The organism is Streptomyces bikiniensis (genome assembly GCF_000716625.1).
GTDB lineage: Bacteria > Actinomycetota > Actinomycetes > Streptomycetales > Streptomycetaceae > Streptomyces > Streptomyces bikiniensis.
In genome coordinates this window covers 115,344-172,142 of record NZ_JNXJ01000007.1, presented here as the reverse complement: position 1 = coordinate 172,142, position 56,799 = coordinate 115,344, and the positions used below count along the sequence as shown (strand labels likewise).

The 56,799-nt window shown below is 72.3% G+C and carries 55 protein-coding genes and 5 tRNA genes (2 of these 60 running past the window's edge); 49 read left to right on the top strand and 11 right to left on the bottom strand.

The features are described 5' to 3' along the window. Positions 1 to 1,712 carry the beginning of a sensor histidine kinase gene (locus OO47_RS07410; protein WP_030220645.1) on the bottom strand. 2,104 nt of this gene lie to the left of the window's left edge, so only the first 1,712 of its 3,816 coding nucleotides appear in the window; its start codon is at positions 1,710 to 1,712; its stop codon lies beyond the left edge, outside the window. A 569-nt stretch (positions 1,713 to 2,281) separates the two neighbouring features. Here OO47_RS07410 and OO47_RS07405 point away from each other — a divergent pair. From OO47_RS07405 to OO47_RS07365, 9 genes are all read left to right on the top strand, one after another. Next, positions 2,282 to 2,485, top strand: a complete 204-nt coding sequence (locus tag OO47_RS07405) for a hypothetical protein (RefSeq protein ID WP_030220642.1) — start codon at positions 2,282 to 2,284, stop codon at positions 2,483 to 2,485. 130 nt (positions 2,486 to 2,615) lie between these two features. After that, positions 2,616 to 3,410 (top strand): fumarylacetoacetate hydrolase family protein, encoded by a 795-nt coding sequence (locus OO47_RS07400; protein ID WP_030220640.1) that lies wholly within the window; start codon positions 2,616 to 2,618, stop codon positions 3,408 to 3,410. After that, positions 3,403 to 4,917, top strand: a complete 1,515-nt coding sequence (gene gltX, locus OO47_RS07395; protein WP_051716295.1) for a glutamate--tRNA ligase — start codon at positions 3,403 to 3,405, stop codon at positions 4,915 to 4,917. Before OO47_RS07400 ends, gltX begins: the two co-directional genes overlap by 8 nt. Positions 4,918 to 5,000: 83 nt before the next feature. Then, on the top strand, positions 5,001 to 5,723 hold the full coding sequence (locus OO47_RS07390) for an HAD family hydrolase (protein WP_030220634.1): 723 nt from the start codon (positions 5,001 to 5,003) through the stop codon (positions 5,721 to 5,723). Positions 5,724 to 5,815: 92 nt separating this feature from the next. Beyond that, positions 5,816 to 5,887 (top strand) — tRNA-Gln (locus OO47_RS07385). Positions 5,888 to 5,928: 41 nt separating this feature from the next. Then, positions 5,929 to 6,001, top strand: a tRNA-Glu gene (locus OO47_RS07380). A 61-nt stretch (positions 6,002 to 6,062) separates the two neighbouring features. After that, a tRNA-Glu gene (locus OO47_RS07375) sits at positions 6,063 to 6,135 on the top strand. A 21-nt stretch (positions 6,136 to 6,156) separates the two neighbouring features. Then, positions 6,157 to 6,228 (top strand) — tRNA-Gln (locus tag OO47_RS07370). A gap of 18 nt (positions 6,229 to 6,246) precedes the next feature. Next, positions 6,247 to 6,319 (top strand) — tRNA-Glu (locus tag OO47_RS07365). Positions 6,320 to 6,449: 130 nt separating this feature from the next. On the opposite strand, the gene ndgR is transcribed toward OO47_RS07365, so the two are convergent. Continuing rightward, entirely contained in the window at positions 6,450 to 7,166 is a 717-nt protein-coding gene (gene ndgR / locus OO47_RS07360) for an IclR family transcriptional regulator NdgR (RefSeq protein ID WP_005311436.1), read from the bottom strand. Positions 7,167 to 7,306: 140 nt separating this feature from the next. Between ndgR and leuC the strand changes: the two genes are divergently transcribed. The 4 genes from leuC to OO47_RS07340 all read left to right on the top strand — a co-directional run bounded on the left by leuC (position 7,307) and on the right by OO47_RS07340 (position 10,508). Beyond that, complete coding sequence (leuC, locus tag OO47_RS07355; protein ID WP_030220631.1) at positions 7,307 to 8,731, top strand: 3-isopropylmalate dehydratase large subunit; 1,425 nt, start codon at positions 7,307 to 7,309, stop codon at positions 8,729 to 8,731. Positions 8,732 to 8,737: 6 nt separating this feature from the next. Further along, positions 8,738 to 9,331, top strand: coding sequence for a 3-isopropylmalate dehydratase small subunit (gene leuD / locus OO47_RS07350; protein WP_030220628.1), 594 nt, complete (start codon positions 8,738 to 8,740; stop codon positions 9,329 to 9,331). A gap of 104 nt (positions 9,332 to 9,435) precedes the next feature. Next, on the top strand, positions 9,436 to 9,663 hold the full coding sequence (locus OO47_RS07345; RefSeq protein WP_030220627.1) for an SCO5555 family protein: 228 nt from the start codon (positions 9,436 to 9,438) through the stop codon (positions 9,661 to 9,663). Positions 9,664 to 9,806: 143 nt separating this feature from the next. After that, positions 9,807 to 10,508 carry an HU family DNA-binding protein gene (locus tag OO47_RS07340; protein WP_030220624.1) on the top strand — a complete coding sequence of 234 codons (702 nt, stop codon included), beginning with the start codon at positions 9,807 to 9,809 and terminating at the stop codon, positions 10,506 to 10,508. A 151-nt stretch (positions 10,509 to 10,659) separates the two neighbouring features. On the opposite strand, the gene OO47_RS07335 is transcribed toward OO47_RS07340, so the two are convergent. Next, positions 10,660 to 10,869 (bottom strand): hypothetical protein, encoded by a 210-nt coding sequence (locus OO47_RS07335; protein ID WP_030220621.1) that lies wholly within the window; start codon positions 10,867 to 10,869, stop codon positions 10,660 to 10,662. A gap of 10 nt (positions 10,870 to 10,879) precedes the next feature. Further along, positions 10,880 to 11,527, bottom strand: a complete 648-nt coding sequence (gene cofC, locus OO47_RS07330; protein WP_030220618.1) for a 2-phospho-L-lactate guanylyltransferase — start codon at positions 11,525 to 11,527, stop codon at positions 10,880 to 10,882. A 126-nt stretch (positions 11,528 to 11,653) separates the two neighbouring features. Here cofC and OO47_RS07325 point away from each other — a divergent pair, with 126 nt between their 5' ends. The 3 genes from OO47_RS07325 to OO47_RS07315 all read left to right on the top strand — a co-directional run bounded on the left by OO47_RS07325 (position 11,654) and on the right by OO47_RS07315 (position 14,617). Beyond that, entirely contained in the window at positions 11,654 to 12,406 is a 753-nt protein-coding gene (locus OO47_RS07325) for a lysophospholipid acyltransferase family protein (protein ID WP_030220616.1), read from the top strand. After that, positions 12,403 to 13,404 carry an NAD(P)H-dependent glycerol-3-phosphate dehydrogenase gene (locus OO47_RS07320; protein WP_030220614.1) on the top strand — a complete coding sequence of 334 codons (1,002 nt, stop codon included), beginning with the start codon at positions 12,403 to 12,405 and terminating at the stop codon, positions 13,402 to 13,404. The genes OO47_RS07325 and OO47_RS07320 overlap by 4 nt, the downstream gene beginning before the upstream one ends. Positions 13,405 to 13,477: 73 nt before the next feature. Beyond that, a complete protein-coding gene (locus tag OO47_RS07315) occupies positions 13,478 to 14,617 on the top strand; it encodes a D-alanine--D-alanine ligase family protein (RefSeq protein WP_030220611.1) in 1,140 nt (379 codons plus the stop codon). A gap of 42 nt (positions 14,618 to 14,659) precedes the next feature. On the opposite strand, the gene OO47_RS07310 is transcribed toward OO47_RS07315, so the two are convergent. Together OO47_RS07310 and OO47_RS07305 are read right to left on the bottom strand one after the other, a co-directional pair. Beyond that, positions 14,660 to 15,157, bottom strand: coding sequence for a DUF3515 domain-containing protein (locus OO47_RS07310; RefSeq protein WP_030220608.1), 498 nt, complete (start codon positions 15,155 to 15,157; stop codon positions 14,660 to 14,662). Positions 15,158 to 15,177: 20 nt separating this feature from the next. Beyond that, positions 15,178 to 15,411 (bottom strand): Lrp/AsnC family transcriptional regulator, encoded by a 234-nt coding sequence (locus OO47_RS07305; protein ID WP_017947604.1) that lies wholly within the window; start codon positions 15,409 to 15,411, stop codon positions 15,178 to 15,180. A 233-nt stretch (positions 15,412 to 15,644) separates the two neighbouring features. On the opposite strand from OO47_RS07305, the gene OO47_RS07300 reads away from it, so the two are divergent. Together OO47_RS07300 and thiD are read left to right on the top strand one after the other, a co-directional pair. Then, complete coding sequence (locus OO47_RS07300) at positions 15,645 to 16,607, top strand: thiamine-phosphate kinase (RefSeq protein WP_030220601.1); 963 nt, start codon at positions 15,645 to 15,647, stop codon at positions 16,605 to 16,607. After that, complete coding sequence (gene thiD, locus OO47_RS07295; RefSeq protein WP_030220598.1) at positions 16,604 to 17,416, top strand: bifunctional hydroxymethylpyrimidine kinase/phosphomethylpyrimidine kinase; 813 nt, start codon at positions 16,604 to 16,606, stop codon at positions 17,414 to 17,416. Before OO47_RS07300 ends, thiD begins: the two co-directional genes overlap by 4 nt. Before the next feature lie 118 nt (positions 17,417 to 17,534). Here the strand turns inward: thiD and rpmB are convergent, their stop codons facing one another. Continuing rightward, positions 17,535 to 17,720, bottom strand: a complete 186-nt coding sequence (gene rpmB, locus OO47_RS07290; protein ID WP_003957616.1) for a 50S ribosomal protein L28 — start codon at positions 17,718 to 17,720, stop codon at positions 17,535 to 17,537. A gap of 237 nt (positions 17,721 to 17,957) precedes the next feature. On the opposite strand from rpmB, the gene OO47_RS07285 reads away from it, so the two are divergent. The 9 genes from OO47_RS07285 to mutM all read left to right on the top strand — a co-directional run bounded on the left by OO47_RS07285 (position 17,958) and on the right by mutM (position 27,196). After that, positions 17,958 to 19,766: a DAK2 domain-containing protein gene (locus OO47_RS07285; RefSeq protein WP_030220590.1), complete on the top strand. Its 1,809-nt coding sequence runs from the start codon at positions 17,958 to 17,960 to the stop codon at positions 19,764 to 19,766. Between the two features lie 59 nt (positions 19,767 to 19,825). Continuing rightward, positions 19,826 to 22,024 carry an ATP-dependent DNA helicase RecG gene (gene recG, locus OO47_RS07280; RefSeq protein WP_030220587.1) on the top strand — a complete coding sequence of 733 codons (2,199 nt, stop codon included), beginning with the start codon at positions 19,826 to 19,828 and terminating at the stop codon, positions 22,022 to 22,024. A 69-nt stretch (positions 22,025 to 22,093) separates the two neighbouring features. Next, positions 22,094 to 22,678 carry a 16S rRNA (guanine(966)-N(2))-methyltransferase RsmD gene (rsmD, locus tag OO47_RS07275; RefSeq protein ID WP_030220584.1) on the top strand — a complete coding sequence of 195 codons (585 nt, stop codon included), beginning with the start codon at positions 22,094 to 22,096 and terminating at the stop codon, positions 22,676 to 22,678. A gap of 26 nt (positions 22,679 to 22,704) precedes the next feature. Further along, positions 22,705 to 23,184, top strand: coding sequence for a pantetheine-phosphate adenylyltransferase (gene coaD / locus OO47_RS07270; RefSeq protein WP_199812279.1), 480 nt, complete (start codon positions 22,705 to 22,707; stop codon positions 23,182 to 23,184). Positions 23,185 to 23,294: 110 nt separating this feature from the next. Further along, a complete protein-coding gene (locus tag OO47_RS07265) occupies positions 23,295 to 24,374 on the top strand; it encodes a hypothetical protein (RefSeq protein ID WP_030220578.1) in 1,080 nt (359 codons plus the stop codon). Positions 24,375 to 24,536: 162 nt separating this feature from the next. Further along, positions 24,537 to 25,190, top strand: a complete 654-nt coding sequence (locus OO47_RS07260; RefSeq protein ID WP_030220575.1) for a YceD family protein — start codon at positions 24,537 to 24,539, stop codon at positions 25,188 to 25,190. A gap of 2 nt (positions 25,191 to 25,192) precedes the next feature. Then, positions 25,193 to 25,366, top strand: coding sequence for a 50S ribosomal protein L32 (rpmF, locus tag OO47_RS07255; protein ID WP_015036448.1), 174 nt, complete (start codon positions 25,193 to 25,195; stop codon positions 25,364 to 25,366). Between the two features lie 20 nt (positions 25,367 to 25,386). Beyond that, positions 25,387 to 26,193, top strand: a complete 807-nt coding sequence (gene rnc / locus OO47_RS07250) for a ribonuclease III (RefSeq protein ID WP_030220572.1) — start codon at positions 25,387 to 25,389, stop codon at positions 26,191 to 26,193. Between the two features lie 139 nt (positions 26,194 to 26,332). After that, entirely contained in the window at positions 26,333 to 27,196 is an 864-nt protein-coding gene (gene mutM, locus OO47_RS07245; protein ID WP_030220570.1) for a bifunctional DNA-formamidopyrimidine glycosylase/DNA-(apurinic or apyrimidinic site) lyase, read from the top strand. A 97-nt stretch (positions 27,197 to 27,293) separates the two neighbouring features. On the opposite strand, the gene OO47_RS07240 is transcribed toward mutM, so the two are convergent. Together OO47_RS07240 and OO47_RS07235 are read right to left on the bottom strand one after the other, a co-directional pair. Further along, positions 27,294 to 27,986 carry an HAD family hydrolase gene (locus tag OO47_RS07240; RefSeq protein WP_030220567.1) on the bottom strand — a complete coding sequence of 231 codons (693 nt, stop codon included), beginning with the start codon at positions 27,984 to 27,986 and terminating at the stop codon, positions 27,294 to 27,296. 176 nt (positions 27,987 to 28,162) lie between these two features. Beyond that, positions 28,163 to 29,137, bottom strand: coding sequence for a CAP domain-containing protein (locus OO47_RS07235; protein WP_030220564.1), 975 nt, complete (start codon positions 29,135 to 29,137; stop codon positions 28,163 to 28,165). Positions 29,138 to 29,305: 168 nt separating this feature from the next. Here OO47_RS07235 and OO47_RS07230 point away from each other — a divergent pair, with 168 nt between their 5' ends. The 5 genes from OO47_RS07230 (at position 29,306) to ftsY (ending at position 37,078) form a co-directional block, all read left to right on the top strand. Beyond that, positions 29,306 to 29,587 carry an acylphosphatase gene (locus OO47_RS07230; protein ID WP_030220561.1) on the top strand — a complete coding sequence of 94 codons (282 nt, stop codon included), beginning with the start codon at positions 29,306 to 29,308 and terminating at the stop codon, positions 29,585 to 29,587. Positions 29,588 to 29,974: 387 nt separating this feature from the next. Then, positions 29,975 to 30,193, top strand: coding sequence for a hypothetical protein (locus OO47_RS07225; RefSeq protein WP_030220558.1), 219 nt, complete (start codon positions 29,975 to 29,977; stop codon positions 30,191 to 30,193). Positions 30,194 to 30,426: 233 nt separating this feature from the next. Continuing rightward, complete coding sequence (gene smc / locus OO47_RS07220) at positions 30,427 to 34,005, top strand: chromosome segregation protein SMC (RefSeq protein WP_030220554.1); 3,579 nt, start codon at positions 30,427 to 30,429, stop codon at positions 34,003 to 34,005. A 215-nt stretch (positions 34,006 to 34,220) separates the two neighbouring features. Further along, positions 34,221 to 35,654: a sugar porter family MFS transporter gene (locus tag OO47_RS07215; protein WP_030220552.1), complete on the top strand. Its 1,434-nt coding sequence runs from the start codon at positions 34,221 to 34,223 to the stop codon at positions 35,652 to 35,654. Between the two features lie 197 nt (positions 35,655 to 35,851). Next, positions 35,852 to 37,078 (top strand): signal recognition particle-docking protein FtsY, encoded by a 1,227-nt coding sequence (gene ftsY, locus OO47_RS07210; RefSeq protein WP_030220549.1) that lies wholly within the window; start codon positions 35,852 to 35,854, stop codon positions 37,076 to 37,078. Positions 37,079 to 37,146: 68 nt separating this feature from the next. On the opposite strand, the gene OO47_RS07205 is transcribed toward ftsY, so the two are convergent. Next, positions 37,147 to 37,800 (bottom strand): bifunctional DNA primase/polymerase, encoded by a 654-nt coding sequence (locus OO47_RS07205; RefSeq protein ID WP_030220546.1) that lies wholly within the window; start codon positions 37,798 to 37,800, stop codon positions 37,147 to 37,149. A gap of 425 nt (positions 37,801 to 38,225) precedes the next feature. On the opposite strand from OO47_RS07205, the gene nsdA reads away from it, so the two are divergent. The 6 genes from nsdA (at position 38,226) to ftsH (ending at position 47,994) form a co-directional block, all read left to right on the top strand. Next, on the top strand, positions 38,226 to 39,695 hold the full coding sequence (gene nsdA, locus OO47_RS07200) for a transcriptional repressor NsdA (RefSeq protein WP_030220543.1): 1,470 nt from the start codon (positions 38,226 to 38,228) through the stop codon (positions 39,693 to 39,695). Between the two features lie 364 nt (positions 39,696 to 40,059). Next, positions 40,060 to 41,409, top strand: coding sequence for an ammonium transporter (locus tag OO47_RS07195; protein WP_030220540.1), 1,350 nt, complete (start codon positions 40,060 to 40,062; stop codon positions 41,407 to 41,409). After that, positions 41,406 to 41,744 carry a P-II family nitrogen regulator gene (locus OO47_RS07190; protein WP_015036464.1) on the top strand — a complete coding sequence of 113 codons (339 nt, stop codon included), beginning with the start codon at positions 41,406 to 41,408 and terminating at the stop codon, positions 41,742 to 41,744. The genes OO47_RS07195 and OO47_RS07190 overlap by 4 nt, the downstream gene beginning before the upstream one ends. Positions 41,745 to 41,765: 21 nt before the next feature. Further along, entirely contained in the window at positions 41,766 to 44,234 is a 2,469-nt protein-coding gene (locus OO47_RS07185) for a [protein-PII] uridylyltransferase (RefSeq protein ID WP_030220539.1), read from the top strand. Between the two features lie 114 nt (positions 44,235 to 44,348). Continuing rightward, positions 44,349 to 45,902 (top strand): signal recognition particle protein, encoded by a 1,554-nt coding sequence (gene ffh, locus OO47_RS07180; protein WP_030220533.1) that lies wholly within the window; start codon positions 44,349 to 44,351, stop codon positions 45,900 to 45,902. 133 nt (positions 45,903 to 46,035) lie between these two features. Then, on the top strand, positions 46,036 to 47,994 hold the full coding sequence (ftsH, locus tag OO47_RS07175; protein ID WP_051716294.1) for an ATP-dependent zinc metalloprotease FtsH: 1,959 nt from the start codon (positions 46,036 to 46,038) through the stop codon (positions 47,992 to 47,994). A gap of 171 nt (positions 47,995 to 48,165) precedes the next feature. Here ftsH and OO47_RS07170 read toward each other — a convergent pair whose 3' ends face one another. Continuing rightward, positions 48,166 to 48,897: a class I SAM-dependent methyltransferase gene (locus OO47_RS07170; RefSeq protein WP_033208333.1), complete on the bottom strand. Its 732-nt coding sequence runs from the start codon at positions 48,895 to 48,897 to the stop codon at positions 48,166 to 48,168. Positions 48,898 to 49,341: 444 nt separating this feature from the next. Between OO47_RS07170 and OO47_RS07165 the strand changes: the two genes are divergently transcribed. From OO47_RS07165 to OO47_RS07115, 11 genes are all read left to right on the top strand, one after another. After that, a complete protein-coding gene (locus OO47_RS07165; RefSeq protein WP_030223094.1) occupies positions 49,342 to 49,935 on the top strand; it encodes a hypothetical protein in 594 nt (197 codons plus the stop codon). Between the two features lie 155 nt (positions 49,936 to 50,090). After that, positions 50,091 to 50,534 (top strand): 30S ribosomal protein S16, encoded by a 444-nt coding sequence (gene rpsP / locus OO47_RS07160; protein ID WP_015036470.1) that lies wholly within the window; start codon positions 50,091 to 50,093, stop codon positions 50,532 to 50,534. Positions 50,535 to 50,536: 2 nt separating this feature from the next. Further along, on the top strand, positions 50,537 to 50,776 hold the full coding sequence (locus OO47_RS07155; protein WP_020868149.1) for an RNA-binding protein: 240 nt from the start codon (positions 50,537 to 50,539) through the stop codon (positions 50,774 to 50,776). Positions 50,777 to 50,884: 108 nt separating this feature from the next. Continuing rightward, entirely contained in the window at positions 50,885 to 51,463 is a 579-nt protein-coding gene (gene rimM / locus OO47_RS07150) for a ribosome maturation factor RimM (RefSeq protein ID WP_030223088.1), read from the top strand. Further along, positions 51,460 to 52,281 (top strand): tRNA (guanosine(37)-N1)-methyltransferase TrmD, encoded by an 822-nt coding sequence (trmD, locus tag OO47_RS07145; protein ID WP_030223085.1) that lies wholly within the window; start codon positions 51,460 to 51,462, stop codon positions 52,279 to 52,281. Before rimM ends, trmD begins: the two co-directional genes overlap by 4 nt. A gap of 128 nt (positions 52,282 to 52,409) precedes the next feature. Next, entirely contained in the window at positions 52,410 to 52,760 is a 351-nt protein-coding gene (rplS, locus tag OO47_RS07140) for a 50S ribosomal protein L19 (protein WP_030223083.1), read from the top strand. Between the two features lie 69 nt (positions 52,761 to 52,829). Then, positions 52,830 to 53,750, top strand: coding sequence for a signal peptidase I (lepB, locus tag OO47_RS07135; protein WP_030223080.1), 921 nt, complete (start codon positions 52,830 to 52,832; stop codon positions 53,748 to 53,750). Then, positions 53,743 to 54,759: a signal peptidase I gene (gene lepB / locus OO47_RS07130; RefSeq protein WP_030223077.1), complete on the top strand. Its 1,017-nt coding sequence runs from the start codon at positions 53,743 to 53,745 to the stop codon at positions 54,757 to 54,759. The genes lepB (OO47_RS07135) and lepB (OO47_RS07130) overlap by 8 nt, the downstream gene beginning before the upstream one ends. Beyond that, positions 54,695 to 55,633, top strand: coding sequence for a signal peptidase I (gene lepB / locus OO47_RS07125; RefSeq protein WP_030223074.1), 939 nt, complete (start codon positions 54,695 to 54,697; stop codon positions 55,631 to 55,633). Before lepB (OO47_RS07130) ends, lepB (OO47_RS07125) begins: the two co-directional genes overlap by 65 nt. A gap of 53 nt (positions 55,634 to 55,686) precedes the next feature. Beyond that, complete coding sequence (lepB, locus tag OO47_RS07120) at positions 55,687 to 56,553, top strand: signal peptidase I (protein ID WP_078489518.1); 867 nt, start codon at positions 55,687 to 55,689, stop codon at positions 56,551 to 56,553. A gap of 125 nt (positions 56,554 to 56,678) precedes the next feature. Beyond that, positions 56,679 to 56,799, top strand: the 5' portion of a protein-coding gene (locus OO47_RS07115) for an NUDIX hydrolase (RefSeq protein ID WP_030223068.1). It continues 398 nt past the right edge of the window; 121 of the gene's 519 nt are visible here — the first part of the coding sequence; the start codon lies at positions 56,679 to 56,681; its stop codon lies off the right edge, out of view.

The window sequence follows — 56,799 nt, the reverse complement described above, 5'->3', positions numbered from 1 at the left end:
CCGGCGAGGACGAGGAGGTTCTCGCCGTTCCGGCGCATACGGGTCGCGAGGTGGTCGAGCTTGAACAGCGAGGAGAGCTGGTCCGGGTCGGCCTCGCGGGACTCCAGCTCGGAGATGAGCGAGAGCTGGCGCTGGATGAGGCCCTGGGAGCGGCGCGAGAGGTTGGTGAACATCGCGTTGACGTTGCCCCGGAGGAGGGCCTGCTCGGCGGCGAGGCGGACGGCCTCGCGGTGCACGTCGTCGAAGGCCGCGGCCACCTGGCCGATCTCGTCCCGGGAGTGCACGCCGACGGACTCGACGGAGGTGTCGACGTCCTGCGGGTCGGACTCGGAGAGCTGCTTGACCAGCTCGGGCAGGCGTTCCTGGGCGACCTTGGTCGCGGTGTCCTGGAGGCGGCGCAGGGAGCGGATCATGGACCGCGCCACGACGAAGGCGCCGACGAGGGAGACGCCGAGGACGAGCAGGATCAGCGCACCGTTGATGATGGCCTCGCGCTGCGAATCCTGCCGCAGCTCACGGGCCATGGACTCCATGTCGCCGAGCAGGATGCTCTCGATGCGGTCCATGGCGTTGATCTTGGTGTCGTACTCGTCGGTGAAGTTCAGGTGACCGCGGGGGGCGGACCCCATCGCGTTCTCCGTCGTCAGCACGCGCTCGGCGTACTTGTCGGCGGCGGTGATCGACGGGTTGCCCCGGTTCAGGGCCGAGGTCAGGTCGTCGGCGTCGCCGCCGGACGACTTGTAGATCGCCTGGAAGGACTTGAGCTCGTCGTCCTCACTGTTGAGCGCGGCCTCGCCGTACAGCCGGTCGCCCTGGACGATCGTGCCGCGGGTCCGGTCGCTCGGGGGCAGCGCCGCCGCGATGATCGCCTGCTGGACGGAGGCGTACTCCTTGGCGGACGAGAACGCGGCGAGCGCGCGGGTCCGCTTGATCATCTCGGGGTTGCTGGTCGCCTGCGCCATGTCCTGGGACAGGCTCAGGAGCGAGCGGATGAGACGGCTGTACGCCTCGACCGTCACCGAGTTGGAGACGTCCTTCTTGTACGCGCTGCCCCGGATCGAGTGGAGCTCGGTGACCTGCGAGGCGATCTGGCTGACGTTCTGGCGGATGCTGCGCAGCGCCTCGTCGCCCTCGACCGCGGAGATCTCCTCGGTGGCGGAGAGGAAGGCCTTGAGCTCCAGGTCCGTCTTCCGGCGCGGGTTGGCGACCTGGTAGTCGCTGACCGGGCGGCCGTTGGCCAGCGGGCCGGCGGAGTGGCCGCGCTCGGCCTGGAGGGCCTTGGCGAGGTCCGTCGCCTCACGGGTCAGCTTGGTGAGCAGCTGCATGTGGTCGAGCTGCTCCATGTCCTGGAGCGACTCGTTGATGCGGATGCCACCCAGGGCGGTCGCCGCGACCACGGGGAGGGTGAGGAGCGCGACCAGGCGCGTGGAGATGCGCCAGTTGCGAAGGGCTATTCGGGGGCCGACCTCGTTCTCGGCCTTGCCCTTGGGGGTGGGGGCGGCGGCGGACGGCTCGGACGAGGAGGTCCCGGCGCCCGCGCGACGGCCGCCGTCACCGCCCTCGCCGGACGGTCCCTGACCCTGGTTCGGGGTGCGCGGGGCCGAGGGACCGCGGTCGGTCCCGGCGCGCGGTTCCTGCTCCGCCGGAGCATCCGCTCGGCCCTGGCGGGCCTGGGGAGACCCCGAGCCATCCCTCTTGAAACGTCCCTGCACTAGCGTCGCAACCTCTGGACCAGGCGTCCTTCCGGGTGAACGGAGAGGACGGTGTCGGTGTCGATCGGGATGCGTGGAGCACCCCAGGTGGTCGTCGGTGACCGGCGCAGTTCCCCCTTCGTCCCGCCACTCGGCCGGCGCTGCGTTGCGCCCCTGCGCGCCGGCTTGAAACCCGCGGCGGTGCGGGAATTCCAGCACAGTGCCGGATCTCCAACAAGGGCCGCGTGTCGTGCCGGGAAGGCTATGACAACGCGTGCACGGCGCGTCACCCCATGTAGAAGATGATCATGGAGGATTCGGACTTTTCCGCGCCAATGCCATGGCATCCCCGTGTGTCCCAGTCGACATGATCAGGAGCGGAATAGAGCATTCAGTGGCGGAATGTCCCTTTCCGTGGCGGCTGGCCACTGTCCGTAATGCCGGGAATCTACCGCCGTTGGTGAGCAAACTCACACGCTGTTCGGTGTCTTAGCCATGCATTCGAAGGGAATCCCATGTTTAGCCTGACGCTTTACGCCCCTTACGCGCCCGCACGGGCGCCCGTCCCGGAACAAGGTCTGATCACCGCGATGAAGAAGACGACGCTCCGCACCACGGCCAACCCCCGCCGCTCCACCCTCGTCCACCTCGTGGACGCCGCACAGCTCGGCCGGGGCGCCCAGCCGGAGTACGCGGTCGAGCTGCCCGGCCGGACGGCCAACCCGCGCCGCACCGTCCTCATGCAGCCCCCGGCCCCGTACGAGCCCGCCCCGTACGCCACGGTCGCCCGCTGACGGACGCCCCGCCGCCCCGGGCCCGCTCCCACCGGCCCGTACGCCCGCACACCGCCGTTCGGCGGCCCCTCGCCGCGTTAGCCTGGAGCGTCAGACTCCAGCCAGTACCAAGTGAGGGGCGACAGCACTCGTGCGCATCGCCAGATTCTCCATCGACGGCAATGTGGCCTTCGGCGCCGTCGAGGGCGAGGGACCTGCCGAGTCCGGCGGCCTCGTCCTCGACATCATCAAGGGCATCCCGTACACCGACTTCGAACTCAGCGGCACCAAGGTCCCGCTGAGCAAGGTACGGCTCCTGCCGCCCGTGCTCCCCAACAAGGTCGTGGCCATCGGCCGCAACTACGCCGAGCACGCCGCCGAACTCGGCAACGAGGTCCCCGAGACCCCCGTCGCCTTCTTCAAGCCCACCACCTCGGTGATCGGCCCCGGCGACGCCATCGAGTACCCCTCCTTCTCCGACGAGCTGCACCACGAGGCCGAGCTCGCCGTGGTGATCGGCCGCATGTGCCGCGAGGTGCCCCGCGAGCGCGTCCAGGACGTGATCTTCGGCTACACCTGCGCCAACGACATCACCGCCCGCGACGTCCAGAAGCGCGAGAACCAGTGGGCCCGCGCCAAGGGCTTCGACACCTCCTGCCCGCTGGGCCCCTGGGTCGAGACCGGCCTGAGCCTCGCGCAGGCCGGCGACCTGACCGTCCAGGCCACGGTCAACGGCGAGCAGCGCCAGCTCGGGCGCACGAGCGACATGGTCCGCTCCGTCGAGGACCTGATCGTCCACATCACCGAGGCCATGACCCTGCTCCCCGGCGACGTCATCCTCACCGGCACCCCGGCCGGGGTCGGCCCCCTCAACGTCGGCGACGAGGTCGCCGTCACCATCGAAGGCATCGGCACTCTCACCAATAAGGTGATCAAGCGTGGCTAACGCGAACTCCCCCAAGCTCTCGACTTCGCTCGAGCAGGGGGTACCCCCCCGCGTCCGTTTCTGTCCCTCGCCGACCGGCAACCCCCACGTGGGCCTGGTCCGCACCGCCCTCTTCAACTGGGCCTTCGCCCGGCACAACCAGGGCACCATGGTCTTCCGCATCGAGGACACCGACGCGGCGCGCGACTCCGAGGAGTCGTACCGGCAGCTGCTCGACTCGCTGCGCTGGCTCGGCCTCGACTGGGACGAGGGCCCGGAGATCGGCGGCCCGCACGCGCCGTACCGCCAGTCGCAGCGGATGGACATCTATAAGGACGTCGCCGACAAGCTGGTCGCCGGCGGTTACGCGTACCCCTGCTACTGCACCACCGAGGAGCTCGACGAGCGCCGCGAGGCCGCCCGCGCCGCCGGCCGCCCCTCCGGCTACGACGGCCACTGCCGCGACCTCACCGAGGAGCGGAAGGCCGCGTACGAGGCGGAGGGCCGCACGCCGATCGTCCGCTTCCGGATGCCCGACGAGCCGATCACCTTCACCGACCTGGTCCGCGGCGAGCTCACCTTCACCCCGGAGAACGTGCCGGACTACGGCATCCTCCGGGCCAACGGCGCCCCGCTCTACACCCTGGTCAACCCGGTCGACGACGCCCTGATGGAGATCACCCACGTCCTGCGCGGCGAGGACCTGCTCTCCTCCACCCCGCGCCAGATCGCGCTCTACAAGGCGCTGATCGAGCTGGGCGTCGCCAAGGAGATCCCCGCCTTCGGCCACCTGCCGTACGTGATGGGCGAGGGCAACAAGAAGCTCTCCAAGCGCGACCCGCAGGCCTCCCTCAACCTCTACCGGGAGCGCGGCTTCCTCCCCGAGGGCCTGCTGAACTACCTCTCCCTGCTCGGCTGGTCCTTCTCCGCCGACCAGGACCTCTTCACGATCCCCGAGATGGTGGAGAGGTTCGACATCGCCGACGTCAACGCCAACCCGGCCCGCTTCGACCTCAAGAAGGCCGAGTCGATCAACGCCGACCACATCCGCAGGCTGGACGTGAAGGCGTTCGCCGAGGCCTGCGAGCCCTGGCTGCGCGCCCCGCACGCCCCCTGGGCGCCCGAGGACTTCGACCGGGCCGCCTGGGAGGCCGTCGCGCCGCACGCCCAGACCCGCCTGACCGTCCTCTCGGACATCACGGCCAACGTCGACTTCCTCTTCCTGCCCGAGCCGGTCTCCGACCAGGCCTCGTGGGACAAGGCGATGAAGGGCGAGCCCGCGGCCCTGCTCACCACCGCCCGCGAGAAGCTCGACGCCGCCGACTGGAGCGACCCCGAGTCCCTCAAGAACGCCGTCCTGGCCGCCGGCGAGGCCCACGGCCTCAAGCTCGGCAAGGCCCAGGCCCCGGTCCGCGTCGCGGTCACCGGCCGCACGGTCGGCCTGCCGCTCTTCGAGTCCCTGGAGATCCTGGGCAAGGAGAAGACCCTGGCCCGCATCGACGCGGCCCTGGCGAAGCTCGCCGCGTAACCGGCACCCGTGCGCACCGGAGGGCGGCGACCGGAGACGGTCGCCGCCCTCCGGCGTGCCCCCGTCGCCGGTACCGTGGCCCCATGGGCATCCGGGCGGTCCTCTGGGACATCGACGACACGATCTTCGACTACGCCACCGCCGACACGGCCGGGATGCGCGGCCACCTCGCGGCCGAGGGGCTCCTCGAAGAGTTCGGCTCGGCGGAGGCGGCCCTCGACCGGTGGCGGGAGCTCACCGTCCTCCACTGGCGCCGCTTCGAGCGGGAGGGCGGCGACTTCCTGGACCGGCGGCGCGACCGGGTCCGCGACTTCCTCGGGCGGCCGGAGCTCACCCCGGACGAGGCCGACGCCTGGTTCGACCGGTACGTCGTCCACTACGAGGCGGCCTGGGCGCTCTTCCCCGACACCGTGCCCGTGCTCGACCTGCTCGCCCGTGACTACCGTCACGCGGTCCTGTCGAACTCCAGCATCCGCAACCAGGAGCGCAAGCTCCGCGTCCTGGGCATCCGGGACCGCTTCGAGACCGTTCTGTGCGCCGCCGAGCTCGGCGTGGCCAAGCCCGCCCCGGAGGCCTTCCACGCCGCCTGCGCCGCCCTCGGCCTGCCCCCGCACCAGGTGGCGTACGTCGGGGACCAGCCGGACATCGACGCCCGGGGCGCGGCCGAGGCGGGGCTCATGGGCGTCTGGCTGGACCGCGCGGACACCGGCGGCCGGCCCGAGCTCGAGCGGATCACGGAGCTGAGCCAGCTCCCCGACCTGCTGCGCGGGGATACCCGTTTTGGAGCGCAGTCCACCTTCGGGTAATGTTCTTCCTGCGCCGAGGGGAGCAAGCCGAAAGGCAAGAACCCGGAAAGCGCAAGCCGAGCAAGATCCCCCTGGTGGGGAGGTTGCCCCGGTGGCCTATGGTGTAATTGGCAGCACGACTGATTCTGGTTCAGTTAGTCTTGGTTCGAGTCCAGGTAGGCCAGCTCGCAGAGCTCATCTGCAACCGTGGACAGTGATCCACAAAGCCCCCGTTGTGTAGCGGCCTAGCACGCCGCCCTCTCAAGGCGGTAGCGCCGGTTCGAATCCGGTCGGGGGTACAGATCCTTCCCGCGGGATCACTTGGGTAGCTCCCGGTGAACCCGATGCAGGATCGCTAGGGCCCCCGTTGTGTAGCGGCCTAGCACGCCGCCCTCTCAAGGCGGTAGCGCCGGTTCGAATCCGGTCGGGGGTACTAACTGGTCTAAACCACCAGTGGCCTATGGTGTAATTGGCAGCACGACTGATTCTGGTTCAGTTAGTCTTGGTTCGAGTCCAGGTAGGCCAGCGGATCATCCCAGATCTTGCCCCCGTTGTGTAGCGGCCTAGCACGCCGCCCTCTCAAGGCGGTAGCGCCGGTTCGAATCCGGTCGGGGGTACGCACAGGAGAAGCCCTTCCCTTCGGGGGAGGGCTTCTTCGCTGTCCCCAGCCGTGGGCCGGACACAACTCCGGCCCACCGCTGCGGCGTTGAAGCGGTGGGCCGGGACGAACGGGGAGGGGCGGAGGCGTCAGCCGTTGCGGCGGAGCGCCTCGGAGAGGCGGGCGGCGGCATCGATGACCGCCTGGGCGTGCATGCGGCCCGGGTGGCGCGTCAGGCGCTCGATGGGGCCCGAGACCGACACGGCGGCCACCACGCGGTTCGAAGGGCCGCGCACGGGCGCGGAGACGGACGCCACGCCCGGCTCCCGCTCACCGATCGACTGGGCCCAGCCGCGGCGCCGCACGCCCGACAGGGCCGTCGCCGTGAAGCGGGCGCCCTGGAGGCCGCGGTGCAGCCGCTCGGGCTCCTCCCAGGCCATCAGGATCTGCGCCGACGAGCCGGCCTTCATGGTCAGCGTCGAGCCGACCGGGACCGTGTCCCGGAGGCCCGAGAGCCGCTCGGCCGCCGCCACGCAGATGCGCATGTCGCCCTGGCGCCGGTAGAGCTGGGCGCTCTCGCCGGTGACGTCGCGCAGGTGCGTCAGCACCGGGCCCGCGGTCGCGAGGAGGCGGTCCTCGCCGGCCGCGGCGGCGAGCTCCGCCAGGCGCGGTCCGAGGATGAACCGGCCCTGCATGTCACGCGCCACCATCCGGTGGTGTTCCAGTGCCACGGCGAGACGATGTGCCGTGGGTCGTGCGAGTCCCGTCGCCGCGACCAGTCCTGCGAGGGTGGCCGGACCGGACTCCAGGGCGCTCAGGACAAGGGCTGCCTTGTCGAGAACGCCTACGCCGCTAGAGTTGTCCATGCAACGATATTCGCGTCTCACTCTGTGAAACGCAAGTTCAATTTCCCGAGGAACTTGTCACTCTGGTGAGGCGGCCGCACAACGGCCCGCGAAACGGGTCTCTAGTTGTGCCGGCGCAGACGTCGGCCGGAGGGAAAGCGATGGGTAGGACACTCGCGGAGAAGGTCTGGGACGACCACGTCGTCCGGCGCGCCGAGGGCGAGCCCGACCTCCTCTTCATCGATCTGCACCTGCTGCACGAGGTGACCAGCCCGCAGGCCTTCGACGGCCTCCGCCAGAACGGCCGGCAGGTGCGGCGCCTCGACCTCACCATCGCCACCGAGGACCACAACACCCCGACCCTCGACATCGACAAGCCGATCGCGGACCCCGTCTCCCGCGCCCAGCTGGAGACCCTCCGCAAGAACTGCGCCGAGTTCGGCGTCCGGCTGCACCCGCTGGGCGACGTCGAGCAGGGCGTCGTCCACGTCGTGGGCCCCCAGCTGGGCCTGACCCAGCCCGGCACCACGGTCGTCTGCGGCGACTCCCACACCTCCACGCACGGCGCCTTCGGCGCGCTGGCGTTCGGCATCGGCACCAGCCAGGTCGAGCACGTCCTGGCCACCCAGACCCTGCCGCTGGCCCGCCCGAAGACCATGGCCATCACGGTCGACGGCGAGCTGCCCGAGGACGTCACCGCCAAGGACCTGATCCTGGCGATCATCGCGAAGATCGGCACCGGCGGCGGCCAGGGCTACATCCTGGAGTACCGCGGCTCCGCCATCGAGAAGCTCTCGATGGAGGCCCGGATGACCATCTGCAACATGTCGATCGAGGCCGGCGCCCGCGCGGGCATGATCGCCCCCGACGAGACCACCTTCGCCTATCTGGAGGGCCGCGCCCACGCCCCCGAGGGCGAGGACTGGGACGCCGCCGTCGCGTACTGGAAGACCCTGAGGTCCGACGAGGACGCGGTCTTCGACGCCGAGGTCGTCATCGACGCCGCCACCCTGGCGCCGTTCGTCACCTGGGGCACCAACCCCGGCCAGGGCGCCCCGCTTTCGGCGAACGTCCCCGACCCGGCTTCGTACGAAGACGCTTCGGAGCGCCTCGCCGCCGAAAAGGCCCTGGAGTACATGGGGTTGACCGCCGGGCAGCCGCTGCGCGACATCAAGGTCGACACCGTCTTCGTAGGCTCCTGCACCAACGGCCGCATCGAGGACCTGCGCAACGCCGCGGACCTCCTCCAGGGCCGCAAGGTCGCCGACGGCGTCCGGATGCTGGTCGTCCCCGGCTCCGTCCGGGTCGCCCTCCAGGCCGTCGAGGAGGGCCTGGACAAGGTCTTCAAGGAGGCCGGCGCCGAATGGCGGCACGCGGGCTGCTCGATGTGCCTGGGCATGAACCCCGACCAACTGGCCCCCGGCGAGCGCTCCGCGTCCACCTCCAACCGCAACTTCGAAGGCCGGCAGGGCAAGGGCGGCCGCACCCACCTGGTCTCGCCCCAGGTCGCCGCCGCCACCGCCGTACTGGGCCATCTGGCCTCCCCGGCCGACCTGTCCGACGCCGCCACGCCCGCGGGAGTCTGAGGAACCATGGAAGCTTTCACCACGCACACCGGCCGGGCCGTCCCGCTGCGCCGCAGCAACGTCGACACCGACCAGATCATCCCCGCGCACTGGCTGAAGAAGGTCACCCGCGACGGCTTCGAGGACGGCCTCTTCGAGGCCTGGCGCAAGGACTCCGAGTTCGTCCTCAACCGCCCCGAGCGGCAGGGCGCCACGGTCCTGGTCGCCGGCCCCGACTTCGGCACCGGCTCCTCCCGCGAGCACGCCGTCTGGGCGCTCCAGAACTACGGCTTCCAGGCCGTGATCTCCTCCCGCTTCGCCGACATCTTCCGCGGCAACTCGCTGAAGAACGGCCTGCTGACCGTCGTCCTGCCGCAGGAGACGGTGGACGCGCTCTGGGAGCTGACCGAGGCCGACCCGACCGCCGAGGTCACCGTCGACCTGGAGCGCCGCAAGGTCCTGGCCGCCGGGATCGACGCCGACTTCGAGCTCGACGAGAACGCCCGCTGGCGTCTCCTGAACGGACTCGACGACATCAGCCTCACCCTTCAGAACGAAGCCGACATCGCGGCCTACGAGGCTGCCAGGCCCTCCTTCAAACCCCGTACAATTACGGTCTGAGCAGCGCTTTTCCACGACTGCGCCCCCCACCCTCCGGTGGGGGGCGCAGTCGCTTGTTGAGCCCCTGTCGGGCGACAACTCGCCCTAGATGGCACAATCGGTGCATGGAACGCGACAGCCAACTCGAGCTCTACGAGGCAGTCGCCGCCCGATTGAAGGAAGCGCACACAAGGGTGCGCTCACTGCAAGTCCCGGAGGGCGTAAGGATGGCGCTGTCCCGGAAGCTGCTGGTCGTGACGGCCGCGGCGAAGCACGATCTCAAGGACGCGGCAGCGCGTCTCGGCCGGTTGATGAAGGACCTCGACGAGGGCCGATTCCCAGAGGACGACTGACACCAGGAACTCCGCAACGGCTCTTCCGCGTTGCGGCACTAGGGTGATTAGCCCGTTTCGTGTTTGATTTGCGGTATATACATGCCTAACGTGCGAAAAAGCTTGAACACTTTCGTTCTGGCAATGTCTCCGAAGGGGAAGACGTGAACAAGGCGCAGCTCGTAGAAGCGATTGCCGACAAGATGGGCGGTCGCCAGCAGGCCGCCGAAGCCGTCGACCACGTGCTCGACGCCATCGTGCGTGCCGTGGTCGCCGGCGACCGGGTCTCCGTCACGGGTTTCGGCTCGTTCGAGAAGGTCGACCGGCCGGCCCGCTACGCCCGCAACCCGCAGACGGGTGAGCGGGTCCGCGTGAAGAAGACCTCCGTCCCCCGCTTCCGCGCCGGTCAGGGCTTCAAGGACCTGGTCAGCGGCTCGAAGAAGCTCCCCAAGGGCGGCGAGGTCTCCGTCAAGAAGGCCCCCAAGGGCAGCCTCACCGGCGGTGCCTCCGCGACGGTCAAGAAGGCCGCCGCCAAGAAGGCCACCACCGCCAAGAAGGCCGCCGCGAAGAAGGCGACCCCGGCGAAGAAGACCACCGCGGCCGTCGCGAAGAAGACGACCCCCGCGAAGAAGACCACCACGGCGGCCGCCAAGAAGGCGACCCCGGCGAAGAAGACCGCGACCACCGCCGCGGCCAAGAAGACCTCCGCCGCCGCGAAGAAGACCACCACGGCCGCCGCCGCCAAGAAGACCTCGGCCGCCAAGAAGACCGCACCGGCCGCGAAGAAGGCCACGGCGACGAAGGCGCCCGCCAAGAAGACGACGGCGCGCAAGACCACCGCCAAGAAGACCGCCGCCAAGAAGTAGGACGTGCGGGAACGATCCGCCGGGCCGGGCTCCCCTCGGGGAGCCCGGCCCGCGGCGCGTCGAACGGGCCCGGAAGGCCCGGGGCCCGTCCGACGGATCAGGGTCGGACAGGCCCCGGCGGGCCCCTAGGGCCTGTCCGGCGGGTCAGGCCCTAGAACGTCTGGAGCGTCACCAGCGTGATCCGCGGGCCGCCCCCCGGGCCGCCCGGCTCCGTCTCGATCCGCACCCGCTGGCCCGGCCGCAGCAGCAGGAGCCCGCCCGCCTCGAAGGCCTCCGCCCCGAACTCCACCGGGGTGCCGTCGTCGAGCAGCACGCTGCCGCTGCGGGTCTCGGGGTCGTACGTGTACGCGGTCGCCTGCATGGACCGCAGCCTATCCGGCCGCCGGCAGCCACCGGGCGGCCGTCCGCGGGCCGAGCCCCAGCTCCCGGGCCGCCGCCAGGTCCTCCCCGGTGTCCACGTCCCGGCGTACGGAATCCACCCCCGCGAGCCGGATTTCCACCGCCCCCGACGACAAATGCCGCAGCCTCGACGCGCCCCCGAATGCCGGCGCCAATTCCACTCCCGGAGCGGCCGAGAGGAATGTCGTACCGATTTCGGCGGCGTCCGCGAGAAAAGCCCTAGGAAATGCCAGGGCCGCGTCCAGGACCCGGGCCAGCTCCGCCGGGCGCAGCGCCGGGAGGTCCGCGTTGAGCGCCGCCACGCGCGCGTGCGGCCGCCGGGACCGCACGGCCCGCGCCCCGTGCGCGAGCGCCGCGTTGAGCCCCGCCGCCGGCGCGTCCGGCACGACCCGCGCGCCCAGCGCCGCGAGGACCTCGCGGGCCGCCGGGTCGTCGGTGACGACCACCGCCTCCCGCACCCGTACGCACTCCAGCACCGCCCCCACCGTGTCCTCGGCGAACGCGAGCGCGAGCCGGGGGCGCAGCCGCGCGCCCGCCGCCGCGGCCAGCCGGCTCTTCGCCACGGCAAGGGGCTTCAGGGGTACGACGAGGGACCAGCCGTCGTCCGCATCGGTGTTCATCGCGGACCATTCTGTCCCGCCCGTGCGGTCCGCCGGAGGGGCCGGGGCGTACGGTGTCACTCGACAGAGCAGCAGCATGGGGCGACACTGACCCCCTGCCAGCCCGTCCCGGAGAAAGGTGTCCGCGTGCCCCGCCGCAGAATCGGCTTCTGGTACCGCCTCGCGGCGGTCATCGCCAAACCCCCCCTGGTGGTTCTGTTCAAGCGGGACTGGCGCGGCATGGAGCACATTCCGGCCGACGGCGGATTCATCACCGCCGTGAACCACAACTCCTACCTGGACCCGCTCTCCTACGCGCACTACCAGTACAACACCGGCCGCGTCCCGCGCTTCCTCGCCAAGGCCGCCCTCTTCAAGGGCTCCTTCGTCGGCACGATGCTGCGCGGCACCGGCCAGATCCCCGTCTACCGCGAGACGACCGACGCGCTCGACGCCTTCCGCGCCGCCGTCGACGCCATCGAGCGCGGCGAGTGCGTCGCCTTCTACCCCGAGGGCACCCTGACCCGCGACCCCGACGTGTGGCCCATGGCCGGCAAGACCGGCGCCGCCCGCGTCGCGCTGCTCACCAAGGCCCCCGTCATCCCGGTGGCCCAGTGGGGCGCGAACCTGGCGATGCCGCCGTACGCCAAGGAGGACAAGCTCCGGCTGTTCCCCCGCAAGACGTTGGTCGTGCAGGCCGGACCGCCGGTCGACCTCTCCCGCTTCCACGGCCTCGAACCCACGCCCGAGGTCCTCCGCGAGGCCACCGAGACCATCATGGCCGCCATCACCGCCCTCCTGGAGGAGGTCCGCGGCGAGAAGGCGCCCGCCGAACCGTACGACCACCGCAGGGCCCGCCTGGAACAGCGGCGCAAGGCCGCCGAAGGGGGCACCAAGTGACCAAGGCAGCCGTCTTCGGCAACGGATCCTGGGGCACCGCCTTCGCCATGGTGCTCGCCGACGCGGGCTGCGAGGTGAGTCTCTGGGGCCGCCGCGCCGAACTCGCCGAGGAGATCAACGCCACCCGCACCAACCCGGACTACCTGCCGGGGGTCGAACTCCCCGAGGCGGTCAGGGCCACCGCCGACCCGGCCGAGGCCGCCGCGGACGCCGACTTCACCGTCCTCGTCGTCCCCTCCCAGACGCTCCGCGGCAACCTCGCCGCCTGGACGCCGCTCCTCGCCCCCGACACCGTCCTCGTCTCCCTCATGAAGGGCGTCGAACTCGGCACCGCCAAGCGGATGAGCGAGGTGATCACCGAGGTCGCGGACGTCCCCGCCGAGCGCGTCGCCGTTCTCACCGGCCCCAACCTGGCCAAGGAGATCGCCGCCCGGCAGCCCGCCGCCGCCGTCGCCGCCTGCGTCGACGAGACGGTCGCCCAGCGGCTCCAGACCGCCTGCCTGACCCCGTACTTCCGCCCGTACACCAACACCGACGTGGTGGGCTGCGAGCTCGGCGGCGCCGTCAAGAACGTCATCGGCCTCGCCGTCGGCATCGCGGACGGCATGGGCCTCGGAGACAACTCCAAGGCCACGCTGATCACCCGCGGCCTCGCCGAGACCACCCGGCTCGGCCTCGCCATGGGCGCCGACCCGCTCACTTTCTCCGGCCTCGCGGGCCTCGGCGACCTCGTCGCCACCTGCTCCTCGCCGCTCTCCCGGAACCACACCTTCGGCACCAACCTCGGCCGCGGGATGACCCTCCAGGAGACCATCGCGGCCACCAAGCAGACCGCCGAGGGCGTCAAGTCCTGCGAGTCCGTGCTCGATCTGGGCCGCCGCCACGGCGTCGACATGCCCATCACCGAGACCGTCGTCTCCATCGTCCACGAGGGCAAGCCCCCGGTCGTCGCCCTCAAGGAGCTCATGTCGCGCTCCGCGAAGCCCGAACGCCGCTGAGCCCGGGCGACCCGGACGCGCGCGCGGCGGGGCGCTCAGGAGTTCGGGAACCGCAAGGTACCCTCATCGCGATATGAGCGAGAACACCCAGAGCCTCCGCAAGCCGCGCGTGGCCGTCGTCTTCGGCGGACGCAGCTCCGAGCACGCCATCTCCGTCGTCACGGCCGGCGCCGTCCTGAGCGCCATCGACCGGGACAAGTACGACGTGCTGCCCATCGGCATCACGACGGACGGGCGCTGGGCGCTCACCGCCGACGCCCCGGAGCGCATGGCCATCGCCGACCGCGCCCTGCCGAACGTCGCGGACCTCGCCGAGTCCGAGCAGGGCGGCGTCGTCCTCTCCGTCGACCCGGCCAACCGCGAGGTCGTCCTGGCCGAGCCCGGCGCCGTGCCGCGCGCCCTCGGTGAGGTCGACGTGGTCTTCCCGGTGCTCCACGGCCCGTACGGCGAGGACGGCACCCTCCAGGGCCTCCTGGAGCTCTCCGGCGTCCCGTACGTCGGCGCGGGCGTCCTCGCCTCCGCCGTCGGCCAGGACAAGGAGTACATGAAGCGGGTCTTCGTCTCCTTCGGCCTCCCCGTCGGCCCGTACGAGGTCGTCCGGCCGCGCGAGTGGGAGCAGAACCCGGCCGCCGCCCGCAAGAAGATCGTGGAGTTCGCCGCCGACCACGGCTGGCCGCTCTTCGTGAAGCCCGCCCGCGGCGGCTCGTCCGTCGGCATCACCAAGGTGGACGACCTCTCCGGCCTCGACGAGGCGATCGAGGAGGCCCGCCGCCACGACCCCAAGGTCATCGTGGAGGCCCTGGTCCGGGGCCGCGAGATCGAGTGCGGCGTCCTGGAGTTCGAGGACGGCCCGCGCGCCAGCGTGCCGGCCGAGATCCCGCCCGTCACCGACCACGACTTCTACGACTTCGAGGCGAAGTACATCGACTCGGCCTCCGGCATCGTGCCCGCCCCCATCGGGGACGAGGCCACCGCCGAGATCCAGCGCCTGGCCGTCGCCGCCTACGAGGCCGTCTCCTGCGAGGGCCTGGTCCGCGCGGACTTCTTCCTCACCGAGGACGGCGAGTTCGTCATCAACGAGATCAACACCATGCCGGGTTTCACGCCCATCTCCATGTACCCGCGCATGTGGCAGGAGAGCGGCGTGAGCTACCCCGAGCTGGTCGACCGGCTCCTCCAGGCCGCGCTGACCCGCTCCACGGGCCTGCGCTAGCGGAGCGGCGACCGGCCGCCCCCCGGGCACGTCCGGGCGGCGTCAGGAGCACTCCGGTTCGAGTGCGCACGGGACCGTCTCCGCCACGGGGGCGGCGAGATCGGCGAGCGGTCCCGCGTCGTGCTCGAACCGCGCGTCGAGACTCACCTCGACGTACGTCTCCCGGTACACCGAGGTGAACCGGGGCCCGGAGCCCGCCGGCCGCTCCAGCAGCCAGCGCACGCCGTTCGCGGAGACGCCCTGCGCCTTCGCGTCGCTCATCTTTTCGGGTCGGGGGACCCCGCAGCGCAGTACGATCGCACCGTCACCCCACCCGGCGGTCAACTCGGAGCCGGGCTCCGGGTCACTCCGCTCCAGCCCCGCCACGGTGCCGGGCAGCTCCTTCGCCAGCGCCTGGCAGAGGGCGGCCTCCTCCGCGGGAGGGCTGGGCACCGCGACGGACGCCGAGGCGCCCGAAGGGGAGCAGCCCGCGGACGCCAGCAGCAGCACGGCGGTCGCGACGGCGGCGGGCAGGCCGAAGGGCCGGTGGGAAGACGTCACCGGCCAAGCGTAGACGGGGGCTACAGATGAACGACCGGGCAGGTGAGGGTGCGCGTGATGCCGTCCACTTGCTGGACCTTGGCGACCACCATGCGGCCCAGCTCGTCGACCGTGTCCGCCTGCGCGCGCACGATGACGTCGTACGGACCGGTCACGTCCTCCGCCTGGATCACCCCCGGGATCTTGGAGATGGTGTCGGCGACGGTCGACGCCTTGCCCACCTCGGTCTGAATAAGGATGTACGCCTGTACCACGGAACCTCCAGGGCGGCCACGAGGATCTTGTGGGAGAAAGGGACGCCACGGTACCGCGTCGCCGCGGGCCACGGGGAGACCCGCGCGTCCCGGCGCACCCGGGGCGTGGCGTACGCAGGACAGAAGTTGACGGTCTACTTGACGGTACCCAGCACGGTGACGGCCCGCGACCCGCGGCGCGCCCAGGCGCGCCCCCGCCCGCCGGCCGGCACGAAGACACGAGGTGAGACGCGGTGAAGGGCACAGTCGGAGAGCTGGGCGAGTTCGGGCTCATCAGAGAGCTCACGTCCCGGCTCACCTCCACCCCGGCGGTACGGATCGGGCCCGGCGACGACGCCGCGGTCGTCTCCGCCCCCGACCGGCGCGTGGTGGCCAGCACGGACATCCTGCTCGAAGGACGTCACTTCCGCCGCGACTGGTCGACGGCGTACGACGTCGGCCGCAAGGCCGCCGCGCAGAACCTCGCCGACATCGCCGCCATGGGCGCGGTCCCCACCGCCCTCCTCCTCGGCCTCGTCGTCCCCGCCGAACTCCCCGTCACCTGGCCCACCGAACTCATGGACGGCCTGCGCGACGAATGTCAGGTCGCGGGCGCGGCCGTGGTCGGCGGCGACGTCGTGCGCGGCGACACGATCATGGTCTCCATCACCGCCCTGGGCGACCTGCGCAACCACGACCCGGTCACCCGGGGCGGCGCGCAGCCCGGCGACGTCGTCGCCTACACCGGCTGGCTCGGCTGGTCCGCCGCCGGATACGCGGTCCTCTCGCGCGGCTTCCGCTCCCCGCGCGCCTTCGTCGAGGCGCACCGCAGGCCCGAACCGCCGTACCACGCGGGCCCGGCCGCCGCCGGCCTCGGCGCCACCGCCATGTGCGACGTCAGCGACGGCCTCATCGCGGACCTCGGCCACATCGCGGAGGCCAGCAAGGTCCGCATCGACCTGCGCTCCGGACTCATCGACATCCCCACCCAGATGAACGACATCGGCCAGGCCGTCGGCGTCGACCCCATGCAGTGGGTGCTCACCGGGGGAGAGGACCACGCCATCGTCGCCACCTTCCCGCCGGACGTGAAGCTCCCCGCCCGCTGGAAGGTCATCGGCGAGGTCCTCAACCCCTCGGCGCTGCCCCAGGTCACCGTGGACGGCGCGCCCTGGCACGCGGCCGGCGGCTGGGACCACTTCGGGGAGACGGAGTGAGCGCGGAGAGCCCGGGGCGGCCGCCGCTCGTCCTCACCGTCGCCGGGTCCGACTCCGGCGGCGGCGCGGGGATCCAGGCCGACCTGAAGACGATGCTGGCGCTCGGAGTCCACGGCATGAGCGTCCTCACCGCCGTCACCGCGCAGAACTCGCGGGGCGTCCAGGGAGTCTGGGAACTGCCCGTGGAGGCCGTCCGCGCCCAGTACCGGTCCGTCGTGGACGACATCGGCGTCCAGGCGGTGAAGACCGGCATGCTGGCCACCGCCCCGCTCGTGGAGACCGTCGCGGAACTCCTCGCGGACACCGCCGCGCCCGTCGTCGTGGATCCGGTCGGGGTCTCCAAGCACGGCGACCCGCTCCTCGCCGCGTCCGCACTCGACTCCGTCCGCACGAAGCTGCTGCCCCTCGCGACCGTCGCCACGCCCAACCTGGACGAGGTGACGCAGCTCACGGGCGTGCACGTCGTGTACGAGAGCGACATGCGGAACGCCGCCGCGGGGGTCCTGTCGTACGGACCGGCCTGGGTCCTGATCAAGGGCGGGCACCTGCCCACGGGCGGGGAGGCGGTGGACCTCCTCACGGACGGCGAGGAGGAGCACTGGTTCCGCGCCCCGCGCCTCGACAACCGGCACACCCACGGGACGGGCTGCACGCTCGCCTCGGCGGTCGCCTCCGGGCTCGCCAAGGGGCGCACGGTGCCGGAGGCGGTACGGGAGGCCAAGGAGTACGTGACCGGGGCCATCGGCGCCGGATTCGCCCTGGGCGGGGGCATAGGCCCGGTCGACCACGGCTGGCGGTTCAGGGACTGAGCGGGTCCGGGGGCCGCACCCCCGGCCCTGTTTCCGGGCACGGCAAGAAGCCGGCCCACCGAGGTGGACCGGCTTCTCAAGGCAACCGCAGGGGCTGCGCTACGACGGAACGTCGCGGTTAGCGCGAGACCTTGCCGGCCTTGATGCACGAGGTGCAGACGTTGAGCCGCTTCGGCGTCCGACCGACCACGGCACGCACGCGCTGGATGTTCGGGTTCCAGCGACGGGACGTACGGCGGTGCGAGTGCGAAATGTTGTTGCCGAAGCCCGGCCCCTTGCCGCAGACGTCGCAGTTGGCAGCCACGGGTCACTCCAAAGACTTCAGAATTACAGTGAAATCCGGCGCACCGGAATCAGGAGTCTGAAGTGGCTTGCCGGGGAACGGCCCGGACTGAACCGGGCAACCGAAGCAGCATACAACGCCTGCTTCCGTGGAACGAAACTACCATGTTCCCCGCCGGCCCCGCCCCGGGCCCCGGTCACGCCCGGGACACCTCCGGTCTACCCTGCGGTGAGCTCACCGCCGAAGGAGGACCCCCCGTTGTCGCGAGCCCTTCAGCCTGACGAGGAGCTCGTCGAGCTCGACGCCGAAGCGGTCCGGACCTGGTGCGCGAGGGCCTTCGACGCCCTCGGACGGGAGCGCGAGGAGATCGACGCGATCAACGTCTACCCGGTCGCGGACGGGGACACCGGCACCAACCTCTACCTGACGGCGGAAGCCGCGCACCGGGCCGTCGAAGCGGTCTTCGCCGCCTCCGGACCGGACACCGCCGAGACCGTGCGGGCCATGGCCCACGGCGCCCTCCTCGGCGCCCGGGGCAACTCCGGGACCATCCTCTCCCAGCTCCTGCGCGGCATGGCGACCGTCCTCGCCGACGGCTGTGACGGGGATCATCTCGCCCGCGCCCTCGCCGAGGCCGCGCGCGCGGCCCGGCGGGCCGTCGCCCGCCCCGTGGAGGGCACCATCCTCACCGTGGCGAGCGCCGCCGCCGGGGCGTGCGCGGCGGGCGGCCCGCTCGTGCGGGTGGCCCGCGACGCCTACGAGGGCGCCGCGAGCGCCTTGGCGGCCACCTCCGGCCAGCTGGACGTCCTCGAACGCGCCGGGGTCGTGGACGCGGGCGGGCGGGGCCTGGTCGCCGTCCTCGGCGCCCTCCTGGAGACCGTCACCGGACGGGCCCCGGACCACGCCGCGCCCGCGCCGCTCCCGCCGGCCGCCCCCCGCGAGAAGTGCGCGGGCGAGGACGGTCCCGCCTACGAGGTGGTCTACCTCCTGGAGGCCGGCGACGCGGCCGTCGAACTGCTGCGCTCCCGCCTCGACGCGCTGGGGGAGTCCCTGGTCGTCGTCGGCGGCGACGGGCTCTGGAACGTCCACGTGCACGTGGACGACGCGGGGGCCGCCGTCGAGGCCGGTGTCGAGGCCGGCCGTCCCCACCGCATCCGGATCACCCACTTCGCGCCGGACGCGGCGCCCGCGCCGGGACGCGGCACCGCACAGGACGCCAGGAGCGGTGGGGGCGGCCGGCACGGGACCGACGGCGCCCACGGGCAGCGGTACGGCACCGACGACGGGTACGCGCACGCGTGCGGCACGGAAGACGGGTACGCGCACGCGTGCGGCGCCGACGACGGGTACGGGCACACGTGCGGCACGGAGGACGACGCCGCACGCGCCGCACGTGGGGAACGGGTCCCGCGCGCGATCGTCGCCGTCGTCCCCGGCGAGGGCCTCGCCGGGCTCTGCGCCGAGGCCGGCGCGACCACCGTCCGCACCCGCCCCGGCGAACCCCCCGCCGAGGACGAGCTCGTCGAGGCCGTCCGCCGCGCGCACGCGCGCGAGGTCGTCCTCCTGCCCAACGACACCGACCTGCGCGAGACCGCCGCGGCGGCGGCCGAACGCGTCAGGGCCGAGGGCGTCCGCGTCGCCCTCGTCCCCACCCGGGCCGCCGTCCAGGGCATCGCCGCCCTCGCCGTCCACGAACCCGGCCGGCGCTTCGACGAGGACGTCGTCGCCATGACGGCCGCCGCCGGAGCCACCCGCTACGCCGAACTCGCCGTCGCCGAGCACCGGTCCTTCACCTCGGCCGGCGTCTGCCAGGCCGGCGACGTCCTCGGCCTCATCGAGGGCGACGTCGCCGTCATCGGCGAGGACCTCACCGAGACCGCCCGCACCGTCCTGGACCGGATGCTCTCGGCGGGCGGCGAACTCGTCACCCTCGTCGTCGCCGACGACACCCCGCCCGGCCTCGCCGCCGACCTCGAACAGCACGTACGGCGCGGCTACCTGGCCGTCGACACCGTCACGTACCACGCGGGCGCGGAGGCCCCGCCGCTGCTCATCGGGGTGGAATAGGGCCCGGTTCCGGGGGTTGTCCACAGGCCTCGCCCCGACTGTCGGTCCCGTGGTGTGCAATGGAACGCGTGCCCGCGCTCGACGAACCACTCAAGAAGTCCCTCGGCCCCGCCACCGCCAAGGTCATGGCCGAGGCGCTCGACCTGCACACGGTCGGGGACCTGCTGCACCACTACCCCCGCCGGTACGCCGAGCGCGGGGAGCTGACCACCCTCTCCGACCTGCCGCTGGACGAGCACGTCACGGTGGTCGCGCAGGTCGCCGACGCGCGCGTGCTGACCTTCAACGGCTCCAAGGGGCGCGGCCAGCGCCTCGAAGTGACCATCACCGACGGCAGCGGCCGCCTCCAGCTGGTCTTCTTCGGCAAGGGCGTGCACAAGCCGCACAAGGACCTGCTGCCCGGCACCCGCGCGATGTTCGCCGGCAAGGTCTCGCTCTTCAACCGGCGCCTCCAGCTCGCCCACCCGTCGTACGAACTCCTGCGCGGCGACCGCGAGGAGGCCGTGGACGTCTGGGCCGGGGCCCTCATCCCGATCTACCCGGCCACCACCAAGCTGGAGTCCTGGAAGATCGCCAAGGCCGTCGACGCGGTCCTGCCGAGCGTCACCGACGCCGCCGACCCACTGCCCGACGCCCTGCGCGAGGGCCGGGGCCTCGCCGAACTGCCCGACGCCCTGCGGATGATCCACCGGCCCCGCACCAAGGCCGACATCGCCACCGCCCGGGACCGGCTCAAGTGGGACGAGGCCTTCGTCCTCCAGGTCGCCCTCGCCCGCCGCCGGCACGCCGACACCCAACTGCCGGCCGTCCCCCGGAAGCCCGCCCCCGGCGGCATCCTCGACGCCTTCGACGCCAAGCTCCCCTTCACCCTCACCGACGGCCAGGACAAGGTCTCCGCCGAGATCTTCGACGACCTCGCCACCGACCACCCGATGCACCGCCTCCTCCAGGGCGAGGTCGGAAGCGGGAAGACCCTGGTGGCCCTGCGCGCCATGCTCGCCGTGGTCGACTCCGGGGGGCAGGCCGCGATGCTCGCGCCCACCGAGGTCCTCGCCCAGCAGCACCACCGTTCCGTCACCGAGATGATGGGGGAGCTGGCCGAGGGAGGGATGCTCGGCGGTGCGGACCGCGCCACCAAGGTCGTCCTGCTCACCGGCTCCATGGGCGCCGCCGCCCGCCGGCAGGCCCTCCTCGACCTGGTCACCGGCGAGGCCGGGATCGTCATCGGCACCCACGCCCTGATCGAGGACAAGGTCAAGTTCCACGACCTGGGCCTGGTCGTCGTCGACGAGCAGCACCGCTTCGGCGTCGAGCAGCGCGACGCCCTGCGCGGCAAGGGCAAGCAGCCCCCGCACCTCCTCGTCATGACCGCGACGCCCATCCCGCGCACGGTCGCCATGACCGTCTTCGGCGACCTGGAGACCTCCGTCCTCGACCAGCTGCCCGCCGGCCGCTCCCCGATCGCCAGCCACGTCGTCCCGGCCGCCGACAAGCCGCACTTCCTCGCGCGCGCGTGGGAACGGGTCCGCGAGGAGGTCGAGAACGGGCACCAGGCGTACGTGGTCTGCCCCCGGATCGGGGACGAGGAGGACCAGAAGAAGGCGGGATCCAAGGCGCGGTCCGCGGAGGACGAGGCCGAGAAGCGGCCCCCGCTCGCCGTCCTCGACGTTGCCGAGAAGCTCCGCACCGGCCCCCTCGCGAGCCTGCGGATCGCCGTCCTGCACGGCCGCATGCACCCCGACGACAAGGACGACGTCATGCGCCGCTTCGCCGCCGGCGACCTCGACGTCCTCGTCGCCACCACCGTCATCGAGGTCGGCGTCAACGTCCCCAACGCCACCGCCATGGTCATCATGGACGCGGACCGCTTCGGCGTCTCCCAGCTCCACCAGCTCCGCGGCCGCGTCGGCCGCGGCTCCGCCCCCGGCCTCTGCCTCCTCGTCACCGAGATGCCCGAGGCGAGCCCCGCCCGGCAGCGCCTCGGCGCCGTCGCCTCCACCCTCGACGGCTTCGAGCTCTCCCGCATCGACCTCGAACAGCGGCGCGAGGGCGACGTCCTCGGCCAGGCCCAGTCCGGCGTCCGCTCCTCCCTGCGGGTCCTCACCGTCATCGACGACGAGGAGGTCATCGCCGCCGCCCGCGAGGAGGCCGCCGCCCTCGTCCTCGCCGACCCGGACCTCACCGCGCACCCGGGCCTGCGCACCGCCCTCGACGCCCTCCTCGACAAGGACCGGGAGGAGTACCTGGAGAAGGGCTGACCACCCACCGGCCCCCCTGCGGCCATATCCTGAGACGTACGCACTGGACGACGCAGGACGAGGACACCGATGACCCGCGTGATCGCCGGTACGGCCGGCGGCCGGCGCCTGGCCGTGCCGCCCGGCAACGGCACCCGCCCCACCTCCGACCGGGCGCGCGAGGGCCTCTTCTCCACCTGGGAGGCGCTCCACGGCACCCTCGACGGGAGCAGGGTCGCCGACCTGTACGCGGGCTCCGGAGCCGTCGGCCTGGAAGCCCTCTCCCGGGGCGCCGCCCACGCCCTCCTCGTCGAGGCCGACCCCCGCGCCGCGAGGACCATCCGGGAGAACGTCCGCGCGATCGGCCTGCCGGGCGCGGAGCTCCGCACCGGCAAGGCCGAGCAGATCGTGACCGGGCCGGCCCCCGCCGACCCGTACGACCTGGTCTTCCTCGACCCGCCGTACGCCGTCGAGGACGCCGGCCTGCGGGAGATTCTCCTCACACTGCGCGCGGAGGGGTGGCTGAGCGAGGATGCCCTGGTCACCGTGGAGCGCAGCACCCGAGGCGGGGAATTCGGCTGGCCGGCCGGGTTCGAGCCACTGCGGTCCCGTCGCTACGGCGAGGGAACGTTTTGGTACGGTCGCGCCGCCTCTACGTGCGAAGACGCACGATGACCGGACCGGAGAGCGAGGGACCCAAGTTGCGCCGCGCCGTCTGTCCGGGGTCATTCGACCCCATCACCAACGGACACCTCGACATCATCGCCCGCGCCTCCAAGCTGTACGACGTCGTACACGTGGCCGTGATGATCAACCAGTCGAAGAAAGGTCTCTTCACGGTCGACGAGCGGATCGAACTGATCCGCGAGGTCACCGCCGACTTCGGCAACGTCCAGGTGGAGTCCTTCCACGGCCTGCTCGTCGACTTCTGCAAGCAGCGCGACATCCCCGCCATCGTCAAGGGCCTGCGCGCGGTCAGCGACTTCGACTACGAGCTGCAGATGGCCCAGATGAACAACGGCCTCTCGGGCGTGGAGACCCTCTTCGTCCCCACCAACCCGACGTACAGCTTCCTCTCCTCCTCCCTGGTCAAGGAGGTGGCGGCCTGGGGCGGCGACGTCTCCCACCTGGTCCCGCCGCTGGTCCTCGGACGCCTGACCGAACGGCTCGCGGAGAAGTGACGCGCGGCCACCACCGCTGACGCTCCGTCACCTGGTGTCGGACGGGCGCCGACTGCCCTTACAGTCGTCCCGTCCTTCTCCAACCGGCTGTAGAGAGTGGCGAGCACCAGGTGGACGTGCAGAAGAAGCTCGACGAGATCACGGCGACCGTGCAGGGCGCCCGCTCCATGCCCATGTCGGCATCCTGCGTGGTCAACCGCGCCGAGCTGCTCGCCCTGCTCGAAGAGGTGCGCCAGGCCCTGCCCGGCTCCCTCGCCCAGGCCCGGGAGCTGATCGGCGACCGCGAGCAGATGGTCGAGCAGGCCCGCCGGGAGGCCGAGCGGATCATCGAGGCCGCCCACGCCGAGCGCGGCTCGATCGTCTCCGACACCCAGGTCGCCCGGGAGTCGCAGGAGGAGGCCGACCGGATCCTCTCCGAGGCCCGCCGCGAGGCCGAGGAGATCCGCGCCGAGGCCGACGACTACGTCGACTCCAAGCTCGCCAACTTCGAGGTCGTCCTCAACAAGACCATCGGCTCCGTCGACCGGGGCCGCGAGAAGCTCCTCGGCCGCGGCCCGGGGATCGGCCCGGACGGTTACGCCGACGAGGACGCCCCCGAGTACGACGCCGATCCGCAGACGCTCATCCACCGGGCGGACGGGGCCGACGACTTCATCGCCGCCAAGCTGGGCGCCTTCGAGGCGGTCCTCACCAAGACCCTGGAGGCCGTCGGGCGGGGCCGGCAGAAGCTGCACGGCCGGATCGCCTCCGACGCCCTCGGCGAGCACATGGCCGCCCAGGACGGCCTCGGCGGCCCGGTCCACACCAGCGACGCCGACTACCTGGCCGGCCTCGCGGAACTCTCCGACCCCGAGCCGGCGCAGGGCCCGGCGCAGGCGCCCGCCCCGGTCCCCGCGCAGGTCCCGGCCCCGCCGCAGCAGCAGCCCGACCCGTACGGCTACCAGCAGCAGGACCCGTACGCGTACCAGCAGGTCCAGCAGCAGCCGGACCCCTACGCGTACCAGCAGCAGGCCGACCCGTACGGCTACCAGCAGCAGGACCCCTACGCGTACCAGCAGCCCGCCCCGCCGGCCCACCAGCCCCAGCAGGCCGCCGCGCTCGACGAGACCAGCTTCTTCGACACGAGCATGATCGACCTGGACCAGCTGCGCCGGTACGAGCAGCAGTACGACCAGGGGCAGCAGCAGTAGGCGAGCGGGCGCGGGAACGGGCGAAGGGCCCGGATTGGGTCCTGGGCGAAGCGTCCAGTATCCTGGCTCTTCGGTCGCGCGTATGCCCGCGACCCGTGCTGCCCACGGTCGGCAGCCCACGAACCTTCCACGACGCAGAACGATCCGAAAGCAGGAAGAGCCCTGAGCACGCGCCTCGACCACCGCAACCCCCTCGTGTTCGACACGCACGAGCTGGGGCGGCGTCCTGGTGCCCTGCAGCGGCTCTCGCGATCGGTCGAGGCCCCCGCGGCCATGGGCGTCGAAGGAGTGATCGGAGTGCCCGAGGGCGCCCCGATCGACATCGATCTCCGTCTTGAGTCGGTCATGGAAGGGGTGCTTGTCACAGGCACCGCCCGTGCGTCGGCCGAGGGGGAGTGCGTAAGGTGTCTGGAGCCCGTCGAGCTGGAGCTCGACGTGGACTTCCAGGAGATGTTCTCGTACCCCGAGTCCGACGACCGGGGCCGCTCCAAGGCGGCCGCGGACGACGAGACCGAGGACGACGAGGACATGATCCCCCTCGAGGACGGCATGTTCGACCTCGAACCCGTGCTGCGTGATGCGGTGGTGCTCGCACTGCCGATGCAGCCGGTGTGCCGGGAGGACTGCGAGGGCCTGTGCTCCGAGTGCGGAGCCAACCTGAACGAGAACCCGGACCACCACCACGACGCCGTCGACATCCGTTGGGCGGCACTGCAGGGACTCGCCGGTTCGCTGGGAACCGATGAGAAGGACAACATGAGCGGCAAAGCCTCTGACGGGGACGTCCGAAGCGCCGCCGAGAAGCAGGAGAAGTAGCCGTGGCTGTTCCGAAGCGGAAGATGTCGCGCAGCAACACGCGCCACCGCCGGTCGCAGTGGAAGGCTGCGGTCCCCACCCTGGTTTCGTGTGAGCGTTGCCAGGAGCCGAAGCTGCAGCACATCGCGTGCCCGAGCTGCGGCACCTACAACAAGCGCCAGGTCCTCTCGGTCTGATTGGGCTGGTGAGAGGCGCAATGTCTGAGTCCCGCAAGACGGACGACAAGACGGACCATGCCTCGTCCCACACGCTCCTGGAAGGGCGGCTCGGCTACACGCTCGAGTCCGCCCTTCTGGTGCGTGCGCTGACCCACCGTTCGTACGCGTACGAGAACGGCGGTCTGCCCACCAACGAGCGCCTGGAGTTCCTCGGGGACTCCGTGCTCGGCCTGGTGGTCACCGACACGCTGTACCGCACCCACCCCGACCTGCCCGAAGGCCAGCTGGCCAAGCTGCGGGCCGCGGTGGTCAACTCGCGTGCGCTGGCGGACGTGGGTCGCGGACTCGAACTCGGCTCCTTCATCCGGCTCGGCCGGGGCGAAGAGGGCACGGGCGGCCGGGACAAGGCGTCCATCCTCGCCGACACCCTCGAAGCGGTGATCGGCGCGGTCTATCTCGACCAGGGCCTCGACGCGGCGTCCGAGCTGGTGCACCGGCTCTTCGACCCGCTGATCGAGAAGTCCTCGAACCTCGGTGCCGGCCTGGACTGGAAGACCAGCCTCCAGGAGCTCACCGCGGCCGAGGGCCTGGGCGTCCCGGAGTACCTCGTCTCCGAGGAGGGCCCGGACCACGAGAAGACCTTCACCGCTGCCGCCCGCGTCGGTGGTGTCTCGTACGGCACCGGCACCGGCCGCAGCAAGAAGGAAGCGGAACAGCAGGCGGCGGAGTCCGCGTGGCGCGCGATCCGCGCGGCCGCGGACGAGCGGATCGCGGCGGCGAAGGCCGCGGCCGAGGCGGGAGCGGTCGCCGACCCCTCTCCTGCCAAGGACCGGGCCTCGGCCTGATCTCTTCGTCCTGCTCGCTTTCGGAGCCTTCCGGGAACCCCGCCCCAGGGCGGGGTTCCCGTCTTCCCGCACGCCGTCGGGGCGGCAGTAGGGTGGTTCCGGCCGTCGAAGAAGTGATGAACGAGTCCGGAGGAACACCGTGCCCGAGCTGCCCGAGGTCGAGGTCGTACGGCGCGGTCTGGAGCGCTGGACCGCCGGACGGACCGTGGCCGAGGTGGAGGTCCTGCACCCCAGGGCCGTACGGCGGCACCCGGCGGGCGGCGAGGACTTCGCGGCCCGGCTGAAGGGGCAGCGGTTCGAGGGCGCGCGGCGGCGCGGCAAGTACCTCTGGCTGCCGCTGGCCGACACCGGGACGGCCGTCCTCGGACACCTCGGCATGAGCGGCCAGCTCCTCGTCCAGCCGCACGACGCCCCCGACGAGAAGCACCTGCGGATCCGCGTCCGCTTCGACGACGAGGCCGGCACCGAGCTCCGCTTCGTCGACCAGCGCACCTTCGGCGGGCTCTCGCTCCACGACCAGAGCCCCGACGGCCTCCCGGACGTCATCGCGCACATCGCCCGCGACCCGCTGGACCCGGAGTTCGACGACGCCGCCTTCCAGGCCGCGCTGCGCCTGCGCCGTACGACGATCAAGCGGGCGCTCCTGGACCAGTCGCTCATCAGCGGCGTCGGCAACATCTACGCGGACGAGGCGCTCTGGCGCTCGCGGCTGCACTACGACCGGCCGACCGCCACCCTGACCCGGCCGCGCTCGGCCGAACTCCTCGGACACGTCCGGGACGTGATGAACGCGGCGCTCGCCGCCGGCGGCACCAGCTTCGACAGCCTGTACGTGAACGTCAACGGCGAATCCGGCTACTTCGACCGCTCCCTCGACGCCTACGGCCGCGAGGACGAGCCCTGCCGCCGCTGCGGCACCCCGATGCGCCGCCGCGCCTGGATGAACCGCTCCAGCTACTTCTGCCCCCGCTGCCAGCGTCCGCCGCGCGTCGTCACGGTGTGAGCCGCCCGCGCGGGGCCCGGGGCCGCCGGCTGCTCTCGGACGGCCCTGCCACGGCCCCGGTGCCATCTCGTCCCGGAGCCGAGGCCGTACCAGCTGCCTACTCCGCTGCGAGTGCGTCGGCGATGTCCTGCATGTGCTCGATGACGACGTCGGCCTGCGCCTCGTTGAACAGGTCCGTCTTGTGGGGCTCGTCGGCGTAGCCGATGGCCGTCGCGCCGGCCGCGTGGGCGGCTCGGACGTCGGTGGGGGAGTCGCCGATCAGGGTGCAGCCGGTGACGTCGACGTGCATCTGTTCGGCTGCCGTGAGGAGCGGGAACGGGTTCGGCCTCATCAGGTGGAGCTGTTCGGAGGGGCGGCCCACGATGTGCGTGACGTGCTCCTGCAGGCCGTGGAGTTCCAGGAAGGCCCGTACGCACTCGGTGGAGCTGTCGCTCACCACCGCGACCCCCCGGCCGGCCGCGCGTGCCGTCCGGAGGGCTTCCGCCGCTCCCGGGGTCGGTTGTCCGGACAGCGCGGCGGCGCGCACCTCGGCGGCCGTCAGGGCCCGCTCGATCCCCTGGCCGAGTTCGGTGTCGGCCTCGTGTGCGATGAGCAGGACCTCGATCGGGTCGTCCGTCCGGGCCGCCTTCGCGCCCGCGGCTTCGTCCCGGGCGGCGAGGAGTGCGGTCAGCTCTCGTGCGACTTCGGGTGCCGGCAGTCCCGCGAACAGGTCGCACACGGGCCCGTCGAAGTCGAAGAGGAGGACGCGGGCGTTCGCCAGGGTCTCGGTGAGAGGGTCGGTGTGCGTCACGGTCGACGTTCCTTCCGGTGGTCTCCCGGATACTGTCGGACCGCATCCGGGGTGCGCTGGACCTGCCGGGCTTCGTCGGACGTCTCGCCGCCCCCGCCCACGAGGTCGTGGTTCTCGGTCGTCTCGCCCCGGGTGACGACCTTATGCGGGAGGCAGGACTCCGGCCTGCGGAGAAATCAGTAACCGAAGTCCTGGGTCCACCAGGGGCCGCCGTCGCCGAAGTACACGCCGACGCCCATCGTCTTGAAGTCGCAGTTCAGGATGTTGGCGCGGTGGCCGTCGCTGTTCATCCAGGACTCCATCACGGCCGCCGCGTCCGCCTGGCCGCGGGCTATGTTCTCGCCGGCCAGGGTCGGGACGCCCGCCTGCTGCGCGCGCGCCCACGGGGTGTCCCCGTCGGGGTCCGTGTGGTCGAAGAAGCCGCGGGCGGCCATGTCCGCGCTGAACGCGCCCGCCAGCGACGCGAGCCGCGCGTCGGCGGTCACCGGGGTGCAGCCCACCGTGGCGCGCTCGTTGTTGACCAGACGCAGGACCTCCGCCTCGGCGGCGTCGTTCCGGTTCGTGGTGGAGGCCGGGGCGGTCTTCCGGACGGGGGCCCGGGTGGTCGGCTTCGGCTTCGGCGCGGGCGCCTCGGTGGTGGGCGCGGCCGCGGTCTTCGGGGCGGCGGGCTTCGCGCTCGCCGTTCTCGCGGGCTTCGGGGCCGCCGGCTTCGTGGCCTTCGGCTTCGGCGCGGGAGACGTGGGAGACGGGGTCGCGCTCGGCTTCGGCTTCGTGGCCTTCGGCTTCGCGCTCGGGGAAGCCTCGGGCTTTGCCGGCTTCGCGTTCGGCCTCGCCGGCGGCGAGGACGGCTCTCCGCTGCCCGTTCCCGCGGTCGTCGGGGTCCCCGTCGCCCCGCCCTGCGTCGTCAGCTCCGGGGCCTGCCGGGACTGCGCCTGGTGCCCGGCCGTGTCGGTGCCGCCGACCGCGAGCGTGTCCCCGCCGGGCAGGAGGCCCGAGGCGACCACGGCCGCGCCGACCGCGACGGCTGCGGAGGCACCGAGCAGACCGGTGCGCACGGACCGCCTGCGGCGGTCACCCCGGTGCCGGCGGTCCGTACCGGCCGCGTAGTCTTCTGCGGCGGGTGCGGCGCCGGAGCGACGGTGGCGTCCCATGGCTTGCCCTCCTGCTGGTCTTTGCTGATCTTTGCTGTCGGTACCGTTGCGGTCCGGCAGTCGAACGGCGCGCGCCCGAACGGGTGAGACGCGTTCGTCGGGACTGTACGCGAGTGGGCAGCGGGGGGCGATGTGCTCTTTGAGCGGCCCGCCCGTTAGCGTGCAGCCATGAGCGACGACGTACGGATGACCGCCTGGGTGCGCGGCCGGGTACAGGGAGTGGGCTTCCGCTGGTTCACCAGGGCAAACGCCCTGGAGATCGGCGGTCTGACGGGCTTCGCCCTCAACCTCGACGACGGCCGGGTACAGGTCGTGGCCGAGGGCCCGCGTGAGAATTGCCACCGTCTGCTCGACTGGCTCCGCTCCGACGACACACCCGGACGCGTGGACGGAGTCACTGAGATCTGGGACACCCCGCGCGGCGGCTACGACGGGTTCGCCATCCGCTGACGATCACTCTCCGACACCCCCTCCGGTGACCCGGAGGGGCCTCGTGCGAACGCGCCGTAACGGGCGTGTGAAGGGGAAAGCCCCTGGTGGTTGCCAAGAAGCGCCCGTCGTGGAAGGCTGCCCGTTGAGAATGATCGCGACGCCCCGAAGGCGCCGGGTCGAGACGCACCGCCGCCCCTGAGCGGCCGTGGACTCCCCGGTCGCCCCTTCAAACGGGGCGTGATCGTGTTGACCGTCAAACTTTTTGGTGAGACTCTGGAAGCCCCGCGCACCTTGGCTGTGGGGCAGTGGAACCGGCACAACAAGTCACTGCCGAACACCGCGGGTGCCAATCCCTCACGACCCACACCGCTTCGGTCGGTCACTCATTGTGGAGGACCATCCATCATGGCAAAGGCGCTTCTCGGTTACGTCGGCGGCTCCGACCCGCGACTCCTCGCCGAGATGCGACGGCTCCAGCAGCGCGTCCAGGACCTCGAATCCGAGCTGGTACGGATCCAGTCCGAGAACGACGCGCTCGCCGCTGCCGCCGCTCAGCACCAGGGAGAGTCGCTGCTGGACAGCATCGATCTCGACGTACCCCAGGCGGAGCCTGCGCTCACCTGACAACCCAGCCCCGAGGGGCCAGGTGGGAAACACACAGGTCGGCACGGTCGACCGTCATACAGCCGCATATGGAGCTCGACGCATGTCGGCTGAACACGCAAGGGGCGCTTCGGCGTCCCTTCTTGCTTTCACCCGTCGTTTCCCCGGAGCCCCCCTACCTCCCCCTTCCTCAACCGAGGATCTGCCCTGCACGTTCGCGGGTGAAACGCGCGGGCCCCGGTAGAGTCCCCGACGTGCACCTCAAGGCCTTGACGCTCCGCGGATTCAAGTCGTTCGCCTCGGCCACCACGCTGAGGTTCGAACCGGGAATCACCTGTGTCGTGGGCCCCAACGGATCGGGCAAGTCCAACGTCGTGGACGCCCTCTCCTGGGTCATGGGCGAGCAGGGCGCCAAGTCGCTGCGCGGCGGCAAGATGGAGGACGTCATCTTCGCCGGCACGACCGGGCGCCCCCCGCTCGGCCGCGCCGAGGTCTCGCTGACCATCGACAACTCCGACGGCGCCCTGCCCATCGACTACGCCGAGGTCACCCTCACCCGGATCATGTTCCGCGGCGGCAGCAGCGAGTACCAGATCAACGGCGACACCTGCCGCCTGCTCGACTTCCAGGACCTGCTCTCCGACTCCGGCATCGGACGCGAGATGCACGTCATCGTCGGACAGGGCCAGCTCGACTCCGTGCTGCACGCCGACCCGATGGGCCGCCGCGCCTTCATCGAGGAGGCCGCCGGCGTCCTCAAGCACCGCAAGCGGAAAGAGAAGGCGCTGCGGAAGCTCGACGCGATGCAGGCCAACCTCGCGCGCGTGCAGGACCTCACCGACGAGCTGCGACGGCAGCTCAAGCCGCTCGGCCGGCAGGCCGCCGTCGCCCGCCGGGCCGTCGTCATCCAGGCCGACCTGCGCGACGCGCGCCTCCGCCTCCTCGCCGACGACCTCGTCCACCTCAAGGCGGCGCTCACCGCCGAGGTCGCCGACGAAGCGGCCCTCCTCGCGCGCAAGGAGGCCACCGAGGCCGACCTGCGCGCCGCCCTCGACCGGGAGGCCGCCCTGGAGGCGGAGGCACGCGCGCTCGTGCCCCGCCTGGAGCGCGCCCAGCAGACCTGGTACGACCTCTCCCAGCTCGCCGAACGCGTCCGGGGCACCGTCTCCCTGGCCGACGCACGCGTGAAGAGCGCCACCACCGCGCCCCCCGAGGAGCGGCGCGGCCGCGACCCCGAGGACCTGGAGCGCGAGGCGGCCCGCGTCCGCGAGCAGGAGGCCGAGCTCGAAGCCGCCCTGGAGGCGGCCGAACGCGCCCTGGAGGACGCCGTCGCCCACCGCTCCGACCTGGAGCGGGCCCTGACCGACGAGGAACGGCGCCTCAAGGACGCCGTCCGTGCCCTCGCCGACCGGCGCGAAGGCCTCGCCCGCCTGCACGGCCGGGTCGACGCGGCCCGCTCGCGCGCCGCCGCCGCCCGGGCCGAGATCGACCGGCTCGCCGCCGCCCGGGACGAGGCGGCCGAGCGGGCCGCCGCCGCCCAGGAGGAGTACGAGCGGCTCAGGGCCGAGGTCGACGGCCTCGACACGGAGGACACCGAACTCGCCGCACGGCACGAGGCCGCCCGCCACGGGCTCGCCGAGGCCGAGGCCGCCCTGAGCGCCGCCCGCGAAGCCCTCGACACCGCCGAACGCCGCCGCGCCGCGACCCGGGCCCGCCACGACACCCTCGCCCTCGGGCTGCGCCGCAAGGACGGCACGGGCGCCCTGCTCGCCGCCGGACTCACCGGCCTCCTCGGCCCGGCCGCCGACCTCCTCACCGTCACCCCCGGCTACGAGGTCCCCGTCGCCGCCGCCCTCGGCACCGCCGCCGACGCGGTCGCCGCCGGGCCCGCCGCCGCCGTCGAAGCCCTCCGCCTGCTGCGCAAGCAGGACGCGGGCCGGGCCTCCCTGCTCCTCACCGGAGCCCAGGACCCGGACCCTGACCACGACCGGGGCCCGGGCCGGGAGCCCGGCCCCGTGGGCCCCGCGCCCGGCGGACGCCCGTACGCCGCCGACCTCGTCCGGGGCCCCGCCGAACTCATGGGCGCCGTCCGCCGCCTGCTCGACGGCGTCGTCGTCGTGGACGACCTGGACGAGGCCGCGGAGCTGGTCAGGACCCGGCCCGCGCTGACCGCCGTCACCGTCGAGGGGGACCTGCTCGGCGCGCACGTCGCGCACGGCGGCTCCGCCGGCGCCCCCAGCCTCCTCGAAGTCCAGGCCTCCGTGGCCGAGGCCGCCGCCGAACTCGACGCACTGGGCGCGCGGTGCGAGGAGCTGGCGACCGTGCGGGAGGAGGCCGGCGAGCGCCGCCGCACCGCCGCCGCGCTCGTCGAGGAGCTCGACGCCCGCCGCCGTACCGCCGAGCGCGAGAAGTCCGCCGTCGCCCAGCGGCTCGGCCGGCTCGCCGGACAGGCCAGGGGAGCGGCGGGGGAGGCCGAGCGCGCCGCCGCGGCCGCCGCCCGCGCCCAGGAAGCCCTGGAGAAGGCCACCGAGGACGCCGAGGAACTGGCCGAACGACTCCTGGTGGCCGAGGAGGCCGCCGCCGGGGAGGGCGGGGACGAGGAGCCCGACACCTCCGCGCGCGACCGGCTCGCGGCCGACGGCTCCCGGGCGCGCCAGACCGAGATGGAGGCCCGGCTCCAGGTCCGTACCCACGAGGAGCGGGTCAGGGGGCTCGCCGGGCGGGCCGACTCCCTCGACCGGGCCGCCCGCGCCGAACGGGAGGCACGCGCGCGTGCCGAGCGGCGGCGGACCCGGCTCCGCCACGAGGCGGAGGTCGCCGGCGCGGTCGCCGCCGGGGCCCGGACGCTCCTGGCCCACGTCGAGGTCTCGCTGTCCCGCGCCGAACGCGAGCGGGCGGTCGCCGAGGCGGCCAGGGCCGACCGGGAGCGGGGGCTCACGGCGGCCCGCGCCCGGGGCCGGGACCTCAAGGCCGAACTGGACAAGCTGACCGACTCCGTCCACCGGGGCGAGGTCCTCGGCGCCGAGAAGCGGCTGCGGATCGAGCAGTTGGAGGCCAAGGCCCTGGAGGAGTTCGGCGTCGGACCGGCCGCCCTGGTCGCCGAGTACGGCCCCGACCAGCCCGTGCCCCCGCCCCCGGCGGTCGAGGGGGAGGAGGGCGGGGAGCCCGCCGCGCCCCGGCCGTTCGTCCGTTCGGAGCAGGAGAAGCGGCTGAAGGCCGCCGAACGGGCCCACCACCAGCTCGGCAAGGTGAACCCGCTGGCCCTGGAGGAGTTCGCGGCCCTGGAGGAGCGCCACAAGTTCCTCTCGGAGCAGCTGGAGGACCTGAGGAAGACCCGGGCCGACCTGCTTCAGGTCGTGAAGGAGGTCGACCTGCGCGTCGAGCAGGTCTTCACCGAGGCGTACCGGGACACGGCCCGCGAGTTCGAGGGGGTCTTCTCGCGCCTCTTCCCGGGCGGCGAGGGCCGTCTCGTCCTCACCGACCCGGACGACATGCTCACCACCGGCGTCGAGGTGGAGGCCCGCCCGCCGGGCAAGAAGGTCAAGCGGCTCTCGCTGCTCTCCGGCGGCGAGCGCTCGCTGACGGCCGTGGCGCTGCTCGTCTCCATCTTCAAGGCCAGGCCCAGCCCGTTCTACGTGATGGACGAGGTCGAGGCGGCCCTCGACGACACCAACCTCCAGCGGCTGATCCGGATCATGCAGGAGCTCCAGGAGTCCTCGCAGCTCATCGTGATCACGCACCAGAAGCGGACGATGGAGGTCGCGGACGCGCTGTACGGCGTTTCCATGCAGGGCGACGGGGTATCCAAGGTCATCAGCCAAAGGCTGCGTTAGCGGCTCCGCACGAGCCCGCATTCAAGAATTGAACGCGTGAGGCAGCGTCTCATCCTCTGGTGGTCTAGAGGGCGGGTATTGACCTCGAAACTTGAAGGCATAGTCTCTGCAACGTTGCTTTTACCTTCAAGTGGTGGGCGGCGTGAAGTTGTGCGCCACTGGAAGGGTTCGCCCCCCATGCCCCGACAACGCTGCCGGAGCCCCCAGGAGTCCATGTGACCAGCACTGAGCAGGCGCCCCCGCCGCCCCCCTCCGAAGGCCGTGGCGCCCACCCGGACCACCTCGGTCACGTCATCTTCATCACGGCCTCCGCCGCGATGGGCGGTTTCCTCTTCGGCTACGACAGCTCCGTCATCAACGGCGCCGTCGAGGCGATCCGCGACCGGTACGACATCGGCTCCGGCACCCTCGCCCAGGTCATCGCCATCGCCCTGATCGGCTGCGCCATCGGCGCCGCCACCGCCGGCCGGATCGCCGACCGCATCGGCCGCATCCGCTGCATGCAGATCGCCGCCGTCCTCTTCACCGTCAGCGCCGTCGGCTCGGCCCTGCCCTTCGCCCTCTGGGACCTCGCCCTCTGGCGGATCGTCGGCGGCTTCGCCATCGGCATGGCCTCCGTCATCGGCCCCGCCTACATCGCCGAGGTCGCCCCCGCCGCCTACCGCGGCCGCCTCGGCTCCTTCCAGCAGGCCGCCATCGTCATCGGCATCGCCATCTCCCAGCTGGTCAACTACGGCATCCTCCAGCTCGCCGACGGCGATCAGCGCGGCAAGATCGGCGGCCTGGAGGCCTGGCAGTGGATGCTCGGCGTGATGGTCGTCCCCGCCCTCCTCTACGGCCTGCTCTCCTTCGCGATCCCCGAGTCCCCCCGCTTCCTGATCTCCGTCGGCAAGACCGACAAGGCCAAGGAGGTCCTCGCCGAGGTCGAGGGCAAGGGCGTGAACCTGGACCACCGGGTGGAGGAGATCAAGCAGGCCATGCGCCGCGAGCACAAGTCCACCTTCTGGGACCTGTTCGTCACCGGCAGCCGCTTCAAGCTGCTGCCCATCGTCTGGGTCGGCATCGGACTCTCGGTCTTCCAGCAGCTCGTCGGCATCAACGTCGCGTTCTACTACTCCGCGACCCTCTGGCAGTCCGTCGGCATCGACCCGTCCAGCTCGTTCCTCTACTCGTTCACCACGTCGATCATCAACATCGTCGGCACCGTGATCGCGATGGTCCTGGTCGACCGGGTCGGCCGCAAGCCGCTCGCCCTCGTCGGCTCCGCCGGCATGGCGATCGCCCTCGCCTTCGAGGCCTGGGCCTTCTCCGCCGACCTCGTCGACGGCAAGCTGCCCGAGACCCAGGGCGTCGTGGCCCTCGTCGCCGCCCACGTCTTCGTGCTCTTCTTCGCCCTCTCGTGGGGCGTGGTGGTCTGGGTCTTCCTCGGCGAGATGTTCCCCAACAGGATCCGCGCCGCCGCCCTCGGCGTCGCCGCCTCCGCCCAGTGGATCGCCAACTGGGCCATCACCGCCAGCTTCCCGTCCCTCGCGGACTGGAACCTCTCCGGCACCTACATCATCTACACGGTCTTCGCCGTGCTCTCGATCCCCTTCGTGCTCCGGTACGTCAAGGAGACCAAGGGCAAGGCGCTGGAGGAGATGGGCTGATCCCCGCTGCCCCTCTCCTCGCCCACCGAGACCGCCCCGGTCCGAGGCCCGCGCCCGGACCGGGGCGGTCTCTGCGCCCGGGCCGGGGCGGTCTCCGCGTCCGGCACCGCCGAACGGCGGACCGGCCCGGTACGCGGGGGCGTGCCCCACGGGGAGTACGGGGGGCGCGGGCGGGGTGACGCCATACTGGACCCGTTATGGAACTCATCCTTGCTGTAGTCATCGCTCTGGTCGTCGCGGTCGCCGTGACGAGCGGGCTCGTGGTCAGCGGCCGCAAGAAGAAGCAGCTGCCCCCGGCCGAGCCGCCGTCCACCCCGCCGACCATCACCGCTCCGCCCGCCGAACCGCGCGTCGGCGAGGAGGCGGAGACGCCGCGGGAAGAACCACGCCGCACGGTCGAGGAGGTCGAGCTCCCCACGGCCGAGGAGGCCACCGGGGCCCCGACCGCCGTCGAGGACCCGGTCGTCGCCGAGCCCCCGGCCCCCGTGATCGAGGTCCCCGAGCCCACCGCCGGCCGTCTCGTACGGCTCCGGGCCCGCCTCGCCCGCTCCCAGAACTCGCTCGGCAAGGGGCTGCTCACGCTCCTGTCCCGCGAGCACCTCGACGAGGACACCTGGGAGGAGATCGAGGAGACCCTCCTCACCGCCGACGTCGGCGTCGCCCCCACCCAGGAGCTCGTCGAGCGGCTGCGCGAGCGCGTGAAGGTGCTCGGCACCCGCACCCCCGAGGAGCTGCGCGGCCTGCTCCGCGAGGAACTGATCACCCTCCTCGGCCCCGACCTCGACCGCACGGTGAAGACCGAGAGCCCCGCGGACGTCCCCGGCGTCGTCATGGTCGTCGGCGTCAACGGCACCGGCAAGACCACCACCACCGGCAAGCTGGCCCGCGTCCTCGTCGCCGACGGCAAGTCCGTCGTCCTCGGCGCCGCCGACACCTTCCGCGCCGCCGCCGCCGACCAGCTCCAGACCTGGGGCGAGCGCGTCGGCGCCCGCACCATCCGCGGCCCGGAGGGCGGCGACCCGGCGTCGATCGCCTTCGACGCGGTCAAGGAGGGCATCGCGGAGAACGCCGACGTCGTCCTCATCGACACCGCCGGCCGCCTCCACACCAAGACCGGCCTCATGGACGAGCTCGGCAAGGTCAAGCGCGTCGTGGAGAAGCACGGCCCGCTGGACGAGGTCCTCCTCGTCCTCGACGCCACCACCGGCCAGAACGGCCTGATCCAGGCCCGCGTCTTCGCCGAGGTCGTCGACATCACCGGCATCGTCCTGACCAAGCTCGACGGCACCGCCAAGGGCGGCATCGTCATCGCCGTCCAGCGCGAGCTGGGCGTCCCGGTCAAGCTGATCGGCCTGGGCGAGGGCCCGGACGACCTGGCCCCCTTCGAGCCGGGGGCCTTCGTCGACGCCCTGATCGGCGACTGACCGCGCTCCACGCGCACGCGTGAAGGGCCCCCGCCGATCCCCGGCGGGGGCCCTTTCCCGTACGCGCGTCAGAAGTGCGTGCGGTGGCAGATGTACGCCAGGGTGCCGAGCAGCAGCCGCGCCTGCGGCGGCGCGCCCGCCGTGTCCAGGGTCGGGGGCCGCAGCCAGCGCACCGGCCCGAGGCCGCCCAGGTCCGACGGGGGAGCGGTCACGTACGAGCCGGGGCCCAGGCAGTGCAGGTCCAGATCGGCGTCGTCCCAGCCCATCCGGTACAGCAGCTGCGGCAGCTCGGCCGCCGCCCCCGGCGCCACGAAGAACCGCGCCCGGCCGGTCGGGGTCGCGCACACCGGGCCGAGCGGAAGGCCCATGCGCTCCAGGCGGACCAGGGCCCGCCGGCCCGCCGCCTCCGCCACCTCGATCACGTCGAAGGCCCGGCCCACCGGGAGCAGCAGCGCCGCGCCCGGGTACTCCGACCACGCCCTGGTCGCGTCGTCCAGACCGGCACCCGCCGGGACCGGCTCCGCGAAGGAGAGCGGATGCGCCCCGGGGGCCGCGCACACCGGATCGCCGCAGGAGCACCGACCGGAGACGGCCCGCGCGCCGGGGACCACGTCCCAGCCCCACAGCCCCGTGTACTCCGCCACCGCTGTGCACTCCGTGGTGCGTCCGCGGCGGCGTGCGCCGGACCGCATCTCACGAATGCCGCCGATCGTGAAACCCATGTCCCCTCCAACGGGTCGAGCGCGCCGGTGGTTACGACCAGGAGCACCGCCGTCACTCCCCGTCACGGCCTGTCGCCGAGGGCGGCGCACGGTTGTGCAGGGGGTGGCGCGGACCGCGATGCGCGCCTCTCCGCGCATCCGTCCGCCGACTCCGGTTCGTCGCATGTCAAGTGAAGCGCGTTCCACGGAGGGCGGGTTCATTCGAAGGGGTGGCGAATGGTGGCGTTTCTTGAATCCCCCTCGTAGAGGGGTGATCGTAGGATTACTTTCGGTACTCGAACCACGGGGCGCACCGCACGCGTGGGTATGCCGGTGGCAACCCGGTTTCCAGTTCGAAGGAGTGCGAACGCCGGACGGATGCGGCGGGAGACGGCATTCTGATAAGGGTTCGCACGACAGGCAATCAGGTGGATGGGGGCGTTCCAGTGGGCGGCAACGGCGCAGACGGTACGACTGCCGGCAAGCGCCCGAACGAGCAGCTGGGCTCGTGGTTCGTGCGCAGCGGCTGGTCCAAGGGCGAACTGGCGCGCCAGGTCAACCGCAGGGCGCGCCAGATGGGCGCGCACCACATCTCCACCGACACCTCGCGCGTGCGCCGCTGGCTCGACGGCGAGCAGCCCCGCGAGCCCATCCCGCGGATCCTCTCCGAACTCTTCTCCGAGCGCTTCGGATCCGTCGTCGCCGTCGAGGACCTCGGCCTGCGCAGCGCCCACCAGTCGCCCTCCGTCTCCGGGGTCGACCTCCCCTGGGCCGGCCCCCAGACCGTCGCCCTGCTCAGCGAGTTCTCCCGCAGCGACCTCATGCTCGCCCGCCGGGGCTTCCTCGGCTCCTCCCTCTCCCTCGCCGCGGGACCCGCCCTCATCGAACCGATGCAGCGCTGGCTCGTCCCCACCCCGGCCGGCGAGGCCGCGGCTCCCGCCGCCGACGCCCACCGCCCCCACCGGCTCTCCGAGGTCGAACTCACCCTCCTGGAGTCCACCACCGCGATGTTCCGCAAGTGGGACGCCCAGTGCGGCGGCGGACTGCGCCGCAAGGCCGTCGTCGGGCAGCTCCACGAGGTCACCGACCTCCTCCAGGAGCCCCACCCCGCCGACATCTCCAAGCGCCTCTTCACCTGCGCCGCCGAACTCGCCGAACTCGCCGGCTGGATGAGCTACGACGTCGGCCTCCAGCCCACCGCCCAGAAGTACTTCGTGCTCGCCCTGCACGCCGCCAAGGAGGCCGGCGACAAGCCCCTCGGCTCGTACATCCTCTCGTCCATGAGCCGCCAGATGATCCACCTCGGCCGGCCCGACGACGCCCTCGAACTCATCCACCTCGCCCAGTACGGCAGCCGGGACTGCGCCACCGCCCGCACCCAGGCCATGCTGTATGCGATGGAGGCCCGCGCCTACGCCAACATGGGCCAGCCCTCCAAGTGCAAGCGGGCCGTCCGGATGGCCGAGGACACCTTCGCCGACGTCGGCCTGGAGGGCGAGCCCGAGCCCGACTGGATCCGGTTCTTCTCCGAGGCCGAGCTCAACGGCGAGAACTCCCACTCCTACCGCGACCTCGCCTACGTCGCCGGACGCTCCCCGACGTACGCCTCCCTCGCCGAACCCCTCATGGAGCGGGCCGTCGAACTCTTCGAGAAGGACGCCGACCACCAGCGGTCGTACGCCCTCAACCTGATCGGCCTGGCCACCGTCCACCTCCTCAAGCGCGAGCCCGAGCAGTCCGTCGTCCTCGCCGAGAAGGCCCTCGGGGTCGCCCGCAGCATCCGCTCCGAGCGGGTCAACACCCGGCTCCGCAAGACCGTCGACCACGCCGCCCGCGGCTTCGGCGACGTCGCCGAGGTCGTCCAGCTCACCGACCGGCTCGCCCAGCTCCTCCCCGAGGCCGCCGAAGCCGTCTGACCCCTCCCGCCCGGGCCCCGCAGGGCCCGCCAGGACCCCGGCCGCGCCGGACGTCCCTACTGCCCGACTCGGCTCCCCCGCCGCAAGGACACACGGACGCCGACGCGGCCGGTTCGCGTCCCCCGCCCCGTACCGCACGCCCACCCGGCGCCGTACGCGCGGAGAGTACGCCGTTACCTGCCCGTGACCCGCGTGTTCACCGTCACGTAACACGCCCCACCCCTTCGTCACGGCTCCGAAACATCGAGCGGCACCGCCGGAAACCGCGCTGCGCGAATCTCTGGGCCATAACCGGCCACCCCTCATGGCCGGCCGCTCTCCGGCCCCGCCCCGCACAGGCCGTACCGACGACGAGGAGACGCCGATGGCACCAGCCATCACGACCCTGGCCGCAGACGCCCCCGCGCTGTCCGCCGCCAACACCGGGTTCATGCTCATCTGCTCCGCCCTGGTCATGCTGATGACCCCGGGACTCGCCTTCTTCTACGGAGGCATGGTCCGCGTCAAGTCCACCCTCAACATGCTGATGATGAGCTTCGTCAGCCTCGGGATCGTCACGATCCTGTGGGTGCTCTACGGCTTCAGCATCGCCTTCGGCACCGACGTCGGCTCGATCGTCGGCTGGTCCTCCGACTACGTAGGCCTCAGCGGCATCGGCATCACCGAACTGTGGGACGGCTACACCATCCCCGTCTACGTCTTCGCCGTCTTCCAGCTGATGTTCGCGGTCATCACCCCCGCCCTCATCAGCGGCGCCCTCGCCGACCGCGTCAAGTTCACCGCCTGGGCCCTCTTCGTCACCCTCTGGGCCACGATCGTGTACTTCCCCGTCGCCCACTGGGTCTGGGGCTCCGGCGGCTGGCTCTTCGAGATGGGCGTCATCGACTTCGCCGGCGGCACGGCCGTCCACATCAACGCCGGCGCCGCCGCCCTCGGCGTCATCCTCGTCATCGGCAAGCGCGTCGGCTTCAAGAAGGACCCGATGCGCCCGCACAGCCTCCCGCTGGTCATGCTCGGCGCCGCCCTCCTCTGGTTCGGCTGGTTCGGCTTCAACGCCGGCTCCTGGCTCGGCAACGACGACGGCGTCGGCGCCGTGATGTTCGTCAACACCCAGGTCGCCACCGCCGCCGCCATGCTCGCCTGGCTCGCCTACGAGAAGATCCGCCACGGCTCCTTCACCACCCTCGGCGCCGCCTCCGGCGCGGTCGCCGGACTCGTCGCCATCACCCCCGCCGGCGGCTCCGTCAGCCCCCTCGGCGCGATCGCCGTCGGCGCCGTCGCCGGCCTCCTCTGCGCCATGGCCGTCGGCCTCAAGTACAAGTTCGGCTACGACGACTCCCTCGACGTCGTCGGCGTCCACCTCGTCGGCGGCGTCGTCGGCTCCCTCCTCGTCGGCTTCTTCGCCACCGGCGGCGTCCAGTCCGACGCCAAGGGCCTCTTCTACGGCGGCGGCCTGGAACAGCTCGGCAAGCAGGCGATCGGCGTCTTCGCGGTCCTCGCCTACTCTCTGATCGCCTCCGCGATCCTCGCCCTGATCGTCGACAAGACCATCGGGATGCGAGTCAGCGAGGACGACGAGGTCTCCGGCATCGACCAGGTCGAGCACGCCGAGACCGCGTACGACTTCAGCGGAGCCGGCGGCGGCACCTCCTCCCGCACCACCGCCGCCGCCCCCGCCCCGGCCGTCACGGAGAACAAGAAGGTGGACGCATGAAGCTCATCACCGCGGTCGTGAAGCCGCACCGGCTCGACGAGATCAAGGAGGCCCTCCAGGCGTTCGGCGTCCACGGCCTCACCGTCACCGAAGCCAGCGGCTACGGACGCCAGCGCGGCCACACCGAGGTCTACCGGGGCGCCGAGTACACCGTCGACCTGGTCCCCAAGATCCGCATCGAGGTCCTGGTCGAGGACGAGGACGCCGAACAGCTCATCGACGTCGTCGTCAAGGCCGCCCGAACCGGCAAGATCGGAGACGGCAAGGTGTGGAGCGTGCCGGTCGAGACCGCCGTACGGGTCCGCACCGGCGAGCGCGGTCCGGACGCACTGTAGGAACACGTGAGGAGCCGCCGGGTGACGAGCCTCGAAGTCAGCGCACAGAACGAAGAATCGGGACCCGGCGGTTACGCGGCGGCCCGGCTGCTCCTCCTCCACGAGAAGGAGCGGTCCGGGCCGCCGCGCCGTGCCGCCCTCGCCCGCCTCACCGACGACTGGCTGGCCGGCCTCTTCGCCGCCGCCGCGCCGCCCCGCGGCACCGCCCTCGTCGCCGTCGGCGGCTACGGCCGCTCCGAACTCTCCCCCCGCAGCGACCTCGACCTCCTCCTGCTCCACGACGGCACCGCCGACAAGGCCGCGATCGCCGCCCTCGCCGACCGCATCTGGTACCCGGTCTGGGACCTCGGCCTCGCCCTCGACCACTCCGTCCGCACCCCCGCCGAGGCCCGCGCCACCGCAGCCGACGACCTCAAGGTCCACCTCGGCCTCCTCGACGCCCGGCCCCTCGCCGGAGACGCCGGACTCGTCGCCGCCCTGCGCACCACCGTCCTCGCCGACTGGCGCAACCAGGCCCCCAGGCGCCTCCCCGAACTCGACGCGCTCTGCCGCGAGCGCGCCGAACGCACGGGCGAGCTCCAGTTCCTCCTCGAACCCGACCTCAAGGAGGCCCGCGGCGGACTGCGCGACGCCCAGGCCCTGCGCGCCGTCGCCGCCTCCTGGCTCGCCGACGCCCCCCGCGAAGGCCTCGACCGCGCCCGCCGCGCCCTCCTCGACGCCCGCGACGCCCTCCACCTGGCCACCGGCCGCGCCACCGACCGGCTCGCCCTCCAGGAGCAGGACGCCGTCGCCGCCGAACTCGGCCTCCTCGACGCCGACACCCTGCTCCGCGAGGTGTACGAGGCCGCCCGGACCATCTCGTACGCCACCGACGTCACCTGGCGCGAGGTCAACCGCGTCCTCAAGGCCCGCTCGGCCCGCCCCCGGCTCCGGTCCCTCCTGGGCGGCCGGACCGGCGGCAAACCCCCGGTCGAGCGCACCCCGCTCGCCGAGGGCGTGGTCGAGATGGACGGCGAGGTCGTCCTCGCCCGCACCGCCCGACCCGAGCGCGACCCCGTCCTGCCCCTGCGGGCCGCCGCCGCGGCCGCCCAGTCCGGCCTGCCGCTCTCCCCGCACGCCGTACGCCGGCTCGCCGCCACCGCCAAACCCCTCCCCGTGCCCTGGCCCGCCGAGGCGCGCGAGGAACTCGTCACCCTCCTCGGCGCCGGCGAGGCCACCGTCCCCGTCTGGGAGGCCCTGGAGGCCGAGGGGATCGTCACCCGGCTCCTCCCCGACTGGGAACGCGTCCGCTGCCGCCCCCAGCGCAACCCCGTCCACACCTGGACCGTCGACCGCCACCTCGTCGAGACCGCCGTCCGCGCCGCCTCCCTCACCCGCCGCGTCGGCCGCCCCGACCTCCTCCTCGTCGCCGCCCTCCTCCACGACATCGGCAAGGGCTGGCCCGGCGACCACTCCGTCGCCGGCGAGACCATCGCCCGCGACCTCGCCGCCCGCGTCGGCTTCGACCGCACCGACACCGCCACCGTCGCCACCGCCGTCCGCCACCACCTCCTCCTGGTCGAGACCGCCACCCGGCGCGACCTCGACGACCCCGCCACCGTCCAGGCCGTCGCCACCGCCGTCGGCACCCTCGGCACCCTGGAACTCCTGCACGCCCTCACCGAGGCCGACGCCCTCGCCACCGGGCCCGCCGCCTGGTCCTCCTGGCGTGCCTCGCTCGTTGCCGACCTGGTCAAACGGGTCGCGGGCGTCCTCGCCGGAGAACCCCTGCCCGACCCCGAGGCCGCCGCCCCCAGCGCCGAGCAGGAACGCCTCGCCATCGAGGCCCTGCGCACCGGCGAACCCGTCCTCGCCCTCCACACCCGGGACGAGCACGCGGCCGCCCACGACGACTCCCCTTCCGGCGAAGCCGCGCCCGAGCCCGTCGGCGTCGAACTCGTCATCGCGCTGCCCGACCGGCCCGGCGTCCTGCCCGCCGTCGCCGGCGTCCTCGCCCTGCACCGCCTCACCGTCCGCGCCGCCGACCTGCGGGCCGTCGACCTCCCCACCGGCCTCGGCTCCGGCTCCGTCCTCGTCCTCGACTGGCGCGTCGCCGCCGAGTACGGCTCCCTGCCCGAGGCCGCCCGGCTCCGCGCCGACCTCGTCCGCGCCCTCGACGGCTCCCTCGACATCCCCGCCCGTCTCGCCGAACGCGAGGCCGCCTACCCCCGGCGCCGGGGCCTCGCCGCCCCGCCGCCCCGCGTCACCGTCGCCGCCGCCGACTCCCGCCTCGCCACCGTCATCGAGGTCCGCGCCCAGGACGCCCCCGGCCTCCTGCACCGCATCGGCCGCGCCCTGGAGGGAGCGGCGGTACGGGTCAGGAGCGCCCACGTCTCCACCCTCGGCGCCAACGCCGTCGACACCCTCTACGTGACCCGCCCGGACGGCTCCCTGCTGCCGCCGGAGGAGGCGGTGGACCTGGCGAGGACGCTGGAGACGGCGCTGGGGTGACCCGGGGGCTCGTCCCCGTTCACCGCTTCCCGGTGGGCGGGGACGTTTTCTTCGCAGGGCCGGATACCCTGGAGGGCGATTCCCCGCCCCCGACCCCAAGGACCGACGAGCGCTGTGTTCGATACCCTCTCCGACCGCCTGGCGAGCACCTTCAAGAGTCTCCGCGGCAAGGGCCGTCTGTCCGAGCAGGACATCGACAGCGCCGCCCGGGAAATCCGTATCGCCCTCCTCGAGGCCGACGTCGCCCTGCCGGTCGTGCGCGCGTTCATCCGGAACGTCAAGGAGCGGGCCCTCGGCGCCGAGGTCTCCAAGGCGCTCAACCCCAGCCAGCAGGTCATCAAGATCGTCAACGACGAGCTGGTCGCCATCCTCGGCGGCGAGACCCGTCGCCTGCGGTTCGCCAAGACCGCGCCCACCGTGATCATGCTCGCCGGTCTCCAGGGCGCCGGCAAGACCACCCTCGCCGGAAAGCTCGGCCTCTGGCTCAAGGGCCAGGGCCACTCCCCGCTGCTCGTCGCCTGCGACCTCCAGCGACCCAACGCCGTCAACCAGCTCTCGGTCGTCGCCGACCGCGCGGGCGTGGCCTTCTACGGCCCCCAGCCGGGCAACGGCGTCGGCGACCCGGTCCAGGTCGCCAAGGACTCCATCGAGTACGCGCGCACCAAGCTCTACGACGTCGTCATCGTCGACACCGCCGGCCGCCTCGGCATCGACCAGGAGCTGATGCAGCAGGCCGCGGACATCCGCGACGCCGTCTCCCCCGACGAGATCCTCTTCGTCGTCGACGCCATGATCGGCCAGGACGCGGTCAACACCGCCGAGGCCTTCCGCGACGGCGTCGGCTTCGACGGCGTCGTGCTCTCCAAGCTCGACGGCGACGCCCGCGGTGGTGCCGCGCTCTCCATCGCGCACGTCACCGGCAAGCAGATCATGTTCGCCTCCAACGGCGAGAAGCTGGACGACTTCGACGCGTTCCACCCGGACCGCATGGCGTCCCGCATCCTCGGCATGGGCGACATGCTCTCCCTCATCGAGAAGGCCCAGCAGACCTTCGACGAGGAAGAGGCCGCCAAGATGGCCTCGAAGCTCGCGTCGAAGAAGGGCCAGGAGTTCACGCTCGACGACTTCCTGGCCCAGATGGAGCAGGTCCGCAAGATGGGCTCCATCTCGAAGCTGCTCGGCATGCTCCCGGGCATGGCCCAGATGAAGGACCAGATCAACAACATCGACGAGAAGGACGTCGACCGCACGGCCGCCATCATCAAGTCGATGACCCCCGGCGAGCGCCAGGACCCGACGATCATCAACGGCTCCCGTCGCGCCCGCATCGCCAAGGGCTCCGGCGTCGAGGTCAGCGCGGTCAAGGGCCTGGTCGAGCGGTTCTTCGAGGCCCGCAAGATGATGTCCCGCATGGCCCAGGGCGGCGGCCTCCCGGGCATGCCCGGCATCCCCGGCATGGGTGGCGGCCCCGGCCGGCAGAAGAAGCAGGTCAAGCAGGCCAAGGGCAAGCGCAAGAGCGGCAACCCGATGAAGCGGAAGGCCGAGGAGCAGGCCGCCGCCGAGCGCCGCGAGCAGGCGCAGCAGGGCGGCGCCTTCGGCCTGCCCGGGGCGGGCCAGAGCCCGAAGGACTTCGAGCTGCCGGACGAGTTCAAGAAGTTCATGGGCTGACAGCCGGTACGAGGAGGGGCCCGGAGCGGTGTCACACCGCTCCGGGCCCCTCTTCATCCCTCCGGACCGCCCGCGGTGCCCGGTTCCTCCCGCTCTTCGATACTGGGGCCACTGCCGCCCCGAGGAGAGTCACGTGGCCGACCCCGCACCCCCGCGCGACCGGACCGACCAGCCCTGGCGCTCGGAAGGGGCCCCGCCGCCCCCGTCGCCGAAGAAGCGGATGCCGGGCGGCTGGGGCGGACTGATCCTCACCGCGCTCGTCGTCTACCTGCTGACCAACATCGTCCTGTCGTTCTTCAACGACGGCGACGGCCCGACGATCTCGTACACCGAGTTCGACAAGCAGGTCGCCGCCGGGAACGTCACCAAGATCTACTCCAAGGGCGACGCGATCCAGGGGCAGCTGAAGAACAAGCAGCCCGTCCCCGACGGCGAGGGCGACTACACCAAGTTCACCACCCAGCGGCCCGCCTTCGCGGACGACGACCTGTGGGCGCAGCTGACCAGGCAGAACGTCGTCGTCACCGCCGAACCGGTCGTCCAGGAGCGCAGCTTCCTCGCCAACCTGCTCCTCTCGCTCGCGCCGATGCTGCTGCTCGTCCTGCTGTGGGTGTTCATCGCCCGCCGGATGAGCGCGGGCATGGGCGGGGCCGGCGGCATGCTGGGCCGCAAGCAGCCGCCCAAGCCGGTCGAGCTGGAGACCGGGAAGCGCACCACCTTCGCGGACGTCGCCGGCATCGACGAGGTCGAGGGCGAGCTGAACGACGTGGTCGACTTCCTCAAGAACCCGGACGCCTACCGGGCCATGGGCGCCAAGATGCCCCGGGGCGTGCTCCTCGCCGGACCTCCCGGCACCGGCAAGACGCTCCTCGCGCGGGCCGTCGCGGGCGAGGCCGGGGTGCCGTTCTTCTCGGCCTCCGCCTCCGGGTTCATCGAGATGATCGTGGGCGTGGGCGCCTCCCGGGTGCGGGAGCTGTTCGCCGAGGCCCGCAAGGTCGCCCCGGCGATCGTCTTCATCGACGAGATCGACACCATCGGCCGGGCCCGGGGCGGCGGCTCCGGGATGGGCGGCCACGACGAGCGCGAGCAGACCCTCAACCAGATCCTCACGGAGATGGACGGCTTCACCGGCTCCGAGGGGGTCATCGTCCTGGCCGCCACCAACCGCGCCGACGTCCTCGACCCCGCCCTCACCCGGCCCGGCCGCTTCGACCGGATCGTGCACGTCAACCCGCCGGACCGGGGCGGCCGCGAGGCCATCCTGCGCATCCACACCCGGGAGATCCCGCTCGCCGAGGACGTCGACCTGGAGCAGGTGGCCCGTACGACCCCCGGCATGACCGGCGCCGAACTCGCCAACCTCGCCAACGAGGCCGCGCTGCTCGCGGTCAAGCGCGAGCAGAAGGCCGTCACGCAGTCCGATCTGTCCGACGCCCTGGAGAAGGTCCAACTCGGTGCGGAACGGCCCCTGGTGATGCCGGAGGAGGAGCGGCGGCGGACCGCGTACCACGAGAGCGGCCACGCCCTGCTCGGCATGCTCCAGCCGGGCGCCGACCCGGTCCGGAAGATCACCATCGTGCCGCGCGGCCGGGCCCTGGGCGTCACCCTGTCGACCCCCGACGCCGACAAGTACGCCTACACGGAGGAGTACCTGCGCGGCCGGATCATCGGCGCCCTCGGCGGGATGGCGGCCGAGCAGGTGGTGTTCGGGGTGATCACCACGGGGGCCGAGAGCGACCTGGAACAGGTCACCAACATCGCCCGGGGGATGGCGGGCCGGTGGGGGATGAGCGAGAGCGTCGGCCGCCTCACCGCCATCCCGAGCGACGCCCAGCAGGCGTACGGGCTTTCGGCGGCCCCCGCGACCCTGGACACCGTCGACCGGGAGATGCGGCGGATCGTCGACGAGTGCTACGAGGTCGCGCTGCGGCGGCTCGACGAGCACCGGGACAAGCTGGACGCCCTGGCCGAGGCCCTTCTGGCGAACGAGACCCTGGAGGAGGAGGCGGCCTACCGCGCGGCGGGCATCGCCCGCCCGGCCCCGGGCCCCGAGCCGGGCGTGGGCCCGAACCCGGAGCGGCCGGGGGAGTGAGGGGCTCCCCCAAGGGCGCGCGGGGAGCGGCGCGTACGTGTTGCCCCAGGCGCACGGGTCCCAGGGGGGTGCGTACCTCAGGGCGTACGGGTCGCAGGCGTGCGGGCCCCGGGGTGTACGGGTCTCAGGGCGTGCTGGTCGCGGGCGTGCGGGCCCCGGGGCGTACGGGTCTCAGGGTGTGCGGGCGATCACGTACCGGAAGACGTTCGGCATCCACACCGTCCCGTCCGGGCGGACGTACGGGGCGAGCGCCTCCTCGATCTCCTTCTCCACCTGGGAGGGGTCGGTCGCGCGGACCGCCTCGTCGAAGGCGCCCGTCGAGAGCAGGCCCCGCACCGCGCTGGCCCCGTCGGCGTACCCGAAGGGGCAGGCCACCCGGCCCGAGCCGGCCGGCCGCAGCCCCGCCGCGGCCGCGAGCGCGTCCAGGTCCGGGCCGAGCCCAGCCGCCGGGCGGCGGTCGGCGAGCCGGGCCGCGAGCCGCAGGACCGGTTCCGTGGCGCACCGCTCCGGGGGTCCCCAGCCGGCGAGGACGACGGTCGTGCCAGGTTGAGCCGTACGGGTGACGGCCGCGAGCTCCGGGAGCAGGGCGTCCGTCGCGTGGAAGGCGGTGACCACGTCGTACGGGGCACACTCCGGCGCTTCCCCGGTGACGGCGACGTCCTCCGGGAGCCGCTCCCTGGCCAGCTCCACGCGCGCGTGGTCCCGGTCCGCGCCGGCCACCCGGGCGCCCCGCGCGGCCGCCATGAGGAGGGCCAGGCCCGAGCCGCAGCCCAGGCCGAGGACCCGGGAGGCCCCGTCCACGCCGAGGCGGTCGTACACCGCCTCGTAGAGGGGGACGAGCATCCGTTCCTGGATCTCGGCCCAGTCGCGCGCGGGGTGGTGCGGGACGAGCGTAGGTGTCATGGATAAGCGCCCCAATCAGTGCTCGGACGACAGCTCCCCGTAGTCAGGGAACTCCGCATCGGGGTCCGCGTCCAGTGGTCGGGGCGGACCGATTCGTCCGGGGGAGGGGCGGTGTGCGCCCGCGCGCGGGGACCCGGTAATCTCCCCGCAACACTTCGTGCCCGCTCGAGGGCGCGCCCCCTGGGGGCGCGCACGCCCGGGACCTCCGGAGACGGGCCCCGGGCCGCCGGGGCGGAGTCGCCCGGACGGGGGCGTGCACAGCCGGGCTCCGCGCCGGGGCGTATGCGCCGCTGCGTACGGGCTTGTGGCTTCCCGCGCGGCTTCTCCGCAGATCGGCGCACTGGCCCTCGTCGGGACGCATCAATGGCAACTGACTGGTAAGTGCAAAATATTTGGGATGCCCCGGAATGGAACCCGGGGGCACTCCGGCTCGTTGTACCCGACGTGAGCACGACACCACCTGTTCTCGCCGCAGAGCTGGCACAGGCGTGGGCCGACATTCAGCGGCACCACCCCGAGCTGCCCGACCTTGCCGCGCCCGAATCCCTCATCGGGGAGTCCTCGTCCGCCTGTGGCGCCGAACTCTCCTTCGAACGACTCCTCCACGAGGCGGTCCACGGCATCGCCGCCGCCAGAGGCGTCCGCGACACCTCCCGCGCCGGCCGCTACCACAACCGCCGCTTCCTCGCGATCGCCGAGGAGATGGGCCTCGACCACCCCGAGGAGCCGCATGCCAGCAGCGGCTTCTCCCTGGTCACGCTCAACGCGGAGGCCAGACGGCGCTACCGCCCCACCATCGAACGGCTCCAGCGCGCCCTCAAGGCCCACACGGTCGCCACCGCCGCCGACACCAAGCGCTCCTTCCGCGGACCGGCCGCCCGGCACGGCTCCTCGGGCGGCGGCGTGCGGGTCAAGGCCGTCTGCGACTGCGGGCGCAACGTGCGCGTGGTCCCGTCGGTCCTCGCCCAGGCCCCGATCGTCTGCGGCGGCTGCGGCAAGCCCTTCCGCATCCCGGAGACGGTGGGCGCCGCCAACTGACCCCCCGGCGTGTGGCACAATGGCTAGCTGTACTCGACAGTCGCACAGGACCCCTCTCTCCTCCGGCTGACGCGTCCATCGGGCATCCGAGTACCGCAACCCCACGTGGCATCTCAAGTGCCCAACCACGTCATAGACCAGGAGACACCACTCCAGTGGCAGTCAAGATCAAGCTCAAGCGCCTCGGTAAGATCCGCCAGCCGCACTACCGCATCGTCGTCGCCGACTCGCGCACCCGCCGCGACGGTCGCGCGATCGAGGAGATCGGCCTCTACCACCCGACGTACAACCCGTCGCGTATCGAGGTCGACTCCGAGCGTGCGCAGTACTGGCTGTCCGTCGGCGCCCAGCCGACCGAGCCGGTCCTCGCCATCCTGAAGCTCACCGGCGACTGGCAGAAGCACAAGGGCCTCCCGGCCCCCGAGAAGGCGCTGCTCGTCCCCGCCACCAAGGAGGCGAAGCGCGCCTCGTTCGACGAGTTCGCGAAGACCCTCGAGGGCGGCGACGACAAGGGTGAGGCCATCACCCCGAAGGCCAAGAAGGCCGACAAGAAGGCGGACGAGGCCGAGGCCGCGTCCACCGAGTCGACCGAGGCCTGATCATGCTCGAGGAGGCTCTCGAGCACCTCGTGAAGGGCATCGTCGACAACCCCGACGAGGTGCAGGTCGCCTCGCGCAACCTGCGCCGGGGCCGCGTGCTCGAGGTCCGGGTCCACCCCGACGACCTCGGCAAGGTGATCGGCCGCAACGGCCGCACCGCGCGTGCGCTGCGCACCGTCGTGGGAGCCATCGGCGGCCGTGGGATCCGGGTCGACCTCGTCGACGTGGACCAGGTCCGCTGAGAAGGTCGGCAGCATCACCTTGAGTTGTGCCGGCACGGGCCGGGGAGGGCTTACGAGCCCGCCCCGGCCCGTTGTCGTACGAGCTGTGTGACAGGAGAGAGTGAAGCAGTGCAGTTGGTAGTCGCGCGGATCGGGCGCGCCCACGGCATCAAGGGCGAGGTCACCGTCGAGGTGCGCACGGACGAGCCCGAGCTCAGGCTCGGCCCCGGCGCCGTCCTGCTCACCGACCCGGCCTCCGCCGGGCCGCTGACCATCGAGACCGGCCGCGTTCACAGCGGCCGCCTGTTGCTGCGCTTCGAGGGCGTCCGCGACCGCACCGCCGCCGAGGCCCTGCGCAACACCCTCCTCATCGCCGAGGTCGACCCCACGGAGATGCCCGAGGAGGAGGACGAGTACTACGACCACCAGCTGATCGACCTCGACGTCGTCCTCGCCGACGGCACCGAGATCGGGCGCATCACCGAGATCTCCCATCTGCCGTCCCAGGACCTCTTCATCGTCGAACGCCCCGACGGCACCGAGCTGATGATCCCCTTCGTCGGGGAGATCGTCACCGAGATCGACCTGGAGGAGCAGCGGGCCGTGATCGACCCGCCGCCCGGCCTGATCGACGACCGCGCCGAGATCGCCTCCTCCCGCGAGGACGAGGCCGGTTCCTCCGAGGAGTCCGGCGAGGAGCGGGCATGAGGCTCGACGTCGTCACGATCTTCCCCGAGTACCTCGAACCGCTGAACGTCTCCCTCGTCGGCAAGGCACGCGCGCGCGGACAGCTCGACGTCCACGTCCACGACCTGCGCGGATGGACGTACGACCGGCACAACACGGTCGACGACACCCCGTACGGCGGCGGCCCCGGCATGGTCATGAAGACCGGGCCCTGGGGCGACGCGCTCGACCAGACCCTCGCCGACGGGTACGAGGGCGGCGCCCACGGCCCCGTCCTCGTCGTCCCCACCCCCAGCGGCCGCCCCTTCACCCAGGAGCTGGCCGTCGAACTCTCCGAGCGGCCCTGGCTGATCTTCACCCCGGCCCGCTACGAGGGCATCGACCGCCGGGTCGTGGACGAGTACGCGACCCGGATGCCGGTCTACGAGGTATCCATCGGGGACTACGTCCTGGCCGGCGGAGAGGCAGCCGTCCTCGTCGTCACCGAGGCCGTCGCCCGCCTCCTGCCCGGCGTCCTCGGCAACGCCGAGTCCCACCGGGACGACTCCTTCGCCCCCGGGGCCATGGCCAACCTCCTGGAGGGCCCCGTCTACACCAAGCCCCCCGAGTGGCGCGGCCGGGGCATCCCCGACGTGCTCCTCAGCGGTCACCACGGGAAGATCGCCCGCTGGCGGCGCGACGAGGCCTTCCGCCGCACCGCCGCGCACCGGCCCGACCTCATCGAGCGCTGCGACCCGGCCGCCTTCGACAAGAAGGACCGGGAGATCCTCTCCATGATGGGGTGGGCCCCCGAGCCCGGCGGCCGATTTTGGCGCAGGGTCGAGGGCGTGGAAGAATAGGCCGCTGCCGTCCGTCCGGCGCGCGCCCCTGCCACAGGGGGAACGACGCCGCCAGGAGCGGACGGTCTCCGAAACCCTTTCGAACGTACCGCTGATGACCTGTGGCATCAGCGAGGAAAGAGACCTCCATGGCCTCCCTGCTCGACCAGGTCAACGCGGCTTCGCTCCGCTCCGACCTCCCCGCCTTCCGCCCGGGCGACACCGTCAACGTGCACGTCCGCGTCATCGAGGGCAACCGCTCCCGCATCCAGCAGTTCAAGGGCGTCGTCATCCGCCGCCAGGGCTCGGGCGTCAGCGAGACCTTCACGGTCCGCAAGGTCTCGTTCTCCGTCGGCGTCGAGCGCACCTTCCCGGTCAACAGCCCGATCTTCGAGAAGATCGAGCTCGTGACGCGCGGTGACGTGCGCCGTGCCAAGCTCTACTACCTCCGCGAGCTGCGCGGCAAGGCCGCCAAGATCAAGGAGAAGCGCGACCGCTGAGCCCCGGCTCCCGGCACGCACCGCGCTTCCGGTTCCCCTCACAGACAGGCCGGATAGGCTTGTCCGGCGATGGACACCGAAGCACAGCACACGGAGCGCGGCCCCTCTTCCGACGCGGAACCCGACAGGGATTCCGGTACGGAGGAAGGGCCGCGCTCCGCGCGCGTTTCCGGGGACTCCGCGGCTTCCGGGGGTTCTGAGTACTCCGCGGACTCCGGGGACTCCGCGGGCTTCGGGGGTTCTGGGCACTCCGCGGCCCCCGGGTTCTCCGAGGAGACCGACGGCGCGCCCTCCTGGCGGCGCACGGTCCTCGTGGGCGCCGCCTGCGTGGCCTTCCTGCTGCTCGTGAGCCACTTCGTGGCGCAGCCGTTCCTGATCCCCAGCCGCTCCATGGAACCGACGCTCCAGGTCGGCGACCGGATCCTGGTGAACAAACTGGCGTACCGCTTCGGGGACGAGCCGCGCCGCGGTGACGTCGTCGTCTTCGACGGCACCGGCTCCTTCGTGCGGGAGGAGCCCGAGGGCGACCCCGTCGGCGGCCTGCTGCGCGACGGGGCCGCGGCCCTCGGGCTCGCGGAGCCCGCCGAGACCGACTTCGTGAAGCGGGTCGTCGGCACCGGCGGCGACCGGGTCGTCTGCTGCGACGAGGACGGCCGCCTCACCGTCAACGGCACCGTCGTCGTGGAGCGGTACCTGGTGCCCGGAGACCAGCCCTCCGCCGTGCCCTTCGACATCGTCGTCCCCCCGGACCGGCTCTGGGTCATGGGCGACCACCGCAGCCAGTCCAGCGACTCCCGGGACCACCTGGGCAGCCCCGGCGGCGGCATGGTCCCCGTCGACAAGGTCGTCGGACGCGCCGACTGGATCGCCTGGCCCTTCGGCCGCTGGAACGGGGTGGCGGGCACGGACGCCTTCGACGCCGTGCCGGCGCCACCGGCCGGCGGGCATCCGACGGGGCCCGCGACCCCGCGAACGGGGAGCCGTGGGTAGCCGGGGACGGCCGGCCGGCGGAGCCGGCCACGCCCCCGAGCAGGGCCCCGTACTGCCCGGGCGGGCCGAGCGGCGCAAGCTCGCCCGCAAGGTCAAGCGGCGCCGGCGGCGCTCCGCGCTCCGGGAGATCCCGATCCTGGTCACGGTCGCCGTCCTCATCGCCCTCGTCCTCAAGACCTTCCTCGTCCAGGCGTTCGTCATCCCCTCCGGTTCCATGGAGCAGACGATCCGGATCCAGGACCGGGTCCTCGTCGACAAGCTCACCCCCTGGTTCGGCTCCCGTCCGCAGCGCGGCGATGTCGTCGTCTTCAAGGACCCCGGCAACTGGCTCCACCAGGACCCCGTGCCGCCCGCCGACGACCCCGTCGGCGTCAAGCAGGCCAAGCAGGCCCTGACCTTCATCGGGCTGCTGCCCTCGGCCGACGAACGGGACCTCATCAAGCGGGTCGTGGCCGTCGGCGGCGACACCGTCCGCTGCTGCGGCGAGGACGGGCGGCTCACCGTCAACGGCGTACCGCTGGACGAGCCGTACCTGCACCCGGGGAACGCGCCGTCCACCATCCCCTTCGAGGTGAAGGTCCCCGAGGGCCGGATCTTCGTCCTCGGCGACCACCGCTCCGACTCGGCCGACTCCCGCTTCCACCTCGACGAGAAGGACCACGGCACCGTCTCGGAGGAGCAGGTCGTGGGGCGTGCCGTGGTGATCGCCTGGCCCGTCGGCCACTGGCGGAGCCTGGAGGAGCGGGAGACCTTCGCGGGGGTGCCGGACGCCCGTGCGGGCTCCGGCGACGCGCTCGGCCCTTCGCATAGTGTGTCCCCGCGGAATCTGAACGGATTGCCCGGGCTCCCGACCCCTGCGGAACTTCTGCTCGTTATGGGAGTGGTGGGCCTGTCCCTGTTCCGGGGCAGGCGTTCGCACGGACTGAGGAGTGGATGTGGGGGATTTGGCCGTCGGCGCACGATCCGGACACGATGGGCCCGAGAAGAGGGCCGACGAGGCCAGGGCTGACGACGTGGCGGGTGGCAACGTGACGGATGACGAGGTGTCGCACGGCGACGGGACGCCGCACGGTGACGGGACGCCGCACGGCGACGGAACGGGCGGGGCCGGCCGGCCCCCCAAGAAGCAGCGTTCCTTCTGGAAGGAGCTGCCCCTCCTCGTCGGCATCGCGCTGGTGCTCGCCCTGCTGATCAAGACCTTCCTGGTGCAGGCGTTCTCGATCCCCTCGGAATCGATGATGAACGCCCTCAAGAAGGGCGACCGGGTCCTCGTCGACAAGCTGACCCCCTGGTTCGGCTCCGAGCCCGAGCGCGGCGAGGTCGTCGTCTTCCACGACCCGGGCGGCTGGCTGGAGACCGCCGTGACGCCCAAGCCGAACGTGGTGCAGAAGTTCCTCAGCTTCATCGGCCTCATGCCGTCCGCCGAGGAGAAGGACCTCATCAAGCGCGTCATCGCCGTCGGCGGCGACACCGTCTCCTGCAAGGAGGGCGGCAAGGTCGTCCTCAACGGGGTGCCGCTCGACGAGACCTCGTACCTCTACCCCGGCTCCGTCCCCTGCCAGGACTCCTTCGGCCCGGTCAAGGTCCCCGAGGGCCGCATCTGGGTCATGGGCGACAACCGCCAGAACTCGCTGGACTCCCGCTTCCACCAGGAGCTTCCCGGCGGCGGCACCGTCTCCAACGACCTGGTCGTGGGCCGCGCCGTCGTCGTCGCCTGGCCGGTCACCCGCTGGGCCACGCTCCCCGTGCCGGGCATCTTCGACAACCCCGCCCTGAACCAGGCGGTGGCCGCCGCCCCGCTCGGCGCGGCGAGCCTCGCCGGGGCGCTCCCGCTGGTGCTGTGGCGCCGGAAGAAGCAGCTCGCGCGGCATACCGCCGGGTAACGACCCGCGGGTAGTGTGCCGTCCCGGACCGTCGACAGACCTCTGGGGTGCACATGAGCGGAACCATACGGACCAAGGGCGGCCACGGCCGCCTCGGCAGCGTGCTGTCGGGGCTGACCGTGGCCGTCGGCTGTGCGCTCTTCCTCGGCGGGTTCGTCTGGGGCGCCCTGGTCTACCGGCCGTACACCGTCCCCACCGACTCCATGACCCCCACCCTCGACGTCAACTCCCGCGTGCTCGCCGAGCGCATCGACGGGGCCGAGGTGAAGCGCGGCGACGTCGTCGTCTTCGAGGACCCGCTGTGGGGCTCCTCGCCCATGGTCAAGCGGGTCGTGGCCGTCGGCGGCGACACCGTCGCCTGCTGCGACGGGAGCGGGCGGCTCACCGTCGACGGCAGGGCCGTCGACGAGCCGTACGTCGGGCCCGGCCTGAACGGCCGGAAGACCGCCTCCGACCAGGATTTCTCCGTGACCGTCCCCGAGGACAGCCTCTTCCTCCTCGGTGACGACCGGTACACCTCCCTCGACTCCCGCACCCATCTCGAAGACGCGGGCCGGGGCTCCGTGCCCCGCTCCACGGTCGTCGCCAGGGTCGACGCCGTCGTCTGGCCCGCCGAGGGCCTCCTGGACCGCCCGGCGGGCTTCGCCGGCCTCCCCGGCGGTCTCTCCGAGCCCGGGCCGTTCAAGACCCTCCTCACGATGATCACGGCCGGCGCCGTACTGGTCTTCGCGGGGGCCGCGTACGGGCCGGCGTCCCGGGTCCTGAACCGGCGGACGGACGGCCGGCGGACCGGGACCGGGTCCGAGACGCCCGGAACTGGGACGCCCGGAACTGGGGCGCCCGGGCCTGGGGCGTCCGGGCCTGGAGCGGCCGCGACCGGGTCTGCCGGAGCCGGGAAGAGGACGGGGGCGGGGACATGACGGAGCGTGCACGGGGCGCGGACGCGGATATGGGTACGGGCGTGGATACGTGCGCGGGCGTGGATACGGGTACGGGCACAGGCACGGGCGTGGATACGGGTACGGGTACGGGCACAGGCACAGGCGTGGATACGGATACGGATACGGGCGCGGGGCCCGTGGTGCGGAAGGTCGCGCGGGTCGTCCTGCTCGACCCCGACGACCGCGTCCTGCTGCTGCACGGCCACGAGCCCGATGACCCCGGTC

Coding starts and splice junctions, on each gene's coding strand:
- ndgR (WP_005311436.1), bottom strand. CDS start 7,166: ATGGACAACTCTAGCGGCGTAGGCGTTCTCGACAAGGCAGCCCTTGTC.
- OO47_RS07235 (WP_030220564.1), bottom strand. CDS start 29,137: ATGGGACGCCACCGTCGCTCCGGCGCCGCACCCGCCGCAGAAGACTAC.
- lepB (WP_030223080.1), top strand. CDS start 52,830: ATGGACACCGAAGCACAGCACACGGAGCGCGGCCCCTCTTCCGACGCG.
- leuD (WP_030220628.1), top strand. CDS start 8,738: ATGGAAGCTTTCACCACGCACACCGGCCGGGCCGTCCCGCTGCGCCGC.
- leuC (WP_030220631.1), top strand. CDS start 7,307: ATGGGTAGGACACTCGCGGAGAAGGTCTGGGACGACCACGTCGTCCGG.
- OO47_RS07155 (WP_020868149.1), top strand. CDS start 50,537: ATGCTCGAGGAGGCTCTCGAGCACCTCGTGAAGGGCATCGTCGACAAC.
- OO47_RS07205 (WP_030220546.1), bottom strand. CDS start 37,800: ATGGGTTTCACGATCGGCGGCATTCGTGAGATGCGGTCCGGCGCACGC.
- ftsY (WP_030220549.1), top strand. CDS start 35,852: ATGGAACTCATCCTTGCTGTAGTCATCGCTCTGGTCGTCGCGGTCGCC.
- OO47_RS07315 (WP_030220611.1), top strand. CDS start 13,478: ATGAGCGAGAACACCCAGAGCCTCCGCAAGCCGCGCGTGGCCGTCGTC.
- rplS (WP_030223083.1), top strand. CDS start 52,410: ATGGCCTCCCTGCTCGACCAGGTCAACGCGGCTTCGCTCCGCTCCGAC.
- OO47_RS07170 (WP_033208333.1), bottom strand. CDS start 48,897: ATGACACCTACGCTCGTCCCGCACCACCCCGCGCGCGACTGGGCCGAG.
- cofC (WP_030220618.1), bottom strand. CDS start 11,527: ATGAACACCGATGCGGACGACGGCTGGTCCCTCGTCGTACCCCTGAAG.
- recG (WP_030220587.1), top strand. CDS start 19,826: ATGGAACGCGTGCCCGCGCTCGACGAACCACTCAAGAAGTCCCTCGGC.
- OO47_RS07390 (WP_030220634.1), top strand. CDS start 5,001: ATGGGCATCCGGGCGGTCCTCTGGGACATCGACGACACGATCTTCGAC.
- trmD (WP_030223085.1), top strand. CDS start 51,460: ATGAGGCTCGACGTCGTCACGATCTTCCCCGAGTACCTCGAACCGCTG.
- rsmD (WP_030220584.1), top strand. CDS start 22,094: ATGACCCGCGTGATCGCCGGTACGGCCGGCGGCCGGCGCCTGGCCGTG.
- OO47_RS07230 (WP_030220561.1), top strand. CDS start 29,306: ATGAGCGACGACGTACGGATGACCGCCTGGGTGCGCGGCCGGGTACAG.
- lepB (WP_078489518.1), top strand. CDS start 55,687: ATGAGCGGAACCATACGGACCAAGGGCGGCCACGGCCGCCTCGGCAGC.
- OO47_RS07225 (WP_030220558.1), top strand. CDS start 29,975: ATGGCAAAGGCGCTTCTCGGTTACGTCGGCGGCTCCGACCCGCGACTC.
- OO47_RS07190 (WP_015036464.1), top strand. CDS start 41,406: ATGAAGCTCATCACCGCGGTCGTGAAGCCGCACCGGCTCGACGAGATC.
- OO47_RS07405 (WP_030220642.1), top strand. CDS start 2,282: ATGAAGAAGACGACGCTCCGCACCACGGCCAACCCCCGCCGCTCCACC.
- OO47_RS07345 (WP_030220627.1), top strand. CDS start 9,436: ATGGAACGCGACAGCCAACTCGAGCTCTACGAGGCAGTCGCCGCCCGA.
- OO47_RS07335 (WP_030220621.1), bottom strand. CDS start 10,869: ATGCAGGCGACCGCGTACACGTACGACCCCGAGACCCGCAGCGGCAGC.
- rnc (WP_030220572.1), top strand. CDS start 25,387: ATGTCTGAGTCCCGCAAGACGGACGACAAGACGGACCATGCCTCGTCC.
- OO47_RS07195 (WP_030220540.1), top strand. CDS start 40,060: ATGGCACCAGCCATCACGACCCTGGCCGCAGACGCCCCCGCGCTGTCC.